Source organism: Cruoricaptor ignavus, assembly GCF_014961145.1.
GTDB lineage: Bacteria > Bacteroidota > Bacteroidia > Flavobacteriales > Weeksellaceae > Cruoricaptor > Cruoricaptor ignavus.
Window position 1 is genome coordinate 576,434 of the sequence record NZ_CP063145.1, and the last position, 57,671, is coordinate 634,104.

General features: G+C 44.7%; 49 protein-coding genes, 1 CRISPR repeat array and 1 riboswitch (2 of these 51 running past the window's edge). Of the genes, 22 read left to right on the forward strand and 27 right to left on the reverse strand.

All coding sequences use genetic code 11. The annotated features are described in order from the left end of the window. Positions 1 to 674, reverse strand: the 5' portion of a protein-coding gene (holA, locus tag IMZ16_RS02670) for a DNA polymerase III subunit delta (RefSeq protein WP_193440378.1). It extends 361 nt beyond the left edge of the window; 674 of the gene's 1,035 nt are visible here — the first part of the coding sequence; its start codon is at positions 672 to 674; the stop codon falls past the left edge of the window. 3 nt (positions 675 to 677) lie between these two features. Here holA and IMZ16_RS02675 point away from each other — a divergent pair, with 3 nt between their 5' ends. The 3 genes from IMZ16_RS02675 (at position 678) to IMZ16_RS02685 (ending at position 2,871) form a co-directional block, all read left to right on the forward strand. Further along, a complete protein-coding gene (locus tag IMZ16_RS02675; RefSeq protein WP_193440379.1) occupies positions 678 to 1,115 on the forward strand; it encodes a type I restriction enzyme HsdR N-terminal domain-containing protein in 438 nt (145 codons plus the stop codon). A 142-nt stretch (positions 1,116 to 1,257) separates the two neighbouring features. Beyond that, a complete protein-coding gene (locus tag IMZ16_RS02680; RefSeq protein WP_193440380.1) occupies positions 1,258 to 2,139 on the forward strand; it encodes an IS982 family transposase in 882 nt (293 codons plus the stop codon). 63 nt (positions 2,140 to 2,202) lie between these two features. Further along, positions 2,203 to 2,871, forward strand: coding sequence for a porin family protein (locus tag IMZ16_RS02685; RefSeq protein WP_193440381.1), 669 nt, complete (start codon positions 2,203 to 2,205; stop codon positions 2,869 to 2,871). 56 nt (positions 2,872 to 2,927) lie between these two features. Here the strand turns inward: IMZ16_RS02685 and queG are convergent, their stop codons facing one another. Continuing rightward, a complete protein-coding gene (queG, locus tag IMZ16_RS02690) occupies positions 2,928 to 3,854 on the reverse strand; it encodes a tRNA epoxyqueuosine(34) reductase QueG (RefSeq protein ID WP_193440382.1) in 927 nt (308 codons plus the stop codon). A gap of 54 nt (positions 3,855 to 3,908) precedes the next feature. Here queG and IMZ16_RS02695 point away from each other — a divergent pair, with 54 nt between their 5' ends. Continuing rightward, positions 3,909 to 4,196 (forward strand): rhodanese-like domain-containing protein, encoded by a 288-nt coding sequence (locus IMZ16_RS02695; protein WP_073180373.1) that lies wholly within the window; start codon positions 3,909 to 3,911, stop codon positions 4,194 to 4,196. Positions 4,197 to 4,274: 78 nt separating this feature from the next. Continuing rightward, positions 4,275 to 4,982 carry an ABC transporter ATP-binding protein gene (locus tag IMZ16_RS02700; protein ID WP_193440776.1) on the forward strand — a complete coding sequence of 236 codons (708 nt, stop codon included), beginning with the start codon at positions 4,275 to 4,277 and terminating at the stop codon, positions 4,980 to 4,982. Positions 4,983 to 5,046: 64 nt separating this feature from the next. Here IMZ16_RS02700 and IMZ16_RS02705 read toward each other — a convergent pair whose 3' ends face one another. The 5 genes from IMZ16_RS02705 to dnaE all read right to left on the reverse strand — a co-directional run bounded on the left by IMZ16_RS02705 (position 5,047) and on the right by dnaE (position 16,006). Further along, the gene (locus IMZ16_RS02705) at positions 5,047 to 8,205 is read right to left on the reverse strand and encodes an efflux RND transporter permease subunit (RefSeq protein ID WP_193440383.1); all 3,159 of its coding nucleotides are present in this window, start codon (positions 8,203 to 8,205) and stop codon (positions 5,047 to 5,049) included. Positions 8,206 to 8,222: 17 nt separating this feature from the next. Continuing rightward, positions 8,223 to 9,278 carry an efflux RND transporter periplasmic adaptor subunit gene (locus IMZ16_RS02710; RefSeq protein WP_193440384.1) on the reverse strand — a complete coding sequence of 352 codons (1,056 nt, stop codon included), beginning with the start codon at positions 9,276 to 9,278 and terminating at the stop codon, positions 8,223 to 8,225. Between the two features lie 4 nt (positions 9,279 to 9,282). Beyond that, a complete protein-coding gene (locus IMZ16_RS02715) occupies positions 9,283 to 10,614 on the reverse strand; it encodes a TolC family protein (RefSeq protein WP_193440385.1) in 1,332 nt (443 codons plus the stop codon). Then, the gene (locus tag IMZ16_RS02720) at positions 10,611 to 11,210 is read right to left on the reverse strand and encodes a TetR/AcrR family transcriptional regulator (RefSeq protein WP_193440386.1); all 600 of its coding nucleotides are present in this window, start codon (positions 11,208 to 11,210) and stop codon (positions 10,611 to 10,613) included. Before IMZ16_RS02720 ends, IMZ16_RS02715 begins: the two co-directional genes overlap by 4 nt. A 161-nt stretch (positions 11,211 to 11,371) precedes the next feature. Next, entirely contained in the window at positions 11,372 to 16,006 is a 4,635-nt protein-coding gene (dnaE, locus tag IMZ16_RS02725) for a DNA polymerase III subunit alpha (RefSeq protein ID WP_193440387.1), read from the reverse strand. A gap of 182 nt (positions 16,007 to 16,188) precedes the next feature. On the opposite strand from dnaE, the gene IMZ16_RS02730 reads away from it, so the two are divergent. Beyond that, positions 16,189 to 18,291 (forward strand): catalase, encoded by a 2,103-nt coding sequence (locus IMZ16_RS02730; RefSeq protein ID WP_193440388.1) that lies wholly within the window; start codon positions 16,189 to 16,191, stop codon positions 18,289 to 18,291. A gap of 151 nt (positions 18,292 to 18,442) precedes the next feature. After that, positions 18,443 to 20,443, forward strand: coding sequence for an NAD-dependent DNA ligase LigA (gene ligA / locus IMZ16_RS02735; RefSeq protein ID WP_193440389.1), 2,001 nt, complete (start codon positions 18,443 to 18,445; stop codon positions 20,441 to 20,443). Between the two features lie 40 nt (positions 20,444 to 20,483). Here the strand turns inward: ligA and IMZ16_RS02740 are convergent, their stop codons facing one another. After that, entirely contained in the window at positions 20,484 to 20,960 is a 477-nt protein-coding gene (locus tag IMZ16_RS02740; protein WP_193440390.1) for a hypothetical protein, read from the reverse strand. A gap of 13 nt (positions 20,961 to 20,973) precedes the next feature. Then, positions 20,974 to 21,378 (reverse strand): hypothetical protein, encoded by a 405-nt coding sequence (locus tag IMZ16_RS02745; RefSeq protein ID WP_193440391.1) that lies wholly within the window; start codon positions 21,376 to 21,378, stop codon positions 20,974 to 20,976. Between the two features lie 72 nt (positions 21,379 to 21,450). Here IMZ16_RS02745 and IMZ16_RS02750 point away from each other — a divergent pair, with 72 nt between their 5' ends. Continuing rightward, positions 21,451 to 23,574 (forward strand): S46 family peptidase, encoded by a 2,124-nt coding sequence (locus tag IMZ16_RS02750; protein ID WP_227411548.1) that lies wholly within the window; start codon positions 21,451 to 21,453, stop codon positions 23,572 to 23,574. A 52-nt stretch (positions 23,575 to 23,626) separates the two neighbouring features. Here IMZ16_RS02750 and lipA read toward each other — a convergent pair whose 3' ends face one another. Continuing rightward, positions 23,627 to 24,493 (reverse strand): lipoyl synthase, encoded by an 867-nt coding sequence (lipA, locus tag IMZ16_RS02755; protein WP_193440392.1) that lies wholly within the window; start codon positions 24,491 to 24,493, stop codon positions 23,627 to 23,629. 162 nt (positions 24,494 to 24,655) lie between these two features. On the opposite strand from lipA, the gene IMZ16_RS02760 reads away from it, so the two are divergent. Both IMZ16_RS02760 and IMZ16_RS02765 read left to right on the forward strand, forming a co-directional pair. Continuing rightward, positions 24,656 to 25,915 carry a CinA family nicotinamide mononucleotide deamidase-related protein gene (locus tag IMZ16_RS02760; protein WP_193440393.1) on the forward strand — a complete coding sequence of 420 codons (1,260 nt, stop codon included), beginning with the start codon at positions 24,656 to 24,658 and terminating at the stop codon, positions 25,913 to 25,915. Positions 25,916 to 26,182: 267 nt separating this feature from the next. Further along, positions 26,183 to 28,264 carry a M13 family metallopeptidase gene (locus IMZ16_RS02765; protein ID WP_193440394.1) on the forward strand — a complete coding sequence of 694 codons (2,082 nt, stop codon included), beginning with the start codon at positions 26,183 to 26,185 and terminating at the stop codon, positions 28,262 to 28,264. Positions 28,265 to 28,306: 42 nt separating this feature from the next. Here the strand turns inward: IMZ16_RS02765 and IMZ16_RS02770 are convergent, their stop codons facing one another. From IMZ16_RS02770 to cas9, 5 genes are all read right to left on the reverse strand, one after another. After that, on the reverse strand, positions 28,307 to 28,864 hold the full coding sequence (locus IMZ16_RS02770; RefSeq protein ID WP_193440395.1) for an RNA polymerase sigma factor: 558 nt from the start codon (positions 28,862 to 28,864) through the stop codon (positions 28,307 to 28,309). Next, on the reverse strand, positions 28,864 to 29,808 hold the full coding sequence (locus tag IMZ16_RS02775; protein WP_193440396.1) for an NAD(P)H-dependent flavin oxidoreductase: 945 nt from the start codon (positions 29,806 to 29,808) through the stop codon (positions 28,864 to 28,866). The genes IMZ16_RS02770 and IMZ16_RS02775 overlap by 1 nt, the downstream gene beginning before the upstream one ends. Before the next feature lie 80 nt (positions 29,809 to 29,888). After that, a CRISPR array of direct repeats spans positions 29,889 to 30,770; the repeat unit is 46 nt; unit sequence GTTGTGAATTGCTTTCAGATTTTTTATTTTTGTGATTAATCACAAC. A 58-nt stretch (positions 30,771 to 30,828) separates the two neighbouring features. Beyond that, entirely contained in the window at positions 30,829 to 31,167 is a 339-nt protein-coding gene (gene cas2 / locus IMZ16_RS02780; protein ID WP_073180405.1) for a CRISPR-associated endonuclease Cas2, read from the reverse strand. Next, positions 31,164 to 32,072, reverse strand: coding sequence for a type II CRISPR-associated endonuclease Cas1 (cas1, locus tag IMZ16_RS02785; protein WP_193440397.1), 909 nt, complete (start codon positions 32,070 to 32,072; stop codon positions 31,164 to 31,166). The genes cas2 and cas1 overlap by 4 nt, the downstream gene beginning before the upstream one ends. After that, entirely contained in the window at positions 32,072 to 36,388 is a 4,317-nt protein-coding gene (cas9, locus tag IMZ16_RS02790) for a type II CRISPR RNA-guided endonuclease Cas9 (protein ID WP_193440398.1), read from the reverse strand. The genes cas1 and cas9 overlap by 1 nt, the downstream gene beginning before the upstream one ends. A 192-nt stretch (positions 36,389 to 36,580) precedes the next feature. On the opposite strand from cas9, the gene hpt reads away from it, so the two are divergent. The 6 genes from hpt (at position 36,581) to IMZ16_RS02820 (ending at position 40,052) form a co-directional block, all read left to right on the forward strand. Beyond that, positions 36,581 to 37,135, forward strand: coding sequence for a hypoxanthine phosphoribosyltransferase (gene hpt / locus IMZ16_RS02795; RefSeq protein WP_193440399.1), 555 nt, complete (start codon positions 36,581 to 36,583; stop codon positions 37,133 to 37,135). Positions 37,136 to 37,161: 26 nt separating this feature from the next. Further along, positions 37,162 to 37,743, forward strand: a complete 582-nt coding sequence (locus tag IMZ16_RS02800) for an adenylate kinase (RefSeq protein ID WP_193440400.1) — start codon at positions 37,162 to 37,164, stop codon at positions 37,741 to 37,743. A 33-nt stretch (positions 37,744 to 37,776) separates the two neighbouring features. Continuing rightward, entirely contained in the window at positions 37,777 to 37,998 is a 222-nt protein-coding gene (locus tag IMZ16_RS02805; RefSeq protein ID WP_073180413.1) for a hypothetical protein, read from the forward strand. Further along, positions 37,998 to 38,381, forward strand: a complete 384-nt coding sequence (locus IMZ16_RS02810) for a type II toxin-antitoxin system death-on-curing family toxin (RefSeq protein ID WP_073180415.1) — start codon at positions 37,998 to 38,000, stop codon at positions 38,379 to 38,381. The genes IMZ16_RS02805 and IMZ16_RS02810 overlap by 1 nt, the downstream gene beginning before the upstream one ends. Before the next feature lie 63 nt (positions 38,382 to 38,444). Further along, positions 38,445 to 39,434 (forward strand): GTPase ObgE, encoded by a 990-nt coding sequence (obgE, locus tag IMZ16_RS02815; protein ID WP_193440401.1) that lies wholly within the window; start codon positions 38,445 to 38,447, stop codon positions 39,432 to 39,434. A 69-nt stretch (positions 39,435 to 39,503) separates the two neighbouring features. Then, positions 39,504 to 40,052: an L-threonylcarbamoyladenylate synthase gene (locus IMZ16_RS02820; RefSeq protein WP_193440402.1), complete on the forward strand. Its 549-nt coding sequence runs from the start codon at positions 39,504 to 39,506 to the stop codon at positions 40,050 to 40,052. Between the two features lie 64 nt (positions 40,053 to 40,116). Here IMZ16_RS02820 and IMZ16_RS02825 read toward each other — a convergent pair whose 3' ends face one another. Then, a complete protein-coding gene (locus tag IMZ16_RS02825) occupies positions 40,117 to 41,958 on the reverse strand; it encodes a hypothetical protein (protein WP_193440403.1) in 1,842 nt (613 codons plus the stop codon). A 105-nt stretch (positions 41,959 to 42,063) separates the two neighbouring features. On the opposite strand from IMZ16_RS02825, the gene IMZ16_RS02830 reads away from it, so the two are divergent. Further along, the gene (locus tag IMZ16_RS02830) at positions 42,064 to 43,488 is read left to right on the forward strand and encodes a CCA tRNA nucleotidyltransferase (RefSeq protein ID WP_193440404.1); all 1,425 of its coding nucleotides are present in this window, start codon (positions 42,064 to 42,066) and stop codon (positions 43,486 to 43,488) included. A gap of 1 nt (position 43,489) precedes the next feature. Here the strand turns inward: IMZ16_RS02830 and IMZ16_RS02835 are convergent, their stop codons facing one another. The 4 genes from IMZ16_RS02835 to IMZ16_RS02850 form a co-directional block, all read right to left on the reverse strand. Next, positions 43,490 to 43,774, reverse strand: a complete 285-nt coding sequence (locus tag IMZ16_RS02835) for an addiction module antidote protein (RefSeq protein ID WP_073180424.1) — start codon at positions 43,772 to 43,774, stop codon at positions 43,490 to 43,492. Between the two features lies 1 nt (position 43,775). Continuing rightward, on the reverse strand, positions 43,776 to 44,096 hold the full coding sequence (locus IMZ16_RS02840) for a type II toxin-antitoxin system RelE/ParE family toxin (RefSeq protein ID WP_227411549.1): 321 nt from the start codon (positions 44,094 to 44,096) through the stop codon (positions 43,776 to 43,778). 65 nt (positions 44,097 to 44,161) lie between these two features. Beyond that, positions 44,162 to 45,211 carry a YncE family protein gene (locus IMZ16_RS02845; RefSeq protein WP_193440405.1) on the reverse strand — a complete coding sequence of 350 codons (1,050 nt, stop codon included), beginning with the start codon at positions 45,209 to 45,211 and terminating at the stop codon, positions 44,162 to 44,164. Positions 45,212 to 45,224: 13 nt separating this feature from the next. Next, entirely contained in the window at positions 45,225 to 47,051 is a 1,827-nt protein-coding gene (locus IMZ16_RS02850; protein WP_193440406.1) for a TonB-dependent receptor plug domain-containing protein, read from the reverse strand. A 28-nt stretch (positions 47,052 to 47,079) separates the two neighbouring features. Continuing rightward, positions 47,080 to 47,265, reverse strand: a riboswitch (cobalamin riboswitch). Positions 47,266 to 47,449: 184 nt separating this feature from the next. Here IMZ16_RS02850 and IMZ16_RS02855 point away from each other — a divergent pair. Beyond that, positions 47,450 to 47,740 carry a DUF2752 domain-containing protein gene (locus tag IMZ16_RS02855; RefSeq protein WP_193440407.1) on the forward strand — a complete coding sequence of 97 codons (291 nt, stop codon included), beginning with the start codon at positions 47,450 to 47,452 and terminating at the stop codon, positions 47,738 to 47,740. On the opposite strand, the gene hemL is transcribed toward IMZ16_RS02855, so the two are convergent. The 6 genes from hemL to IMZ16_RS02885 form a co-directional block, all read right to left on the reverse strand. Beyond that, entirely contained in the window at positions 47,737 to 49,017 is a 1,281-nt protein-coding gene (gene hemL / locus IMZ16_RS02860) for a glutamate-1-semialdehyde 2,1-aminomutase (protein WP_193440408.1), read from the reverse strand. The two genes, IMZ16_RS02855 and hemL, sit on opposite strands and share 4 nt — an antisense overlap. Positions 49,018 to 49,031: 14 nt before the next feature. After that, positions 49,032 to 50,081 carry a glucosaminidase domain-containing protein gene (locus tag IMZ16_RS02865; protein WP_193440409.1) on the reverse strand — a complete coding sequence of 350 codons (1,050 nt, stop codon included), beginning with the start codon at positions 50,079 to 50,081 and terminating at the stop codon, positions 49,032 to 49,034. Beyond that, the gene (locus IMZ16_RS02870; RefSeq protein WP_193440410.1) at positions 50,078 to 51,004 is read right to left on the reverse strand and encodes a 1-aminocyclopropane-1-carboxylate deaminase/D-cysteine desulfhydrase; all 927 of its coding nucleotides are present in this window, start codon (positions 51,002 to 51,004) and stop codon (positions 50,078 to 50,080) included. The genes IMZ16_RS02865 and IMZ16_RS02870 overlap by 4 nt, the downstream gene beginning before the upstream one ends. A 2-nt stretch (positions 51,005 to 51,006) precedes the next feature. Beyond that, the gene (gene rpoN, locus IMZ16_RS02875; RefSeq protein WP_193440411.1) at positions 51,007 to 52,473 is read right to left on the reverse strand and encodes an RNA polymerase factor sigma-54; all 1,467 of its coding nucleotides are present in this window, start codon (positions 52,471 to 52,473) and stop codon (positions 51,007 to 51,009) included. 42 nt (positions 52,474 to 52,515) lie between these two features. After that, positions 52,516 to 53,964 carry an asparagine--tRNA ligase gene (gene asnS, locus IMZ16_RS02880; protein ID WP_193440412.1) on the reverse strand — a complete coding sequence of 483 codons (1,449 nt, stop codon included), beginning with the start codon at positions 53,962 to 53,964 and terminating at the stop codon, positions 52,516 to 52,518. Positions 53,965 to 54,031: 67 nt separating this feature from the next. Then, positions 54,032 to 54,361 carry a hypothetical protein gene (locus IMZ16_RS02885; RefSeq protein ID WP_193440413.1) on the reverse strand — a complete coding sequence of 110 codons (330 nt, stop codon included), beginning with the start codon at positions 54,359 to 54,361 and terminating at the stop codon, positions 54,032 to 54,034. Positions 54,362 to 54,397: 36 nt separating this feature from the next. Here IMZ16_RS02885 and IMZ16_RS02890 point away from each other — a divergent pair, with 36 nt between their 5' ends. Both IMZ16_RS02890 and IMZ16_RS02895 read left to right on the forward strand, forming a co-directional pair. After that, a complete protein-coding gene (locus tag IMZ16_RS02890) occupies positions 54,398 to 54,568 on the forward strand; it encodes a DUF5522 domain-containing protein (protein WP_193440414.1) in 171 nt (56 codons plus the stop codon). Between the two features lie 9 nt (positions 54,569 to 54,577). Next, on the forward strand, positions 54,578 to 55,105 hold the full coding sequence (locus IMZ16_RS02895) for a DUF4136 domain-containing protein (RefSeq protein WP_193440415.1): 528 nt from the start codon (positions 54,578 to 54,580) through the stop codon (positions 55,103 to 55,105). Between the two features lie 64 nt (positions 55,106 to 55,169). On the opposite strand, the gene IMZ16_RS02900 is transcribed toward IMZ16_RS02895, so the two are convergent. Then, complete coding sequence (locus IMZ16_RS02900) at positions 55,170 to 55,406, reverse strand: hypothetical protein (protein WP_193440416.1); 237 nt, start codon at positions 55,404 to 55,406, stop codon at positions 55,170 to 55,172. A gap of 133 nt (positions 55,407 to 55,539) precedes the next feature. On the opposite strand from IMZ16_RS02900, the gene dnaG reads away from it, so the two are divergent. Together dnaG and clpP are read left to right on the forward strand one after the other, a co-directional pair. Continuing rightward, a complete protein-coding gene (gene dnaG, locus IMZ16_RS02905; protein ID WP_193440417.1) occupies positions 55,540 to 57,462 on the forward strand; it encodes a DNA primase in 1,923 nt (640 codons plus the stop codon). 64 nt (positions 57,463 to 57,526) lie between these two features. After that, positions 57,527 to 57,671, forward strand: the 5' end (the start) of a protein-coding gene (gene clpP, locus IMZ16_RS02910) for an ATP-dependent Clp endopeptidase proteolytic subunit ClpP (protein ID WP_193440418.1). Its footprint extends 536 nt past the window's final position; 145 of the gene's 681 nt are visible here — the first part of the coding sequence; the start codon lies at positions 57,527 to 57,529; its stop codon lies off the right edge, out of view.

Genomic DNA, 57,671 nt, shown 5'->3' on the forward strand with positions numbered 1-57,671 from the left:
TCCCTTTGTCCAAGCGCTTTCTGCAGTTCAAACACATTGAATTCCTTGCTGATTCCGATGTGCTTTTCCACCATTTTAGCATCCAGAATTTCGCCATCCTTCATCAGCATTTTCACCTTAGAAAGTTCGTTGGAAATTCTTGATAAATCGCTGCCCAGATATTCGGCGAGCATTAGCGAAATATTCGGCGCCATCTTGATTTGCAGCCGTGCCGCTTCCTCGCTAATCCATTGCGGTACTTGATAATCCTTTACTGCAGGGCTTTCGAACAGAAATCCTGCCGATTTTAAAACTTTGGCAAGCCTCGTATTTCCGGCCAATTTTTTGTGTTTGTGAGCGAAAGCGAGAACGCTGGTGGGCACAGGGTTTTGCGCGAAATTCTCGAGAATCTTTTTTTCCTCATCGCTGAATTTCAAATCCTGGGCTTCCTTCACGATAATCATATTCGTATCGCCAAACATCGGGAATTGCTGTGCCTGTGCCACAATTTCCGCAATGTTCGTGTCTTTTCCGTACACAACCGTCAGCCCGAAATCGCGCTCTTCTTCCGGCAAAATTTGCTCCAAAGCATCGGTAACTTGGTCGATGAAAAAAGGCTCTTCGCCGTGCAGAAAATACAGCGGCAGAAGTTTTTTATTTTTAATATTTTTGAGCAGTATTTCTAAATCCTTCATTGTTTGGAAATCCCAAGGCTAAATTTTCCGGATACTTATGATTTTAAAATCCGTAAGTACAAAGATAAATTTTTTATTTATGATGTGTGCCGAAAGATCTGGCTGCTGCTTACGCCTGAGGAATGGGTGCGCCAGCATTGGATTCAGTACTTCATTACCGGCAGGGGCTATGCAACATCGGCGTTTTTAATAGAAAAAAAACTGACAATCAATACCTTGACGAAAAGAAGCGATATCATCCTCACAGAAAAGGCCAAACCTGTAATTCTAATCGAGTGCAAAGCTCCGCACATAAGGCTATCTGAGAAGACCCTTGACCAAACGGCACGCTACAACTCTGAAATCGGCTGCCGGATGATTGTCCTCAGCAATGGCCAATCCCACATTTTTGCAGAAAAAAAGGAAAATGGCTATCAATTTTTACCGAATCCATTTTTTTGATATAATAAATTTATGCATCAGCGCTAAAAAAATTGCTGAAGAAAAAGCACCATATTGTAAATGACTCGTAGTGCATTATAAAATAGGTTGCTCAAGTGACTAAAAATTAGTATATTGTATTGACTACCAATCAAATACAATTATGAGCAACCTTGAGGCAAGTTACAACTTAATTTTAAATAATTTAAGAGACATTTCCGAAACTGAAGATTTTTATTTTAAACCTATAAAACCAAAACTATCTGATATAGAGTTGATTGGTTTGATTATTTTGGCTGAATTTAAGTCCATTGATTCTGAACATCAACTTTTTAGAGAAATAAAAGGTTTTGAAATTGAACCAAAAATTGAAAGAAGTGTTTATAACAGAAGGAAGCGAAAACTATTCCCTTTTATCGAAGAAATAAGAATGAAAATGGTGGATAAATTGAATGAATCTGAAAATTACTTTGTAGTAGACAGCATGCCCTTGGAAGTATGTAAAATATCTCGTTCCTCCAGAAGCAGGATTTGCAAGGATGTAGATTATGCTTATCCCAACAAAGGATTTTGTGCTTCGCAGAACCTGCATTTCTATGGGTATAAACTACATGCTGTCTGTTCCATTTCTGGGGTTTTTCAGAGTTTTGATATTTCTCCCGCATCCGTTCACGACATCCACTACTTGCAAGATATAAAACTCCAAATGTCTGACTGTGTGTTGCTTGGGGACAAAGGCTATTTGTCTCAAACCATCCAGTTAGACTTATTCAATGAGGTAAATATAGAATTAGAAACTCCTAAAAGGAAAAATCAAAAAGACTACAAGCCACAGTTTTATCAGTTCAAAAAATATCGGAAAAGAATCGAAACGTTATTTTCCCAACTTTGTGACCAATTTATGATTAGAAGGAACTATGCCAAAACTTTTCAAGGTTTTAAAACCAGAATTTTGGCTAAAATTGCAACACTAACAACTATTCAATATCTGAATAAATTTCTTTTCGGCAGAAATATAAACAACCTAAAAATAAATCTCGCGTGATAATGCACTACGGGTTGTAAATGATTTTTTTATATTTGCTGTAAATTAAAAACTCATAGATTTATGAAAAAATTATTCATCTTCTCAGCTCTAGCTGCGAGTGCAACTGCATTTTCACAATATGCTGAAAAGCGTTCCCAATTTGGTATCACAGCCGGAGTACACGGCTCGCACATCCACGGCATCCACCAGGATTCCGAAGCGCGTGTAGCGCCATCTGTAGGTGTTTTTTTCGAGGCGCCTATCAGCCAGAGATCTACTTCGGAGCTCAGCCGTAGCGGCGGTTTGTTCTTTGCTCCTCAAGTGGAATATTCTATGCAGGGTGAATACAATAAATATCCTGGCGGCAAGCAAAAATTCTTCGCAGATTTCATAAATCTGCCTATTCTTTTGAAATATTATTTCGGTGCAAAAGCGAACAGCGGCTTAAATTCCAGCTGGTTTCTAACCGTAGGGCCTAAAGTAGGCTTCATCGTGAACCAGAAAGTCTCAGGAGACAGCATTAATGACCCAACAACCGGCATCAATTATATCGATCTCCATTTTAATGACAACGATGAGTTTAATAAGTTTGATTTCGGCGTAGTGGGCGGCTTAGGCTACGCGTTCGATAACCACTGGCAGCTGATGCTCCGCTACGATCATGGCTTTACAAAAATGTATGACAACACCCCGCACGATAAAACCACTTATAACTATAAACTTGGTTTGAGTGTTAATTATGGTTTCTAATCCCATAAAACTTTTTTAAAACAGGCTGCCGATTGGCAGCCTGTTTTGTTTAAAATTTAAGGAAGATTTTTAATGTTTTTCATTAGTCCGGAAAATTTAGCCCTCTTCACGGGAGACTTTCTGAAAATCTCGGCATAAACTTCCTCGGTAAGCTCCTTCCAATCCTCCTTCCGCATTGTTGTAAGTTTTTCATTCGGGTAGAATTTCGGCTGACTGTGCGGTTGGGAAAACCGATTCCAGGGGCAAACATCTTGGCAAATATCGCAGCCGAACATCCAGTCTTCCATCTTATCCTGAAAAAAAAACGGTATCTGATCTTTAAGTTCGATGGTCGCATAGGAGATACACTTACTGCCGTCCACCACTTTTTCCGAAACAATGGCGCCCGTAGGGCAGGCATCAATGCAGCGACGGCAATTGCCACAATGGTCAGTTGTCGGCGGGTCCTGTTCCAGTTCCAGATCGCAGATGATTTCCGCGAGAAAGTAAAACGAGCCGTGCTTTTTAGTGATGAGATTCGAATTTTTTCCTACCCAGCCAATGCCACCCCGCTTCGCCCAGGCACGCTCCAAAACCGGCGCAGAATCCGTAAAAATTCTGAAATGGAAATCCCCGATCTCCTCCAGCAAATGCTCACACATCTCCCGAAGGATGGCTTTTATTACCTCGTGATAATCCTCGCCATAGGCATACTTTGCAATTTTGTAATTCCCTTCCTCCGGCAAAATTTCTTCCGGAAAATAATTGTAAGATAATGAGATCACGGACCTGGCACCTTCCACCAGCAGCCTTGGATCCAGCCGCTTATCAAAATAATTCTCCATATATCGCATCTCCCCGTGCATGCCCTCGCGCAGCCACCTCTCCAGGCGCGGTGCCTCATCTTCCAGAAATTCTGCCCGGGAAATACCGCAACTCTGGAAGCCGAAACGCCGAGCAGCAGATTTGATTATTTGAGAAAAATATTGTGTTTTCGCGTGCATTGGCTTTGCAAAACTAATATTTTGATTATATTTGGAAGTGTAAATAATGCTATTATGGATCTGAAAGAACTTTTGAGTGGTGACAATTATCACCTGATAGATGTGCGCGAGCCGATGGAGCTCGATGTGGACGGCTCCGTGGAGGGCGCAACAAACATTCCGCTAGACGAGATTGAGGTGCGCAAACAGGAAATCGAGAATCTGGCGGGCCCGAAGATTTTCTTCTGCAAAAGCGGGCAGCGCAGCCAGAAGGCGGCAGATTACTTCAAAGAGCAAGGTCTGACGGAAGTGTACAACGGGGGCGGGTATGAAGATGTGAAAGCCGCGCTGGAGGCGAGATAACCTTAAAAAATATTACAGAAATCATCGGAGTCTCCGGTGATTTTTTTGTTTAAATTTGCCCACCGAAAGCTGATTATTTTGTCTTTAAAAATATTAAACCTTACCAAAAAATACGGCAGCCAGACTGCGCTGAATGCCATCAGTCTGGAAATTGGCGCTAACGAGATCGTAGGATTGCTGGGACCGAACGGTGCAGGAAAATCCACCCTGATGAAATCTATTACCGGAGCGCTGACTCCGGATGACGGCGAGTTAATTTTTAATGGGAAAAATATTGCAGAATTTCCCCTGGAAACCAAGGCGAAAATGGGATTTCTCCCCGAGAATAATCCGCTGTACAATGATATGTTCGTAAGGGAGTACCTGGATTTCGTGGCAGATGTGCGGAAGGTTTCAAGAAAAAGAATAGATGAGGTAATAGCGCTTACCGGGATCACGCCGGAAAAATCGAAAAAAACGGGACAGCTTTCCAAGGGCTATAGGCAGCGGGTGGGCTTGGCGGCGAGCATACTGCACGAGCCGGAACTCCTGATCCTGGACGAGCCTACCAACGGGCTGGATCCCAACCAGATCCTGGAGATACGGGAGGTGATCCGCAATGTGGGCAGCGGGAAATCCGTGATACTCTCCACACACATTATGCAGGAGGTGGAGGCGTTGTGCACACGCGTAATCCTCATAAACAAAGGCAGCATTGTGCAGGATTGTGCCGTGCAGGATTTCAAGGGAAGGTTCCGCTCGCTGGAGGAAGCCTTTGCGGAATATACGATGGGAGGATATTCATAAGTCTCTCCTTAAAAATAAACGCGGCACAGAGGTACTGCGCCGCGTTTTTATTTGAACTAAAAAATTATATTTCGTACTCTTCCTTTATTTTGATGGGCTCATAGTCTTCCACCATTGCTTCTTCATAGTTTATCTTGTCGTGCTTACTGAAGCGGTTTTCCAGCTTAACAATGATGTAGTACACCACCGGCACTATGACGAGGGTAAGGAAGAGAGAGGAGAGCAACCCGCCAATAATTACAATCGCGAGGCCTTTGTTGGTCTCCGCCGCACCACCGGTAGCCGTTGCAATGGGTATCATCCCGAACACCATGGCGATGGTAGTCATAAGGATTGGCCGTAGCCGGGCGTGGTTCGCCTGTACGAGTGCAGTTTCAATATCTTCGCCGGCTTCCATACGGTGGTTTACGAAATCTACAAGAAGGATCGCGTTTTTCGCCACGAGACCGATGAGCATAATGATACCGAGGATGGTGAAAATATTAAGTGACTCGTTGGTGAGCGCCAGCGCCCAGAGTGCCCCGATGAAGGAGAGCGGGATGGAGAAGAGTACGATGAAGGGTTTTACGAAATCATCATACAGCACCACCATAATCATATAAACGAGCATAATAGCCGCCAGTAGCGCGTAGCCGAGCGTCCCGAAGCCTTCGCTCTGATTTTCCATATTGCCTCCCCAGCGCCATTCCACGCCGGATGGCTTCTGCACCGCGGATAGCTTTTCTTCCCATTCGGAGGCCAGCGTACCGGTAGTTTTACCCACGACTTGTGACTGTACGGTAACGGATGGCGCGCGGTCGTAGCGCTCCAGGAGCGTAGGTCCGGAGCCATAGGAAACATCGGCAAACTGGGAAAGGAAAACCTTCTGCCCCATGGGGTTAATGAAGGAGAGGTTCCGGATATCGTCTATGGTGGAGCGGTTGCCCTCATCCATAATGATATTTATGTCGTACTCAGTACTGCCGGTGCGGAATTTATTATCCGTATTTCCTGCGAAGGCGGTGCGCATAGTTTGCCCTACGGTAGCTATATTCAGCCCCAGCATAGACATTTTGTCTCTGTCAATGCTTACTTCAACCTCCGGGTTTCCTTCTTCCACAGTGGTTTTCACCTCGGTAGATCCATCGATGGACTGCAGGATTTTCATAGCTGTTTCGGCATATTCCATCGCATCCTTGGTAGTAGGGCCGGTAATTGTCATCTGCAGGGGAGCTTCTTCCGCTCCCATAAAACCAATGGGTATCACGCTGATTTTCGGACCGATGAGTATCTTCTCCAGCTCTCGTTTCAGTTTTGCGCCGTATACTTTTGTAGGCTCGTTATTCCGTTCCGTTTTATCCGTGAGGAATACGCTTATCTCCGATTTGTATGCGGTGGATTGAGATGCCCCGAAGCCCGTACTGGACTGCCCCACCATCGTGATCTGCCGCACTACCTCCGGCCTTTTCGCCAGGTATTGCTCCGCGCGGCGGGTCATAAAGTTGGTCTCTTCGATGGAGGCATCTTTGGGCATTTCCAGCTGCAGGAGGAACTGGCTTCTGTCGTTACCCGGAAAGAAGTCTGAACCGATGTACCCTAAGGCAGGAAGGGCTAAGGAGCTGATGAATAGTACTGTAACAACGGCAAAGGTGGCAATTTTATGGTGAAGGCTCCACTTCAGGATGTTTTCCATTTTTAAGGTAAACCACTTCAGCCCGTCCTCGAATTTGTAAATTATCTTACCAAAAATATTGTTTCTGCTGATGTGCTCCAGCTTACCGAATCTGGAGAAAAGCCACGGCACTACTGAGAAAGACACGATGAGGGAAAGCAGTGTCGCGATAACCACGGTGACGCAGAATTGCTTTATAATGTTCGAAACCATACCCGTGGAGAGCGCAATGGGGAGGAACACCACTACAATCACCATCGTGATGGCAACTACGGTAAAGCCAATTTCCGAGGCGCCGTCATAAGCGGCACGCACTTTATTTTTCCCCATCTCCATATGGCGGTGGATGTTTTCAATCACGACTATCGCGTCATCCACCAGGATCCCCACCACCAGGGAGAGGCCGAGCAAGCTCATCAGGTTTAATGAATAGCCGAAAAGCAGCATCCCGATAAATGTGGCGATGAGAGACGCCGGGATTGCCACCATCACTATCAGCGCATTGCGGAGGCTGTGCAGGAAGAAAAGCATCACGAAAGCTACAAGCGCGATGGCTATCATAAGGTCTTTCAACACATGGTCTGCAGCCTCCAGCGTAAATTCCGAAGTGTCGTTGGCTACCGTAAGCTGCACATTTTGAGCTTTGTACTGATTCTGGATCTGTACAATTTTTTCTTTCACCAGCCGGCTTACCTCTACGGCGTTGGCATCCGTCTGCTTCTGCACCTGCAGCAGCAGCGTATTCTGCTGGTCTATTCTCGCCAGTTTTTCCGTTTTCTTCTGGGTATCTTCCACCTCCCCTATGTCGGAAAGACGGATTACCTGCCCATTTACAGAGGAGATGACGAGGTGCCTCAGTTCATCCACGGTGGCAAGCTTTCCCGAAAGCCTAATGATAGTGGAGGTTTGGCGGGACTGTAGGTTCCCCGTCGGGAAATCCAAATTGGATGCGGCGATCATCTGCTGTACCTGCGGCACGGTGAGGCCGTATCCTTCCAGCTTCTCACGATCGAGGTTCACCCGTATTTCCCGCTCCTGCCCACCGATAATATTCACCTGCGCCACGCCCGATATCCGCGAAAGCTCCGGCTGGATGCGCTGATCCACAAGGTCATAGAGCTCTGCCTCGGTAAGGTTAGCAGTGATTCCCATCGTGATGATTGGAAGATCGGATAGGGAAAATTTGCTGAGTGAAGGCTCTTCCGCATCCTCTGGGAGATCTGAACGAATGGCGTTTATCTTCCTCTGAGCGTCATTCAGCGCATAATCCACATCCACATCATCCGTGAACTGAATCATCACCACCGAAAGGCTCTCATACGATTTACTCTGAATTTTTTTAATGCCCTCCAACGAGGCTATCGCATCTTCCACCTTCCGCGTCACGGTATTTTCCACCTCGGATGGTGCAGCGCCGGGGTAAATTGTAGCAATGGTAACTACCTTTACCTCAAATTTCGGAATGAGCTCGTAATTCAGCCTGGTATAGCTGAAAAGGCCGCCGATAAGCATCAGCGCGAGCACTACGATGACTATGCTTGGTCTTTTTATCGATATTTCTGCTAATTTCATTTTTCCTGTTTTCTGGATTACTTCAGCACTTGCACTTTTGTTTTGTCCTGAAGGTTTATCTGGCCGCTGGTCACCACTACATCGCCGGCAGAGAGGCCGCCGGCAACCTCTACCCTATCGCCTAGGTTGGCTCCTATCTGTACTTTTTTCAGGTACGCCACATTATCTTTTACAATGAACACCTGCCCGTCGCTCACGCTGCCTACGAAGGCACTCCTCGGTACGGTGAGCGCATCCGATGCGCCGGAGCGGTTGAAGTACGCGGTACCGTACATGCCGGCTTTTAGCGTGTTTCCGGAGTTGTTTACCGCGATTTCCACGGGGAACTGAAGCGCCCCGGAGGCAGTAGGCGCAATGAAGCTGATGCGGCCTTCCATCTCGGAATCCAGAACATCTGGTTTTATTTTCACGATATCCCCATTGTGCAGGTGGCTCACCACGGACTGATCTACATCTACCTTAAGCTTTACCACGGAGATATCCACTATTTCCACAAGTGGAGTGCCGGCTCCTACCACGCTGCCTACTTCAACAAACTTCTGGTTTACGATGCCGCTGACTTTGGAGATAATGTTGGTATCGCCGGAAGTTAGGTTTGCAGACTGCATCTGGGCTTTGGCATTTTTCACGGCAAGCCTTGCCTGATCCAGCTGCAGGGCCGTAACCCCACCTGTCTTGTATGCCATTTCGTAGCGGTTCAGCGCAGCCTGGGCATTGTCCAGATTGGCTTTTGCATTGCTCACATTCACATTGATTTTCTCTCCCCCGAGCCTGCCGATGCTCTGCCCTGCCCTTACATAGCTGCCTTCGCGTACATAGAGCGCAACCAGCTGCCCGCCGATTTCCGGGGAGATATTCGCCTGTTTATTGGGCTTGAAGGTACCGTTGGCGGAGAATTCCCTGCTTAGGCTTTCGCGTTTTACAACTTCTGTGCGCACGGCTACATTGCTGTTTTTCTGTGCCACTACGGCTACATTTGCCTCGTTTTTTTCCTTATTTTTCTGAAGGATGAAGTAGATTCCTGCGCCGATAGCCAGCAGGATGAGGATGGTAATTATTGTATTCTTTTTCATGATTTTATTGGGTTAAAGTCCGGAGTCTGCCCTGAGATTTTAAAAGCTCTACCTCTGCCATTTTGTACTCGAGCAGGGCATTGGTGTAGTTGTTCTTCGCTTCTGCCAGATCGCTTTCGGCATCTACGATATCGTTCATCGTGGCAAGGCCGTACTGATAGTTGCTGCGGGTGTTGTTCATCACATCCTCTGCCAGCTTTACATTGCCTTGTTGGATCTCAATTTGTGTCATATTATTCTGCAGTTTGGTAATTGCGTTTTGATATTGCATATCCAGTCCCATCTTGGTGTCCTTCAAATCCAGCTGGGCCTTTTCAATATCGATTTGGTTTTGCTCAATTCTTGATTTTACGGAAAACCCGCGGAAGATGGGGATATTGATATTGAGCCCTATCTGGGAAAAATCGTTCCAGTAAACCCCGTCCTTCTCGCCGTGCCACCAGGGGAATTTGGCACCCTGCCCCAACCAGCCGTAGTTTGCTGTAAGAGCCACCACCGGGTAGTATTCTGATTCTGAGGCTCTCTTTTGCCATTGCAGCAGCTCTATCTGCTTTTTTGCCAGTTTTATTTCCGATCTTTCATCGTACTGGGTTTGCTCTCCCGGGAGGTATTTTGGTTCAAAGGTATCCTGCGGCAGGCGAATGGGCTGGGCGATATCCATCCCCATGTAGAATTTCAGGGCATTTTCTGCGAGTTGGGTTGCATTTTCCAGCGTTTTTACCGTGGAAGCGATGTTGTTTTCCGCCACTACGATCCGGTCATAATCGATCTTGCGTGCCAGCCCGGCATCCAGCAAACCTTTGATGACTTTGGAGGTCTGCTGCGTGAGGGAGAGGTTCTCCTGCATATTCTTCATCATCTGGTCGGTTTTGTACACCTGATAGTAGGCGTTTGCCACACGCTCTATGAGGTTTTCATCCGTAAGCTGGGCATTCAGCTGGTAAAATTCCCTAGTGGATCTTGCGGCTTTCAGCCCCGTGAAGACCTGCTCGTTGAAAATCAGCTGCTGCATCTGCGCCACATTGGTGGAGTTCCACTTCGTGCCAAAAGTTACCGGCACCTTCTGCCCCGGCATACCGGCAAGCTCGCCTGGCAGCAGCGACTGCTGCAGCAGGGGATTGTAGTTGGTTGCGCTATTCACCGAGATCTGTGGGAATACATTCCCCCGGATTTCGCGGATTTTAGCCTCCGCTCTTTCGATATCCTTGCGGGCTTTCAGCGCGTCTGCCTTGTTTTCCAAGGCATAATTGACGGCATCCTGCAGCGTGAGCAGCCGCGCCTCCTGGGCGTGCATCAGGCCTGCGGTAAGCAAGGTTGTTAATATTATTTTTTTCATAAATTTTGGGTGTATTTTTTCACAATATGTCTACCGGCATCCGTAGTAATGGCGTTCAGGTAAAAGTCAATCACTTTAAAATTAAAACCGTAGCGCGACGCGAAGGTATCGCATTGATCAGGATTGAAATCATAGGAAATAAACAGACGAAAAACGAAATCTGCATATACTTCTTCATCAAAATCCTCCCTGTACAAGCCCATTTCCCTGCCTTTTTTCACATTTTCAACGGTAAATTTTATGAATTGATCTGAAAAATTGGCAATATATTTTTCAAAAATGGAAGGATAATATTTTATGAGCTGGCGCACGAAAACTGATTTGTTGCTCTCTACCTGCTGCTGGAAGTTTTCGTGCTTGTAGAAATATACTTCTAAAGGGTTCTCAACTCTTTGATTGATTTCATGCATTTCTTTCAAGCCTTCATCAAGTTTATAAGCTATCACATCCTCCAGCAGGGCTTCCTTATTTTTATATTTTTGGTAAAGCGTGCGCTTGGATATGCCCATTTCCTTGGCTATATCGCCCATCGTAACGGTTTTTGCGCCGTTTTCTGCAAAAAGGTTTAGCACTTTATCTAGAAATTCCTTCTCCATATCTCTGAATACGGCGGCAAAGATAAAGCAATGAAAACTAAAAAACCAAAAAAGTTTTCAAGTTTTCAAAAAATTAACACTGAGGGGCAAAGTAAGGTTATATTAAATCATAGAGGCACTGGTAATTTATTGCCTAACTTTTATACACCAAGACACAGATTTCAATTCAAAAATATCTCATACCTTTTTTCTTCCGCAATTTCCGTCATCAGTGCTGCGTCCAAATCCACGAAGCCTTTCCGTGACGGCATTTCCAGCTGAGTTCCGTCGTCCTGGTTTTTTATGAGGATGCTCACCTTCTGCTTGCCATCCTTTTTCATCAGTGAATTGCGGAAGAATTCTAGGTCGCTTTTCCGGATTTCCTTCACATCCAGCACCAAAGTCAGGCTTTTTGCAAACTGGTCGAAGGCTTCCTTCAGTTCCAGCACATCATTCACATTCAGGAAAATTCTGCCGTCGCTCCCTATAGTGAATTTTATTTTCAAAATCAGGAAGCGCTGCAGATCGATTTTTTCGCGAAGCCTCATATAATCCTTGTCGCCAAGCCTGAATTGGTAACTTCCGGTGTAATCTTCCAGCGTTACGAACGCCACCTTTTCGCCGCTGTTTCTGCCGTCCCGAACGAGAAATTCCGTCACCAGCCCAGCCACCGTATATTCCCGGAAGCTCGCCTTCATCTTCTGCTTTTCGCGGTAGTCCTTCGTTTCTTCAAACAGCTTTATTTGCCCTGCACCAAAGGCTTTCTCGCGGAAAGCATCTATTTCATCCAGGTTCAGGAAATTGAAACTACCCTTCGGTTCCACATCTTTTTTCACCGGCCCTTCGGAAATTTCGCCGTCTTCATTCAGCTCTATTTCCACGGCTTCTGCCGATATTTCTTCAGGTAAAATTTCATCGGAAAAATTTCCTGCTAAATTATCTTCCGTAACCTCCTGTTTTTCAAGCACTTGCTTTCTGCCGAAATTTCCCTGGATAAACTGATACTGATACCGAAATTCATCCAGAGGGTGCGCCGAAAGGTAGAAGCCGATGATTTCCTTTTCCCTGTTCAGCTTGTGCATATTTGGCCATTCCTGTGCAGGCTCTATTATTGGCTGTTCCACATCCAGTCCCTCCGCAAATTCTGCGAAGAGTGAATTTTCCAGCTGCGTTTTCCCGTTCTGAAAATTGAAGCCGTATTTCAAAAGCCTTTCCACATTGGTTCTGCCCTGAGAATCCACAGCGAAATACTGCGCGCGGTGATAATGGTCCACCTCATCGAAAGCGCCGGCAATTACCAGGCTTTCCACCACCCTTTTATTGATTTGCGCCGAAGGAATCCGCTCGAAGAAATCGTAAATATTCTTGAATTTCCCTTCCTTCCTTGCTTCCACGATGCTTTCGCTGGGCCCTTCACCAATGCCCTTTATCGCACCCAAACCGAAACGAATCTGCCCTTTCTCATTCACCGCAAAACCGTACTGGCTCTCGTTCACATCAGGGCCAAGTACATCCACACCCATACTTTGGCAGTCCTCCATAAACATCGTGATTTGCTTGGTATTGTTAATATTGTTGCTCATCACGCTGGCCATATATTCCGCCGGAAAATTGGCCTTCAGGTAAGCCGTGTGATACGCAATCAAGGCATAGCAGGTGGAGTGCGATTTGTTGAAAGCGTACTCTGCGAAGGCTTCCCAGTCTTTCCAGATTTTGTTGAGTTTCTCTTCGTCCAGGTTGTTCGCTTTTCCTCCCTCGATGAATTTCGGATACATCTTATCCAGCACATCTTTCTGCTTTTTGCCCATCGCTTTGCGCAGCGTATCGGCTTCACCTCGGGTAAAATTCGCGAGTTTTTGCGAAAGTAGCATCACCTGTTCCTGATAAACCGTAATGCCGTAGGTTTCAGCCAGGTACTCTTCGTTTTCCGGCAAATCATATACGATTTCTTCCAGGCCGTGCTTCCGGTTAATAAAATTCGGGATGTACTTTATCGGGCCAGGCCTGTACAGCGCATTCATCGCAATCAGGTCGGCAAATACCGTGGGCTTTAATTCACGCATATATTTCTGCATTCCCGGACTTTCGTACTGGAAGATTCCAATCGTTCTGCCTTCCTGAAAAAGCCGGTAGGTATTGGCATCATCCAGCGGAATTTCATCCGGATTAATCTCTATGCCGTGTCTTTCCTTGATGAGCTGAATGGCGTGTTTAATGATGGTTAAAGTCCTGAGGCCCAGGAAGTCCATCTTCAGAAGCCCCGCACTTTCCGCCACGGAATTATCGAACTGGGAGACCAGAATTTCCGCATCCTTCGCTGCCGTAGTTATCGGCACCAGGTTGGAAATATCTTCCGGCGTGATGATGACACCGCAGGCGTGAATTCCAGTATTCCGCACCGCACCTTCCATCTTTTTCGCTGCGTCCAGCACAGGGTACCTCGCATCTTCAGGGTTATCCAGAATGGTTTTCATTTCATCGGCAAGCACCTTGTCTTCCGGCGAAAGTTTGTCGTATTTTTTGAAGGCCTTGCCGATGTTCATCCCTGGCACGGAAGGCACAAGTTTCGCGATGTTGTTCGTCTCGGGAATTGGCAGCTCCAGCACACGGCCAGCATCCTTTATTGCAGATTTTCCGCCGAGAACAGAATAGGTGATGATTTGCGCCACATTCATTTTGCCGTACTTTTCCACCACCCATCTGATGATTTTATCGCGGCCTTCATCATCGAAATCTATGTCAATATCCGGCATCGAAATCCGCTCAGGATTCAGGAATCTCTCGAAAAGCAGGTCGTATTTTATCGGGTCCACATTCGTAATGCCGATGCAGTAGGCCACCGCAGAACCGGCTGCAGAGCCTCTTCCCGGACCAACCCACACACCCATTTTCCGCGCTTCGTTGCAGAAATCCTGCACGATAAGGAAGTAACCGGGATAGCCCGTGTTCGCAATGACTTCCAGCTCAAAATCCAGTCGCTCGGAAATTTCGGGCGTTATTTCGCCGTACTTTTCCTGCGCACCCTTGTAGGTTAAATGCCTTAGGTAAGCGTTTTCACCGCGCTTTCCGCCGTCCTTCAAATCTTCTTCGCTGTGAAATTCTGCAGGAATTTCAAACTTCGGCAGCAGTACATCGCGCTTAAGTTTATAGGGTTCAAATTTCGCAAGAAATTCCGTGTAGGCTTCGAAGGCATCGGGATAATTGCGGAAGGCTTGCTTTATTTCCTCGGAATTTTTGATGTAAAATTCCTGAGACGGAAGCCCGCGCCTTTTGCCAAAACCCTTTCCAACAGGCGACGAAAGTTTCTCCCCATCCTTTATGCAGAACAGGATATCCTGAATCTGTGCATCATTTTTCTCGGTATAAAAAGTTTCGTTCTGCGCCAGTATTTTCACGCCATATTTATCGGCGAAACTCAGCAGAACTTCGTTCACATATTCTTCCTCCTCAATTTGATGATTTTGCAACTGAACATAGAAATCATTGCCAAATTCATTTCGCCACCATTTGAAAATTTCTTCGCCTTTCTGCTCACCAAATTCCAAAATTGTGTTCGGCACATCTCCTAAAGTTCCACCTGTAACAGCGATGAGGCCTTCCTTATGCTGCGCCACCATTTCCCGCGAAATTCTCGGAACGCCGAAATAAAAGCCGTGCAGAAAGCCAAGGCTTGAAAGTTTTGCGAGATTTTTATACCCAGTGAAATTCTTCGCCAGCAATACCATCTGCGTTCTTCTGTCCGGATCATCCTTCGTAAACTGCTTCTGTTCCGGCCTTTCGGAAATATAGAATTCACAGCCGATGATTGGGATTAAAGGCGATTGCCTTGGTTCTGCTTCGCTGAAATCCGTGCCTTCGTTCTTGGCTTTTTCTTTTTGCTCGATGTAATTTTGGTAATTGCTGCTGATGTTTTTATTCGCTTCTTCCACTTCGAAAACGAATTTGAAAGCGCCCATCATATTACCCAAATCTACCAGTCCAACAGCCGGAAAATTATTAGCTAAAGCCTTGGTTACCAAATCGTTAAGGTGCGTATTCGATTGCAAGGCAGAGTAAATGCTGTGGTTATGAAAGTGGAAATAATCGCCGATATCAATTTCCGCTGTATCGCCAAAATCTACGGTTTTCCGCTTCTTAATTGCCGCTACCTGCCTTCTGATTTTGATTTCAAATGGCGAAATCGGTTTTACATTTTTCTCACGAAAAGCCTGATAATTTCGAGAATCTGAAAAAACTTGTTCTGCGGAAATTACACCTTGCCGCCACATTTCGAAAAAAACCTGTGCTGTGGCGTTCACATCGGCAGCGGAATTGTGCGCTTCGTCAAACTTTTCGCCGTAAAGTTTCTCGTAAATTTCCTCAAGTTTTGGCGATTTGAATTTTCCTTTTCCCGAAGAAATCGCCGTGTATTCCGTGCCCAGAATCATCGTATCTGCCATCGTAATTTTCTGAAGCTGGTCTTCCAGGTTTTTCCGAAAAAATTCCGCGCCCACGATTTTGTAATCGAATTCCACATTGTGCCCTACCACAACTTTCGCGCGCTTCAGCACGGCGGAAAACTGGGCTAAAACCTCCGCCAAATCACGGCCTTCTTCATTAGCAATTTTCGTGGTAATGCCGTGGATTCTGGAAGCGTTATAAGGAATATCGTAGCCTTCTGGCTTTATTATAAAGTCTTGATTTTCAATGAGATTGCCAAGTTCATCGTGCAATTGCCAACTGATCTGCACCATTCTTGGCCAATTCGCAGAATCAGAAAGAGGCGCATTATAATTAATCGGCAATCCGGTAGTTTCCGTATCGAAAATCAGGTACATTTTATGAAAAATTTATCGAAGAAAAAGTCACCAAAACTACGGAAAAAAATAGCACAAATTTCCACGAAAATTGGTTTGTACAACCTCGCAATTTAGAAACCTTCCATATTTGAACAAATTTTCGCCGATGGATTTTTGCGGCAGCTTTTCGCCTTATCTTTGGTTAAAATATTTTTACCCAAATGAAGAACCACGAGAAACCGACTGCAAAGACCGACGACCTGCAGCACGAAACCATTAATCAACAAGGGAAAACCTTTACCACAAACACCGGAGTTCCGGTAAATGACAGCCATAATACACTAAAACTTGGTGAGCGTGGTCCGTCTTTGATAGAGGATTTCATCTTCCGCGAAAAACTCGCGCATTTCGACAGGGAGAGAATTCCGGAGCGCGTAGTGCATGCCAGGGCAAGCGGTGCGCACGGCGTTTTCAGGCTTACAAAGGATATGAGCCAATACTCCAGCGCAGATTTCTTAAACGGCGAAGGCAAGGAAACGCCTGTATTCGTGCGGCTTTCCACGGTGGCGGGCTTCCGCGGCTCCACAGATCTTCCGAGGGATGTTCGGGGTTTTTCCGTAAAATTTTACACTCAACAGGGGAATTTTGACCTTGTAGGAAACAACATCCCCGTGTTCTTCATCCAAGATGCGATGAAGTTTCCCGATGTGGTGCACGCCGTAAAGCCGGAGCAGGACAATCAGATGCCGCAGGCTGCCTCCGCACACGATACTTTTTGGGATTTCGTATCGCTTTCCCCCGAGACGGCACATATGATAATGTGGACTATGAGCGACCGCGCCATTCCGCGAAGCCTGCGGATGATGGAAGGCTTCGGGGTGCACACCTTTAAACTTGTAAATAAAGATGGCAAAGCGCACTTCGTGAAATTCCACTGGAAGCCCGTGCTGGGCGTGCATTCCGTAGCCTGGGACGAAGCGCAGAAAATCAGCGGGAAGAACAGCGACTTCCACCGTGAAGACCTTTGGCAGGCGATAGAAGAAGGCGATTTTCCGGAATGGGATTTCGGCGTGCAGATCATCCCGCAGGAGGATGAGCACAAATTTGATTTCGACATCCTCGACCCTACCAAGCTGATCCCTGAAGAACTGGTGCCGGTAGAGATCATCGGGAGAATGACTTTGACGAAAAACCCGACAAACTTCTTCGCGGAGGTAGAGCAATCGGCATTTCACCCAGGCAACATCGTACCGGGAATCGACTTCTCCGACGATCCGCTGCTGCAGGGAAGGCTGTTCTCCTACTCGGACACGCAGATGTACCGACTTGGCGTAAACCACCAACAGCTGCCTATCAATCGGCCCCTGGAGCAGGTACAAAATACGCTGCGCGAGGGTGCGTCTCAGCATTTTATCCACAAAGGGAAAGCATCCTACACCCCGAACTCCACGGGCGGGGGCTGCCCATTCCTAGCAATGGCGACTCAGGGCGGTTTCGTATCCCACGGAAAGAGAGTGGATGCGCACAAGGTCCGCGCAAGGAGCAAAAGCTTCCTGGATCACTACAGCCAGGCGAAACTTTTCTACAACAGCCAGGCAGAGCACGAGCAGCAGCACATCAAGGATGCACTTTCGTTTGAACTTTCCAAAGTGAAAACGCCGGAAATCCGTGAGCGCGTGGTGCAGATGCTTACCAACATCGATCTCGATCTTGCTCAATATGTGGCGAAAAAACTCGGCATCGATGAACCGAAAGAAGCCAAACCGGTAGAGAATTTTGTGCGGAATGCAGATGAAACCGCAGAGGATGCTGCAAGCGTAATTAAAGAACCATCTGTATCCAAGTCTGAAGCGCTGAGTATGGCGAATACTGTGAAAGACACGATGAAATCGCGGAAAATCGCTGTATTCATCAGCGATGGTTTTGACAGAAAATCCTTCGATCAAGTAAAATCTGCCATTGAAAAAGAAGGCGGAAAATGTGCGACAGTTGCACCAATGCTTGGTATGATAAAAGCTGATGACGGCAGCGAAATCGAGAACAAGGAATTCACTTATTTCAATTCTGCATCGGTTTTGTTTGATGCGCTATATGTGATTGGTGGTGAGAAAAATGTGAAATTTTTGCTGAATGAAAAGAACGCCGCAGAATTTGCAAACGATGCGTTCAAGCACTGCAAGGCGATAGGCTATGATGCTGAAGCTCAGAAATTTATAGACAAAACCATCATTAAAAATGATGAAGCGATTTTGAAAGATGACTTGGAGAACTTCCTGAATGCGGTGAAAAAACACCGCTATTGGGAACGCGAAAAAACGCTTTAAAATCTGCAAAAAGCTGGAACGAAAGTTCCGGTTTTTTTATTTATATTTTTATATAATTATACTTTTATATCATTATTTTCCAAATTATATTTCAAATACTGTTGAATTTTGGCTTGGCTAAAATCCTTATTTTTGTTCAAAACAAAATCGGATGTCCGCGGAAATTCAGCAGAAAATCGAAAGCCTAAGGGAAGAACTGCAGCAGCACAACTACAGTTATTATGTGCTGGATGAGCCCACGATTTCGGATTTTGAATTCGATGCCAAACTGAAGGAGCTGCAAACGCTGGAACAGCAGCACCCAGAATTTTACGATGCCAATTCGCCTACGCTTCGTGTTGGCGGCGAAATCACGAAGAACTTCCCAACCGTTCGGCATCAGTATAGAATGTATTCTCTGGATAACTCGTACGATTTCAATGACTTAGAAGATTGGGAACGCCGCATAATACGCACTTTGGACGAGCCTGTGGAATTTGTGGCAGAGCTGAAATACGACGGCGCTTCCATTTCGCTGCTTTACGAAAACGGAATCCTGACCGAAGCTGTAACAAGAGGTGACGGCTTCCAGGGCGATGAAATCACGGGAAATGTGCGCACAATTCAGGATGTGCCGCTGAAGCTTTCGGGCGATTTTCCACAACGGTTTTTTATGCGTGGCGAAATTTTCCTGCAGCGAAAAAACTTCGACCGCATCAATGCTCAGCGCGCTGAAGATGGCCTTGATCTTTATATGAATCCGCGGAACACAGCGTCCGGAAGCCTGAAACTTCAGGATTCTTCGGAAGTGCGGAAACGCCGGCTGTCAGCGGTTTTGTATCAGTTTGTGGGCGAAGATTTTCCTGCGGAAACGCATTGGGAAATTCTGCAGAAAGCAAAATCCTGGGATGTTTCGATTTCGGAAAATTCGCGGCTTTGCAGAACGCTGCAGGATGTGAAAGATTTCATCAATTTTTGGGATGCAGAACGCCATAAATTACCCTTTGAAATTGATGGTATCGTATTGAAAGTCAATTCCTTAAATCAACAGCAACAGTTGGGCTACACCGCAAAATCACCACGATGGGCAATGGCATACAAATTCAAGGCGGAGAAAGCAGAAACCGAGCTGCTGAGCGTTTCCTACCAAGTTGGACGAACCGGCGCCATAACACCGGTGGCCAACCTGAAGCCGGTTTTGCTGGCAGGAACCGTGGTAAAGCGGGCTTCTTTGCACAATGAAGACATCATCAAAAAACTCGATTTGCACGAGAATGATTTTGTGTTCGTGGAAAAAGGCGGCGAAATCATCCCGAAAATTACCGGTGTAAATTTAGACAAAAGAGATACGCAAAGTTCTGAAATTCAATACATTACGCATTGTCCGGAATGTGGAACGGAACTCGTAAAAATTGAAGAACAGGCGATACACTTCTGCCCGAACGAAGCGCATTGTCCGCCACAAGTCGTCGGGAAAATGATTCACTTTGTTTCGCGGAAAGCGATGAACATTGAAAGCTTGGGACAGGAAACCATCCAACAGCTGAACCGTGAAAAGCTGATAGAGAATCCGGCGGATTTCTACGCATTAACGAAAGAACAACTTTTGCCGCTGGAAAGAATGGCGGAAAAATCTGCGCAGAATATCATTAACGGCATTGAGAAATCGAAAGAGATTCCTTATGAAAAAGTGCTTTTTGCGCTGGGAATCAGGCACATCGGCGAAACCGTGGCGAAGAAACTGACGAAGAATTTCCCATCAATCGATGAGCTGAAAAGTGCTTCGCTTGATGAACTAACCCAGGTGGAAGATATCGGCGAAAAAATTGCGCTGAGCATCATTGCCTGGTTTGAACAGCCAGAAAATCTATTGATGGTTGAGCGACTAAAACAGTACGGCGTTCAGCTGCAAAAATCTGAAAATCAAACAGATACGATTAGCGATGCATTAGCCGGGAAAACTTTTCTATTCACCGGAAAGCTTTCGCTTTTCACGAGAGAGCAGGCGGAAGAAATGGTGGAAAAGCACGGCGGCAAGAATATTTCCGCGGTTTCCAAAAACCTGAATTATTTAGTGGCAGGCGAAAAAGCGGGCAGCAAACTAAAAAAGGCGCAGGAAATAGGGACGGTGGAAATTCTGGATGAACAGCAATTCCTGGATTTGCTGAAGTAAAAACTGCCGGGTTTTCCGGCAGTTTCACAGTTTTTTTTCGTTATTCGCTAAGTTCAGGATCGTTCACCTTCACCGCAAGTTCGTAAAGATCGCCACGCATTAAAAACTTAATTCTTTCACGCGTGGTAATCGTGTTGATTTCGCCGTCTTTGAAAATCATAATTCTGTCGCCAGTTGCAATGTTCTGGTCGGCAAGCCAATCTTCCGGCGCCACATCGTTTTCCAATTTTTTCATATCTTCCAACAAGTCCTGAGCCCTTTCCTGGAAGCCTTCTTCGTCGGAATATACCACATCGTACTCAGGGTCCAGCGCTACACGGAAAACCTTGCGGTTTTCGATAAGTTTAGCGTGGTCGTTCGGCATAGGATTGTCCGAACCATCAGTGAAGCCCACCTCAATCAGCTCGCCGTTTTTCTCTCTGGCATAATTTTCAGCTTCTTCAAAATTTGCGAAATTTGTTACGATTTTATAATCATCGTAGCCGTATTCTTGCAATTTCCTTTCTTCGTTTTCCATTTTATTATAAATTTTAATCGTTAATTTCTTCCTTTACTTCGCGCCATTCATTATCTTTCAGGTTGCCTTCCAGTCTTTCCACCTTCAGCATTTGCCGTAAAATGGCATATACCGTGATGTAAGAATTTGCCACGAAAACCACTGCAAAGCCTGAAATCAGGTATCCCGTCCAATTTTCGGTGAGCATTTTAAACTTCGTTAAAATTAAGAAAAAAATCGCAACATAGTGGCTGAAACAATAATGGCAGGTAGGCAAATAATAAAAAAGTTTGCCGGGCAGGTTGTCACAGTTTTCCGAGCGGTATTGGCATTTCTCGCGAAACTCTTGGAAAATCCGTTCATTAGTTACCGTCCAGGAAACGCAGGCCACCGGAATTGCGAGCAAAAATAGGTAGAGAATCTGATGGTGAAGTTCCAATTTTTTGGGTAAAATATTTGTGGGAATTACGCTTCAAAAATTATTCCGTATTTTTATGCAAAATTGAATTTTATGACGAAAATGAAATGGTTTTCCGCATCGGCCATTTTTGCGGCGGCGCTTGCTTTTGCGCAGCAATACGGCGGGATGTGGATTCCCACCGAACTGAATGAAAAGGAAATGAAGCAGCTTGGCATGAAAATTTCGGCGAAGGACATCTTCAGCCGGGACAAGCCTTCGATAAAGGATGCAGTGGTACAGTTCAACGGTGGATGCACGGCGGAAATTGTATCGCCGAAAGGCCTTCTGCTCACCAATCATCACTGCGGTTACGGCCAAATTCAGTCGCATTCTTCCGTTCAGAATGATTATTTGCGGAACGGTTTCTGGGCGAAAAATATGGCGGGCGAATTGCCAAACCCTGGCGTAACGGTGGACTTCATCGTGGATATCATAGATGTGACGGCGCAAATTCTGCCCACTTCAAATTTAACGGAAAATGAAATAAACGCTAATATTCAGCGCGTTTCGCAATCTTTCAGAACCGAGCCGTACCAAAAGGTTTCCGTGAAGCCAATGTACTACGGCAATAAATATTATGCCTACATCATCGAAACTTTCAAGGATGTAAGGCTGGTAGGTGCACCACCGGAAAGCATCGGAAAGTTCGGCAGTGATACGGATAACTGGGTTTGGCCAAGGCATACCGGCGATTTTGCATTCTTCCGAATCTACGCCGATAAGAACAACAAGCCTGCGGAATACAGCAAGGATAATGTGCCATTTGTTCCGAAACATTTTCTGCCGGTTTCCATCAAGGATAAAAACGAGGACGACTTCACCTTCGTTTTCGGCTTCCCAGGAAGAACGCAGGAATACCTGCCGGCAATTGCGGTGCAGAAAATAATGACGGATATAAACCCTGCAATGATTTCCGTACGAGATGTGGCGCTGAAAACGCTGAACGAAAAAATGCGGGCGGATGATGCCACGAGAATTAAATACGCTTCAAAATATGCATCCGTAGCCAACTACTGGAAAAAGTGGATTGGCGAAGCAGAAGGCCTGAAGAAATCAAACGCTGTTGGGAAGAAATTGGCTTACGAGCAGAAATTAATTTCCAAAAATCCGGCAATGAAAACCACGATTGACGGACTGAACAAGGCATACAACGAGCAGGCACCCTACGCATTGCACCGCGCTTATTATGGCGAGCTTTTGCGTAATGCTGAGACTTTAGCAATTGCTGATTTTTACAGCACTTATCTCAATCTTTCGCAAAGCGGAAAGCTGGATGCAGAAACGCTGAAAAACCTGAAGAGCCGGCTGAACAGAATCTACCGGAACTACGATGCAGAGCTGGATGCCAAGGTTACGGCGAAACTTCTGGCGCTGTATGCCAACCAAATTCCGCAGCAGTTTTTGCCGAAAAACTTTGCGCAATATAAGGATGAAAACCGCAATCTTCCGGCAATTGAAGAAATGTCTAAAAACTCGGTAATTACCGGAAGGGCTACGCTGAACGGCATTTCTGCAACGGCAGATTTGGATAAATTTTTGGCAAACCCTTCCCTTCTGCAAAATCTGCAAAACGACCCGCTGATTAAGCTTTCGGCAGAAATAAAGAACAATTATTTACAAACCACCGAGCCGAAATTTGCCGCGCTGCAAAACGAGATAGATGCACTTCAGAAAAAATTTATGGCGGAGCAAATGGCTACGGATAAGGAACGGCAGTTCTTCCCGGATGCTAATTCCACTTTGCGCGTTACCTATGGTCAGGTGAAGGGTTCAAATCCGCGCGATGCCGTGCATTACAACTACCAAACGCATTTGTCTGGTGTGATGGAAAAGTACATCCCGGGCGATTATGAATTTGATGTGCCAGCAAAACTTATCGACCTTTACAACCGCAAGGATTTCGGAATTTATAAGGATAAAACCGGCGATGTTCCGCTGGCATTTACCGCTACCAACCATACAACCGGCGGAAATTCCGGAAGCCCGGCACTTGATGCCTACGGAAATTTGATTGGTTTAAATTTCGACAGACAGTGGGAAGGTACGATGAGTGACATCAACTATGATCCGAAATTTAGCCGGAACATAATGGTGGATACCAAGTACATTCTCTTCATCGTGGATAAATTTGCTGATTCGAAATGGCTTCTCGATGAGATGAAAATTGTAAAATAACAAAACCGCGCTGAAATTCTCAGCGCGGTTTTATTTCACCTAAAACCTTAAACTAATGTATATGTTTCTCAGCGTGGTAAGAACTTCTCACCAAAGGTGAACTTTCGACATGCCTGAAGCCAAGGCTTCTCGCGAAATCTCCGTATTCATCGAATTCTTCGGGCGTTATGAATTTCTTCACCGGCAGATGTTTCTTCGTAGGCTGCAGGTATTGCCCCAGCGTTATCACATCCACATCAGCATTGCGGATGTCCTCTATCGTTTGGAAAACCTCGTGTTTTTCTTCGCCAAGACCCAGCATCACGCCGGTTTTCGTGCGGCGTTGCCCTGCGCTTTTCAGGTACTTCAGCACTTCCAGGCTTCGCTCATATTTTGCCTGAATCCGCACTTCACGCGTCAATCTCTTCACGGTTTCCATATTGTGTGAAATCACTTCCGGTGCCACTTCCACCACTCTATCCAGATGCTTATGAATGCCCTGGAAATCCGGTATTAGCGTTTCCATCGTAGTTCCCGGCGAAATTCTCCGCACGGCATTTACAGTTTCCGCCCAAAGTATCGAGCCCATATCCTTCAGGTCATCCCTGTCCACGGAAGTCAGCACCGCGTGCTTTATCCTCATCAGCTTTATCGAGCGGGCTACTTTCTCCGGCTCATCCCAGTTCACATCCAACGGCCTTCCAGTTTTCACGCCGCAGAAACCGCAGCTCCTGGTGCAGATGTTCCCCAGAATCATAAATGTAGCCGTGCCTTCGCCCCAGCATTCCCCCATATTTGGGCAGCTTCCGCTTTGGCAAATCGTATTCAGCTTGTATTTATCCACCAGGCTTCGCAGTTCGCGGTAATTTTTCCCGGTAGGAAGTTTCACGCGAATCCACTTCGGTTTCTGCACCGCACTTTCCGTCACATTCTCCGTCATCAGAAATTCCGAACAGTTTTTTAATTGATTTTTTTCGCTGAGGTTAATGGGTTAAAATTGACAGTAAAATTAACCGAAGAATTAATTGCCACCTCAAAACCTCATAACCTTCTAAATACAAAATTATAAATTTTCGCTAACTTAGTCCAACATTCCAAAAATATGATGAAAGCTTGCATCCTAAGCATCGGCGATGAGATTCTCTCCGGAAGCACCGTGGATACCAACTCGAATTTTATAGCGGAGAAACTGAAATCCATCGGCATCGCAGTTTCTGAAATCCGCACGATTTCCGATGATATGGAAGTCATCAAAAATGCTTTGCAGCAAGGCTTTCAAAAGAATGACCTCATCATCACAACCGGTGGACTTGGCCCTACAAGAGACGACAAAACCAAGATGGCTTTTGTCGAATTTTTCGGTGATGAACTAGTTTTCGATGAAGCCACTTTCGAAAATCTCCGCCAAATTTTCAAGCAAAGAAACCGCGAACATTTGCTCGAACTGAACAGACCGCAAGCCGAAATTCCGAAATCTGCGCACATTTTTCTAAATGACTACGGCACAGCGCCTTCCCTGCTGATGCAGAAAGATGGTAAAACTGCGATTTGCCTTCCGGGAATTCCTTCTGAAATGAAGGCTTTGATGCGCACCAAAATTATTCCACACCTGAAAAACGAGCATCAGCTGCACTTCATCATTTCCCGAACGCTTACACTTGTGAACATTCCCGAAAGTTTGCTGGCAGAAAAAATCGAAGCTTGGGAATTGGCTTTGCCGAAAAACATCAGCCTGTCGTACTTACCGATTGGCAACCGCATCAAGCTGAAAATCACAGGCTTAGGAGAAAATGAGCGCGAAGTAAAAACACAAATCAGCGATGAAGTGGAAAAACTTCGCCCGCTGATTTCAGAGAATGTAATTTCCTGGAATGGCGAAAGCATCACGGAAATTTTTGCGACGGCAGTTTTCAATTCAGGGCTCACGCTTTCCACGGCGGAAAGTTGCACGGGCGGCGAAATTGCGAAATTAATCACAAGTATTCCTGGGATTTCACCATTTTTCAAGGGTGGAATCGTGGCGTACGAAACCGCGAAAAAAGTTGAGATTTTAAAAGTCAGTCAGCAAACGATTGACACCTACAGCGTTGTTTCTCAGCAGGTTGCGCAGGAAATGAGCGAAGGCTGCCGCCAACTTTTCGGGACAGATATCGCGATTTCAACAACAGGTGTTGCCGGACCGATGAGCGATGAGGACGGCAACGAAATCGGGACAGTTTTTTATTCCATCAGGGTGAAGGATTTTGAAATCACTAAAAAACTTTTCCTGCCGCACTATGAACGGAAGGATTTTATGGCATTCGTAGCGCAGAAAACCCTGCAGGATTTAGTAGAAATTTTGACGCTTGGTAAAAATCGGTAAGATTTTATTTAAACACAGCGGCACGGCATACTTTTAGTTTAATCTGTTAAAACACTGAGAAACAGTGAGTTACAAAAAGATTTTCTGCAAAAAATAAAACACAGCGGCACGGTGATTATTTTTTATTAAAACACTGAGACAGAGCGTTGCATTTTTAAAAACTGTAACGCTTGGACAAGCCCAGCGTGACAACATTTACTTTTCTTTAGCCTTTTTACTTGGCTCTTGTCCCTTTTTACTAACTTTGGAAGTTAAAATGATTTTGAGATGAAAAAACTTTCGATGGCTGCACTGGCTTTTTCCGGAATGCTGGCGCTGAATTCCTGCGCTACCAACCAAAATGCTAAAATTTCAAAAGCAGAACGCACTGAAAATCAATCAGATACAAAAATTCAGGATGTTGGGCTGAACCTGGAATATGTGGACAGAAGCGTTCGTCCGCAGGATGATTTCTTCTCGTTTGTAAACGGCGGCTGGTATAAACAGGCGGAAATTCCGGCCGATAAATCAAGCTGGGGTTCCTTCAACGAACTTAGGGAAAATACTGATAATCAATCACTTAATATTTTGGAAGACATCAATTCCAAAACTTATGCTAAGGGCAGCGAAGGCCAGAAGATTCAGGATTTGTACGCCACCTATATGGATTTGGAAAAGCGCAACGCTCTTGGAATTTCTCCGCTGAAAAATCAGTTAGCGGAAATCGACAACATCAAAAATCTTGCTGAATTTCAATCCTATATCAACAAAGCGACATTGACTGGCGATAATCCATTCTACAATTGGTACGCTGCGGCGGATATGAAAAATTCCAATATGAACGCCGTTTATCTTGGTGGGCCGAGCCTTGGTTTAGGTAAGGATTATTACCAAAAAGAGAATGAGGCTAATGCTAAAACGCTGGCCGAATATCAGAAATTTGTAGGGCAAATGCTTGATATTTTGCAGATTAGCGATGCCAATGCTGTGCGGCAAATCGTAGATTTTGAAAAAAGGATGGCGAAAAGCCTGCTGACTTTGGAAGAAGGCCGTGATGCCAATAGGCGTTACAATCCGAAAACTGTGGCAGAGCTTGGGACTTTGGCTAAAAATGTCAATTTGCCAAAATATCTGAAAACGGTGGGCGTTCAAACGGATAGGGTGATCATCGGTGAGCTGAAATATTACCAAAACCTTGACCAGTTCATCAATCAGCAGAATCTGCCATTGCTGAAAAACTATATGAAATACCGGCTTTTGGCGAGCAATGCAAGTTACCTGGACAAGAGAACGGACGATGTGAATTTTAATTTCTACGCGAAATATCTACAGGGCCAAAAAGAGCAACGGGCGATGAATAAGCGGGCGCTTTCGATGGTGAACGGTTCCTTGGGCGAAGCTTTCGGGAAACTTTATGTGGAACAGTACTTCCCTGCGGAAGCCAAGGAAAAAATGGAAGAACTGATAAGCTACCTGATGAAGAGCTATGAAATGCACATAAAGGAACTGGACTGGATGTCGCCCGAAACGAAAACTAAGGCCCTGGAAAAGCTCTCAAAATTTACGGTGAAAGTGGCCTATCCAGACGAATGGAAGGATTATTCTGCGCTTACCATCAATTCGCCGAAAGACGGTGCAAGCCTTTATGACAATATGGAAAATATTTCGCGCTGGCATTATCAGCGCAAGCTGGACAAGGTAGGAAAGCCAGTGGACAAAACGGAATGGGGTATGACGCCGCAAACTGTAAACGCTTACTACTCAAGCAGTTATAATGAAATTGTTTTCCCTGCTGCAATTCTTCAGCCGCCGTTTTTCAATTTCAAGGCAGACCCTGCCGTGAATTTCGGTGGAATTGGCGCGGTGATCGGGCACGAAATTTCGCACGGCTTTGATGACGGCGGTTCACGGTTTGATGGCGACGGAAATTTGAATAACTGGTGGACAGATACAGACCGTAAAAACTTTGATGCCAAGGTAGAAGCACTGGCAGAGCAGTTCAGCAAATATGAGCCAGTGAAAGGCAGCTTCATCAACGGGAAATTTACGAGTGGCGAAAACATTGGTGATTTAGGAGGTGCAAGCGTTGCTTACGATGCTCTGCAACTTTACCTGAAGGACCACGACAACCCTGGGAAAATCAATGGCTTTACCCAGGATCAGAGATTTTTTATGAGCTGGGCTACGGTTTGGCGCACGAAATCTACCGACCAATATGTGGTAAATCAGGTGAAGACGGATCCGCATTCACCAGGCTATTACAGGGCTTTTGCGCCGCTTACCAACATCGATGCTTTTTACAAAGCCTTCGACATTAAGCCTGGCGACAAGCTCTACCGGAAACCTGAAGACCGCGTGAAAATCTGGTAAAAATGAAAAATGAAACCGCCGAAAAAAGGCGGTTTTTTTATGCTAAATTTCCTCGGAACTTCTCAGCAAATCGCTCAGGATTTTTTTTCCGCGCATTATCCGAACTTTCGTGTTGGAAATGGAAATGCCCAATTCTTCGGCAATTTCCTTGATGCTTTTCTCTTCATAAAACCGTAACCTAATGATTTCCTGATAATTAGCATCCAAACTTTCTATGGCACGCAGAATTCTTTCCTGCTCTTCATCGGAAATTAAAAGCTCTTCCGGTGAACGGGCAAAATCATTTTTGATGCTGTTCAAATCACTGAAGCTCTCTTCATTCTGACTGCGCTTTTGCTTTCGCCAAAAATCAATTACGGAATTTTGTGCAATCGTAAGAATCCAGGTTTTAAAATGAAAATTTAAATCGTAAAGTTCCAGTTTGTTGAGAACTTTTGAAAAAACTGCCACGGTAATTTCATCTGCCACGGTTTCATCCTGCACCTTGTTCAGCACAAAAGAAAAAACCGGTAGCCAATACTGGTTGATGAGTTTCGTCTGCGCTTTGCGATCCTTATTCTTCGCCGCTTCAATCAAATCCAGCAGTGCGCGGTCTTCCATCAGATGGAAATATCTTCGGTTTCTCGAAATTCTCTCAGCAGATTTTCGAATACTTTTTCCACAGGCAAAATTTCATCTATCAATGCTGAAACCTGCCCTATTTCAAGCTCGCCGTTTTCCAAATCGCCTTCGAACATTCCGCGCTTTGCCCTTGCCCTTCCCAGTTTTTCGCGAAGAATTTCCGCATTTCTTCCGCTGTTGTAAATTTCTTCCAGCTCACCGAAAAACTGATTTTTCACCAATCGAACCGGCGCCAATTCCTTCAGCGTCAGGAATGTATCGCCTTCACCAATTTCGGTAATTTTCTGCTTCCAATTATCATGCGCGCTCGCTTCATCAGTCGCCGCAAAACGCGAACCGATTTGCACGGCATCAGCACCCAGCATCATCACCGCTTTCATCTGTGCACCGGTTGCAATTCCGCCTGCTGCAATCAGCGGTGTGGAAACATTGCGCCGCACATTCGGTATCAGGCAAAGCGTGGTGGTTTCATCCCTTCCATTGTGCCCCCCCGCTTCAAATCCTTCGGCAACTATCGCATCTACACCGGCTTCTTCGCACTTCAGCGCAAATTTTGTGGATGAAACTGCGTGGGCTACTTTCAGCCCTTCCTTCTTCAATGTTTCCGTGTAAGTTTTCGGGTTTCCTGCAGAAGTGAACACGATTTTCACGCCTTCTTCCAAAATAATCTGGATGATTTCCTCAAGGTTTGGGTAAAGCATCGGCACATTCACGCCGAAAGGTTTATCCGTAGCCTTTTTGCATTTCTGAATATTTTCCCGCAAAATATCGGGATACATACTTCCGGCGCCAAGCAAACCGAGACCGCCGCAGTTTGATACCGCGGAAGCCAAACGCCAACCGGAATGCCAAATCATCCCCCCCTGAATGATGGGATAGCGAATCCCGAAGAGCTGGGTGATTGGATTTTTTGGGTTATTCATTTGCTTAAGATTAATGCTTTTTTCCCGGCTAAAGTAGAAAAAATGTTCCTAATAATTTTTTTCTGAGTTACGGATTATATTGTTAGTAATGCTTTCAGATTTTTTATTTTTGTGATTAATCACAACAGTACGACGACACCATCAATGCCTGGCACAGTTGTGAATTGCTTTCAGATTTTTTATTTTTGTGATTAATCACAACTGCATCGTTAAAGCTGGCGACCTTTTCGAGGTTGTGAATTGCTTTCAGATTTTTTATTTTTGTGATTAATCACAACAACTTTTGGGAATTGAGAGAAGTTTTAATTGTTGTGAATTGCTTTCAGATTTTTTATTTTTGTGATTAATCACAACCATTAACGCCTTTGACCACATCGGCAATTCGTTGTGAATTGCTTTCAGATTTTTTATTTTTGTGATTAATCACAACGTTTATGTGCAGGGATGCATATTGCGGTATGTTGTGAATTGCTTTCAGATTTTTTATTTTTGTGATTAATCACAACTACGCCCCGTCTTGACTGTTTGGGTTTTGGGTTGTGAATTGCTTTCAGATTTTTTATTTTTGTGATTAATCACAACCTGAAAAAGAAAAAACAAAAGCACGAGGCTGTTGTGAATTGCTTTCAGATTTTTTATTTTTGTGATTAATCACAACAGTTCTACGGGATAATAAGAAACCTTGAGTGTTGTGAATTGCTTTCAGATTTTTTATTTTTGTGATTAATCACAACTCACTGCGGTGCCTAAAGAAACCGAATATGGTTGTGAATTGCTTTCAGATTTTTTATTTTTGTGATTAATCACAACTTCGTTCTTACGGTTTCGTTGTTCGTTCCGGTTGTGAATTGCTTTCAGATTTTTTATTTTTGTGATTAATCACAACAACCATAGGAAACAATTGGAATTTAATTAAGTTGTGAATTGCTTTCAGATTTTTTATTTTTGTGATTAATCACAACCTCAAAAGATAACCCGCTAAAAATCAGCGGGTTGCTTTTGTTTTTAGAATTGAAATTTTCAGAATAATTCCAGCTGCTGATATGTGGGCGGCGGAAGTTCTTCCTTCCTGGATTCAAAAATTTCAATGTCGCCAAACTGCTTGTCCGTAATGCAGAGTATCGCCACCTTCCCTGCTTTCGGCAGAATGGATTTTACCCTCCTGATGTGCACCTCCGCATTTTCCCTGCTTGGGCAATGCCGTATGTACATCGAGAATTGAAACAGCGCAAAGCCATCGTCCACAAGCCTTTTCCGGAAAAGGTTCGCCGCCTTCATATTGGCCTTCGTATCCACGGGCAAATCATATAACACGAGCACCCACATAATGCGGTAGGCATTGAATCTGTCGGAATTCATCGGCAGTCATTTGCACAAAATTCAGGATAGGAAATCAGCCGCTTTTCGGCGGTGAAACATTTGTAAACAGAAGTTGCCGTGGCTTTCACTGCCACAATCAGCGGCCTTCGCACGCCGTCTATTGTTACATCCTTGGTCGCGATGTTCAGGATGTGTGCCTTGAATTCCTTCGTTAGCTCCTCTCCTTCTGGATTTTTCGTGAGCCAGTCCATCACCAATGCATCGGCGAAAGGCCTGTAAGGCTCCATCAGATCATCGGCAAGGCAATAGGGATTGTACTTGTTTCGGTGGAAAATTCCGAGCACCGGCAAAAGCCCCGTTTCCACGATAGCCCTTGCCACGATGCTGCGTAAAACCGAGTAGGCGAAATTGAAAAACTGGTTGGGCGAACTGCCAAAACGATGGCGCAGAAAATCATACGAAATGAGGTGCTTCCAGTAATGCTGCGCCGCAATGCCTTCCATATTGGTAGCGTCACCGCTCTTTACGCTGCTGCGGTAAGTATGCATCGGTTCGTAATATTTTCCCAGCCTTTTCAGAAGCTCTGCCTGATTCAAAATTTTTGCTTCCACGGTTTGTTTCCACAGTTGTTTTTTCAAAGGCTCGCTTGCCTCCAGCTGGTATTTTGCTCTTTCGGAATGCTCTGTATGGCCGTACATCGGCAGCATAATGCCGTGCGGAAGGTGGGAAGCATCGCAGGAAATGACCACCACATTATTGCTCATCAAATGCTGGATGAGCTGGTGAGAAAGGGTGATTTGCCAATGATCGAGCATCAGCAAACCGAGGTCTTCTATTGGTATGCTTCCTTTTTCCGCCTTCGTTTCCGGGCAAAAAATCTTCATCTGAAAATCTTTCAGCTTCAGGTAAGCTGGATTGCCGATATAGATAGAGCGGTAGAGCATTAGATGTTTGCTTTAGAAATATTTCCTAACCTATCAACATTGAGTTTGATGCAGTTCAATTTAATAGACTCACCAGTTAATGCAAATTCCACCTTATTGAGTTGAGTGTATTCCACTTTATCATAAATGGCTTTTGCAGCATAATACGGAACACCATATAAGCGATTTCCAGTAAAACTCACAATTTTATAAATCCTCTCTAAATCTCTAAAAGTATCAGGTAAATCAATGTTGGATTCATTGACATATACCAAATCATTCGGTGAAAGTGAAAACAGCAATTTCTCGCCTTTTGCATTTTCTTCCGGGCAACTTGGCAAGCCCTGCTTCTGCCGTTCTATAACTTCATTCAGCGGGATGGTTTCAAAACTTCGCTTTCCGTCTTCAGACTGATAAACCGCAAAGAATAAATTGGTGCCTTTGGCCGCTTCTACAAATTTATCCTTTTTGTTTCCTTTATAGCCAAGCGGAAATTTATTTCCCACTTCAAAAATCCGTACTTTAAATATCGGCTGGTGGTATTTGCCGTCATTGTATTTCTCAATATTGGCATTCATTTCTGCTATCCCTTCCGGCGAAAATGCAATTTCTGGATTACCTCCCCTTGCCTGCAGGTAGTTTTTCAAAATCTTCTGAATGCCTGTGTCAGTAATTGATGCTATGGTCTTTAAATTGAAAGTTGCATCCACTGCTTTTCTCGTGGCGGTAGCTATTTTACCTTTTGGAATTTTAAGCCAGGGAAGTTCCACTAATCCTGAAACAGTTTCCTTATGCATCGGCTTTCTGATTGCCCAGTTCGTTCCGGTTTGCGCTACGGATTTTTTCACCATTTCACCATTTTCTTCTACATACTTTTCGTAGTAATTTGTCGCTTTATTGATGACGCGCAAATTCTGCTTGAAGCTTATGACCATTGTTACCAGGCAATCTTTAGCATCCTTCGTAAATGTTTCCCAAGGTTTTAGGAACAGCTTCGGCACATCTTTTACTACTTCTTTACCGGTCTGTGCATCTGTATATTTTACTTTTTCAAAAGTCATCAGTTTGCGTTTCAAATCATAACGCTTCGTATCAGACTTTGCGGACTGATTATTGAGCAGGTTGATATGATCCTTCGTAGCGCAGGCAATCACGATTGCATCCAAAGCGTGATGGCGGTGGTCGATTCTCTTTTTGGAAAAGCCCTTGGATAATTCAATGGGAACTGTTGGCAAATATTTCTGATGGTTTTCATTCCACGCAGTAAAATCTGATGAATTCGTGATACTGTTCATTCTTTCGAACCGCGGTAAAATCAGGTCATTCCATACATCGTTCAATCCCCAATCCTGCTTTAATCTCGTGGTAATTTTTCCATTAACCTGCACCAGATTTATGGAATTTACGCCATCGTCATTTACATCATTACGCACAATTTTTGAAAGCAAGCTTGAAATGTATTTGCTGATGTAGCGTGTATCATTCATCTGCCGCTCAATCATTTTTTCCGGGATTTCGTCCATCAAAAGTTTGCTGCGCTTTGCCCGGTTTTTCTCGTAGGTTTTATTCACGAAATCTTTGTAAGCGGCTTCCTGAGAAACGGTAACTGTTTTACCAAAACCACATTCTACAATGCTTCCGCCAAACTGCCTGATGAAGTTGTATCCTAAAAGTCCGCTCTTCAGCTTGTTGACCGCCGTTTCACAAATAATTTTATTGCTCAGGCTGTCATCAAAATAGCGGCTTTGCGGAATGATGTGCTCAATCTCATACTCAGTGGTGAAGAGCTTGTTTAGCGGAATAATTTGCCCTGTGTATGGTGATCTGTATTTTTGTTCCAGCCAGAGTTTGTATTTTTTCAAATCCGCGGAAGAAGGCTGAGCCGTTTTGCTGATTTTAATAATATCATCATCAATGTTTTCCTGAGAAAGTAGCACACCTTCTTCGTACACTTTCAGCAATTCCTGCTGCATTGGTGAGAATGGCCGCACATTTTCCACATTGTTATCCGCAGCCATTTCAGCCAGAAGTGCTTTTATTCTCAGGTTGGTATTCTCGTTTTCGGTGATGGTGTTGGTAAGGCGTTTCCTTTCATCGGCAGGCAGCTTCATTTCCCTGCCCAACTCAATGTGAATTTCTGAGAAGAAATCTTTTTCTCCGTTTCCAAATTTTTCCCAAATATCTCTTACAACTCGTAGAGTTTCTGTAACTACCTGTTCCACAATAGGATTTCGCAGAGAATGCTGCCTGAATTCACTGATGAAAGATTCCAGCTCTGCAGATGAATTCCATTTTCCGATATCATCTGTTTCAGAATGCCTGCCGTAAACTACATACTGAGCCAGCCATAAAGGCAAGCCTTGGAAATGCTCTTCCGTGCTAAGTGCAGCTGCTTTTTCCCGAACTCTGTCGTCAATCTTTTCGTCAAATTCGCCGTCAATAATTTTCTGTATTCTATCCTGAGTATTAGTTTCGATTTCATCCCATTTCCAATATTTTCCCAGCCTCATCAAAGGCAGCAGTTTCTTTATCGCCTTTTCTGAGAAGGAAGCATAATCACTTTTAAAAGGCGGCACCTTTCGGAAGGCTTCGTAGAAAGATTCAACATTCAGGGAATTTTTTTCTGCATAGGATTTTATTGCCTTTTCATATTCCTGCTTGTCCGTTACGGAATAAATGATATGCCATAATTCCTGAATATTCCTATCCAGAAAATCATCCGTTACATTGCTTACTTTTTCAAGGCGGGATTTTATAAGCGCCCTTGTTTCGTTGCCCGGATATGTTTTATCCTGAACGAAATTCCAACGATATTTTTCCACTTCAGACTTTGGGACTTTCTTGATATTATTTTTTCTCTTGATTAGAAATTCAATCAGCTGATTTTGCGTGATTTCCCTTTTGTCATTCAGAAATTCGAACAGCGCTACATAATCTTCTCTTGCGGATAAAAATTCCGCAGTCACATTTTCATCAGTAAGTTTGCTGTAAATCGAAAGATTCTGCAGCCATTGCCAAAGCCTAAATTCCTGAAAATATGGGTTGGATTTTGGTGTAGCTTTCAGGTATACTTTCTGCTGATTCCCTTGTTTATCCTTAAAAGTTCTAAATTCTAAAGGGCAGTTGGCAATCGAAGATTTTTGGCTTTTTAGCGGCCGCTGATAAAAAATAATATCCTCCAAAATAAAATGTGCAAAATCTCTTTTTTCCAGCGTGTTTCTGTGTGCTTCGTTGTTTTTATACAAATCTGCAATGGCTGATTTCAATAGACTTTCATCTCTAAGTTCTGGATGGAATTCCTGCTGTTTTTGAAGTATTTTCCTTAATTCATCTTTATAAAATTTCCGTTCAATGGTACGGATTAGCTTACCCTTTATTTTCTGTTTGGGATTTTGCAGCAAGTTGTCGTAAATGTATGCACCCACTGTTTTATGAGAATCCTCTACATCTTTTTCGGTTTTCTTCTTTATCAAGGTCCAGTCGTCCTCTGAAGGCGCGCGAAAACTTCTCTTCACATTGCCTTCTCTGTCAGTTTTCTCAGTTTTTCCGTCCTCACTTAAATCGGTGGTTACGATGAAATCTTTTACTTTCCCTATCCAATCGTCCAAAGAAATCTTGCTTGATCTTCTGTAAACCCATCCATTATCCAAAATAATTGAATACCAGGTATCGCCTTTGCTGTTAGGCGCTTCATCAGCCACCACATCTTTTACCGAAAGTGAATAAAATTCCACCTTTTTATTTGGCACCTCTGCTTCCTCTTCTCCACGAAGCTGATAGTAGCCGCGTTTCTGATTGAAGTTTAAAATAATCCAGGCCAATTCTCCTTTTTCTATTTTTTCAGTAATGGCCTTTTTGCGTAAGTAATAAATTGTCCAGTCATAAGGAATTTTTTTGTCATTCTCCAGTAAATTTGGTTGCGAATCTCTGAAATCATTCAGCATTTCCTGAAAAGATTTTTGGAAAATGAATCCCTCGTCATCGTAAGCCAGTTTAGTTTCAGAATTAGCTTTAAATTTTCCAAGCCTTTTATCGAAATCAATTTGCGAAGCATAATGCTCAGGCAAAAATCCATAAATATTCAGCACTCTGTGAAGTCTTTCCCTGCGAAGCAGATAGCGCTCCCGTAGCCTGCGCACGCTTCTGTACCTCGTTCGTTCTGCAGTTTGTGAAATTGAATTTCCTTTGCCAAAATCACCAATAATATCCTGCGACATCGGTAAAACCCTTACACCAGCACCAAGAATTTCTCCCGATTTATTGTTAAAATCACTTTTAACCAAAGACCATCCAATCGAATTCGTTCCCAAATCCAATCCAAGTATAGTTTTGCTCATACTAATTTTTTTCTAATTTAATAAATTTTGCGAATATGTAAAAATTTTTTTAAATTTGCTGCAGAAAAAAATTTTGAAAGCAATTCACAATAAGGATTATTCCGTTGTGAAAACATTTAAGGCGGGGCAACTCGCTTTTTTTTTATTGCAACATTTTTAATTTCCCTAAATTTGCTTCCTAATCTTCAGAAGATGGCTGCGATACAAGTTCACGACAAGCATTTTGTGCCCTTCATCAGTTCCGCGGAAATCCAGGATATCGTGAAGGATGTGGCATTGAGAATTTTTGAAGATTTTAAAGATGAAACGCCCGTATTCATCGGCGTTCTGAACGGCGTGGTGATGTTTTTCTCGGATTTAATCCGGCAATATCCTGGGCCTTGCGAAATCGCCTTCCTACAGATGAGTTCGTACATCGGCACACAGTCCACCGGCATCGTTTACCAAAAAATGGAACTCACGAAAGACATCAAGGACAGGCACATCATCATCGTGGAAGACATCGTGGATACGGGAAATACCGTGGAAAACCTGTTCAGATATTTCGAGCAGACTCAGCGGCCAAAATCCGTGAAGCTCGCCACATTCCTTCTGAAGCCGGAAGTTTATAAAAAGGATTTCAAACTGGATTATGTAGGCCGGGAAATCCCGAATAAATTTGTGGTAGGCTACGGCCTGGATTATGATGAACTTGGCAGAAACCTACCAGAGCTTTACCAGCTTTCCGAAGGAAAAATAAATGACTAATTTACAATAAAACCATTGATTATCAGATGATTAATATCGTACTTTTCGGCCCTCCTGGAAGCGGCAAAGGAACGCAGGCGAAGAACCTGGTGCAGAAATTTAACCTGAAGCAAATCTCAACGGGCGAACTTTTCCGCGAGAATATGAGCAACGAAACGGAGCTTGGGCTTTTGGCGAAATCCTTCATCGATGTCGGTCAGCTTGTGCCGGACCACATCACCATTGATATGCTGATTGATGAGCTGAAGAAACCTACTGATACACAGGGCTTTATCTTCGACGGCTTTCCGAGGACAAGGCAGCAGGCCATTGCGCTGGATGAAATCGTGCGGCAGCACCTGGCTGCGGAAATTTCCGTGTGCCTATCGCTCATCGTGGAAGATGAGGTGCTGGTGGAAAGGCTGATAGAGCGCGGCGCAACAAGCGGCAGAACCGACGACAGCGATGAGCTGATCATCCGCAACAGAATCAAGGAATACTACGCTAAAACCGCAGAGGTTGCAGACATCTACAAAGAGCAGAACAAATATGTGGAAGTAAACGGCGTGGGCGAAATTGATGCGATTGCGGAAAACCTTTACAGGGCGGTGGAAAGCATTGAAGGTTAAGGTTTGATACTCAAGGTTTAAGGCTTCAAAGCAATGAAAATGGAAGAGGTAGGGAATAAACCTGAAAGAAAGATTCCGACTTTCCGTGAGTTTCTTGAAACTTACGATGGGGAAAAGCGCGCCTTTCCGCCGGAACCTGTGGTGCCTATGAACCTTGATCCGAAAAATCCTGGAACGCAGAGGCTGATACTGAATACCGCAAAAAGGATTCTTCGAGATCACCGCACTGAAATTGAAGCACTGAAAGACAGATAATGACTTTCGTTGAACTTGAATCCATCATTCTTATCCACGATAATATAATTGCTGAAACAGGTGGGGCTGTCGGTATTGACAGAAACAAACTGGCCGGTGCTTTATCGCGTATTGAGCAGAACATTTATTACGAGAATGTAACCGATGTTTTCGAAATCGCAGCGTGGTATGCGGTTGCCATTTCGAAAAGTCACGCTTTTGTTGACGGAAACAAAAGAACTGCCGTTTCCACAATGTTGACCTTTTTAGCTTTACAGGGGGTGGAACTTTTGCCAAATCTTGGTTTGGATGATTTAATTGTCGAAATTGTAGTTTCGGATTTGGAACATAAAATCCTTGTAAGAAAAGTTGCAGATTATGTTCAGTATTTACGAAAAGTTTAAAATCAGAATAAAAATTTGTTGCTGTTTTCCTATCTAAATCTCTAAATCTTTCAATTTTACTCCGTGAACAACTTCGTAGATCATGTGAAAATCCATTGTGCAGCAGGCCACGGCGGCGCAGGCTCGGCGCATCTCCGCAGGGAAAAGTACATCCCGAAAGGCGGGCCAGATGGTGGTGATGGCGGCAGAGGAGGCAACATCATTATGAAGGGAAATTCGCACGAATGGACGCTGCTGCCGCTGCGCTATACGAGGCACCTGAAGGCTGGCAGAGGTGAGAACGGTGGCAAAAATCAGCTGACCGGTGCTGCCGGACAGGATGTTTTCATCGAGGTGCCGATTGGGACGATTGCGAAGGATGAGGAAGGCGAAATCATCGGTGAAATTCTGGAGCACGGGCAGGAAATTGTGGTAAAGAAAGGTGGTTTGGGCGGTCTTGGAAACGAGCACTTCAAATCGGCTACAAACCAGACACCGCGCTACGCACAGCCTGGAACACCCGGCGAAGAGGGCTATGTAACCTTCGAGCTGAAAGTGCTTGCAGATGTGGGTTTGGTGGGCTTTCCGAACGCAGGGAAATCTACACTTCTGGCGGCAGTTTCCGCGGCAAAACCGAAGATTGCGGATTATGCTTTCACTACGCTCACGCCAAATCTCGGCATTGTGAATTACCGCAATTACCGCTCATTTGTGATGGCGGATATTCCCGGAATCATCGAGGGTGCAGCGGAAGGCAAAGGCCTGGGACACCGATTTTTGCGGCATATTGAGAGGAACTCGATTTTGCTTTTCCTCATTCCTGCGGATTCTGATAATCATTGGAACGAATTTAAAATTCTGGAAAACGAGCTGAGAAAGTACAATCCCGAACTTTTGGACAAGGAATTTATCCTTTCGGTTTCCAAAGCTGATCTGCTGGACGATGATTTGAAAATTGAAATCGCCCGGGAATTTCCCGACAACCAAAAGCCGCTGTTTTTTTCCGCAGTTACAGGCGAAGGCATTGAAGCATTGAAGGATGAGGTGTGGAAACGGCTGAGTATGGAAATTTAGCGAGTAATTTTGCAACAAAATAGGCTTCAAGCGAATAAGCCGTTCAATCCATCATCAATCCTAAAAAAAGTGGACGAAATCATCAGCGTAATAAATTCCGGCGGCACGATCCTCTACCCTACCGATACGGTTTGGGGCATTGGCTGCGATGCCACGAATCCTGAAGCGATTGCGAAAATTTTCGACATAAAAAAGCGGGAGCAAAGCAAGGCGATGATTATCTTGGTGGAAAGCGAAAGACGCCTGCAGGATTTGGTGGATGTGCCTGAAATGGCGTGGCAGATTATCGACCTTTCCGAAAAACCGGTTACCATCGTTTACGAAGCGGCACGAAATTTACCCAAGGAAATCCTTGCGAAAGACGGCAGCATCGGCATACGATTAACGAAGGATGATTTCTGCAAAAAACTGATTTCCAAACTGAACAGACCCTTGGTTTCTACATCGGCAAACCTTAGCGGACAAAAATCGCCAACGAAGTTTGCGGATATTTCCGATGAAATAAAAAATGCGGTGGACTACATTGTGCCGGGGCATCACGACAAGATTTCGCAATACAGCGGCTCATCCGTTATACAGATTTGGCAGGATGGCAAAGTGAAGGTGCTGAGGGAGTAAACATGGAAAATAGGTAATAACCTCAGAGAAAATCAATTATCCATTATCGTTTACCAATTATCAATCAGTACCCGTACGGCATATCGCTGTAGCGCACGATGCCTGGCGCATTGATTTCAAAAGTGTTCAGGGGGATGTAATAATTTCGGTAGCCGTTGAACCTGAAATCCCCTTTTTCCTCAAACGGCCTGCGAGGATAATACGCCAGCGATAGCTGGAAGCGGTTGAAGGCAAGATATGGGTTGTACAGCAATATCCCCACCGCAAATTTATAGTTAGGCGGGTTTTTGAATAGATTTTTATCTGTGCCAAGGAATCCCAGAGTCGCGTTGAAGTAAGGATTCAGGTAAAAATTTTTCCAAGGTTTATTGATAAATATCTGCGCCTGGTAGCGCAGCAGCAGCTTATCCAGCCCCACCACGGCTTCATCGAAGTTGGGAAATTCCTCCCGGTTGTTGATGTTCAGGCGGTCGGCAAGCGTGGCGCTGCGCCTATCCCCCATCACGAGGGTATGCGAGAAAAAGTGCCGCAGGTTGAGCTTACCGTAATCCCTGAGTGGCGTGAAGAATGTGCCGTCCCAGCGGAAGGTGGATCGGTGCATTTCGCCGTCTCGCAGAAAGGTGCCATACTGCAGCCTCTGATTCAGCATCCCCCAGTCCAGCAGCGCGCCGTAGCCTAGATCTCCGCCGAAATAGGGCAATAGCTTACCGCCCTTTACATTCATCGCGCCTGCTGTCACAGAATATTTCAATCCGTATGGCAAATCTTCCGGAAGATTAAAATTAAAAATATTCTTAGACACCTGATATTTCCTGCGCGTATAGCCTACCGACGCAAGGTATAGCTGGTGCGAACTGAAATACGCCTCCGGATCCAGCCACTCTTCGGGCGTATCTACATAGGCCATATTGCGGAAGCGCGCCGCCAGCGTGATGTTGCTGCGCACGGTATTGGAATTCTGGGCAAAAAGGCGGAACTGATAACCTGCCCAGACTTCCTGCGCGTGGAATTTTATGGGCTCCAGCGGCATATTTTCCGGCGCCGTTTGGTAGTCTGGAGGGATGCGTTTAAAGTAATTGTAAAAATAAAGCCCGCCCCCGCCAGCCCAGCGCATCAGCGGGGAGATAAAATTTCTCCCAGCATAGAGGTAGGCATACTCATTTTCATCCATATCCCTCTCCCAGAAAACTGTTGAATCTACAAAAGTACCGAAGAGATTATTAGCCTTATAATATGTCCTTGTGAAATCTTCCTTTTCCTTAAAATTCCTGCGGTAGTAGACAGATAGCTCGTGCCCGAGACCGAGGAAATTCATCTCCTCCAGCCCGAACCCGATTTTGCTTCCGGACACGCTGCCCATCGGGCGGAGGCTCCAGCTGTCGCGCAGGCTGATATTTACATCCACCGAATCGCGCGTCGCAGTGCTGTCCACAGCGCGGATGGATACCCGGTGTACAAAACGGGTGGCACGGAGCAAGCGCTCCGATTCATAGAGTGCCTGCTGGCTGTACTCGTCACCAGGGCGGAAGAGCAGATAGTTGCGTACCGTACCCGGACGGGTTTTCACATGCAGGCGGTTTCCCAATCGGTCGTACCAGCGCTGATTTTCATCGGGAATGCCGAAGCCGAGCGGGTCGTATGTTTCTATGTTAATCTTCCGGATGTGCTTACCTCGGAACAATTCAGGATTTTCCGGAATAAGGTCCTTTGCTCCTTTCTTATCGGATACATTCCGGAATAGTAATTTATAAAAGAATCTGGAAGTTTTGTTCCTTTCTGAAAAATCCTCAATCTTCTGATAGAGGGAATCACGCACAGGTACGCTCAGGGTATCCCGTGGGATTTCCTGAGAAAAAAAGCAGGCTGGTATAAATGCCGCAATTGCTAATACTGCTGATTTTCGCATAAATCGAGTATGCAAAGATAAAAACTCTGCAGTGTTTATCCATACCTGAAAAATTTTTCGTGCCTACCGTAATGCGTATCTTTGCAGATTAAACGAAGATTTTTAATGAAAATCAGCCTTGCGCAGAATAAAAACTTCCGGCTTTTCAAGCAGATTTCCCAGGTGGCAGCGGAAGAAGGGATGTCCGTTTTCATCGTGGGCGGTTTCGTGCGGGATTTGCTGATGAAGCGCAAAGCTTCCACTGATATTGATTTCGTAACGGAGCAGAGCGGCATAGCTTTGGCAAACGCCGTGGCGAAAGGCATTAACCCAAATGCCAAAGTTGCCGTATTCAAAACCTACGGCACCGCGATGTTTCGCCACCAGAATTTGGAGCTGGAATTTGTGGGCGCCAGGAGGGAAAGCTATTCCGAAGATTCCAGAAATCCCAGCGTGCTGGCCGGCACTTTGGAAGACGACCAGAAACGCCGCGATTTCACCGTGAATGCGATGGCGATTTCATTAAACCAAAATGATTTCGGCGAGCTGATTGACCCTTTTGGCGGACTTCAGGATCTGGAGCGGAAAATCATCAGAACGCCTTTGGAACCGAAGCAAACCTACAGCGATGACCCGCTGAGAATGATGCGTGCCATCCGCTTTGCCAGCACTTTGGATTTTGAAATTGAGGAAAATTCTCTTCGGGCAATTTCCGAAGAAGCCGAGCGCATCAGGATTGTTTCGATGGAAAGAATTATGGTGGAATTTCACAAAATTCTGATGAGTGAAAAACCATCAAAAGGCCTGAAACTGATGGAAGAAACCGGGCTTCTGCAAATCATCCTGCCAGAACTTACCGCGCTGAAAGGCGTGGAATATGTGGAAGGCCATTCGCACAAAGATAATTTCTACCACACTTTGGAAGTGGTTGATAATATTTCGCAACACACTGAAAATCTGTGGCTTAGGTGGGCTGCCTTGCTTCACGACATTGGCAAAGCCTGGACGAAAAAATTTGTGGAAGGCACCGGCTGGACTTTCCACGGCCACGAATTTCAGGGCTCAAAGTATGTCAAGAAAATTTTCCGCCGACTGAAATTACCGATGGGAAACGAGCTGAAGTTCGTGGAAAAAATGGTGAAAATGCACGCCAGGCCTATTGCCCTGGTGGATGACGGCGTTACGGATTCTGCGGTGCGCAGGCTAGTTTTCGATGCCGGCGAAGATTTGGAGAGCCTGTTCACCCTTTGTAAAAGCGACATCACTACGAAAAATGCGGCGAAGCAGAAACGCTACCGAAAAAATTTCGACTATGTGCTGGAAAAAATCCGCGAGGTGGAAGAGCGCGACCAAATCCGGAATTTTCAGCCGCCAGTTTCCGGCGAAGAAATTATGGCAATGTTCGGCATACCGCCATCACGGGAAATCGGCATCCTGAAAGAGAAGGTGAAGGAAGCCATACTTGAAGGCGAGATTCCCAACGAAAAACCCGCCGCCACAAAATTCGTCATCGAAGAAGCGGAGAAAATCGGGCTGGTTTTGCAGGGATAAATCAAGCGGTAATCGGTTCCACTTTTATCTGCCCGCCAACTGCTTTCAGCACTTTCATCACCGTAGAAAACTGCGGTTTTGCACCGTCAGAAAAAGCCTTGTATAAACTCGGTCTGCTCATACCGGTTTCTTCCGCAATCTTCGTCATTCCGATAGCTTTCGCCACATTTCCAATAGCGATTACAACATCGGAATCCTCACCTTCTTCCAGAACTACATTCAGATATTCAGCAATCATTTCATTGCTGTCCAGATAATCCGCAATGTCAAATCTTGAAACTTCCATACTATTTTTTAATTTTTTCCCAAATTTTCTTGGCTTTCTCAACATCTTTTTGCTGACTTGATTTATCACCACCAATTAGCAAAATAATAATCTTTCCACTGGTTTCTCTGAAATAAACCCTATAGCCTTTTGCAAAATTGATGCGCATTTCACTAATTCCGTTGCCTACAGGTTTGCAGTCACCGAAATGTCCTTCATTCTCCAGCTTCTGTATTCTGAACAAAATTTTTGCTCTTGCAGTTAAATCCTTCAGCTTCCGAAACCAGCGGTCAAACTCAGCTGTTTTCTCAATTATGAACATTTCGTATTCATTTGGATACAAAGTTAAAAAATCCCTGCAAACTAAATATAGCGGCAGGGAAATTTTAAGCCTAAGTTTATCAGCTTTTAATTCTTATAAAAGCCATTAGCACCCATTCCAGCCTTGGTTTGAAGAATTTCCTTTCCGGCCAAATCATACACATACACCGTAGAATTTTCCGTGAAAGTAGATGATGCAATGTAGATTTTCCCGTCAATCACATTGAAACCGTATACCGATTGTGCAGGGATCTTCACGCTTGAAGAAGGCGCCGTATTCGATTGCAGCGGCATATTGTAAACTTTTTCGTTCGTACGGATGTAGAGTTTTCCGTCGTCAGCAGCCAAATCCTGGGCGCTCGGAAATCCCAGCGAAATTTTCTCAAACGCCGCACTTTGGCCGTTGATGCGGTACACAAAACTTTCCGCACTATCGGAGCTCAGCACATACACTGCACCGCTCGCTGAAATCATATCCCTAATAATCCCCGTGTCAGTCAACTCAATCGTCTTGTCCACCGCGTTGCTGTTGGCATTGATGCGCGAAATCGTGTGCCCTGTAGCTACAGGCTGCCAGGTAGTCGGCGAATAAGCGATGCCATCGGTCTGCACGAAAATATTTCCACCGGCTTCCGCAATTTTCTCCGCATATCTTGGAAATTCAATTTTCTTCAAAAAAGCGTGGTTATTTTTATTATAAATGTAAACGAAACTTGTGGAATTGTAGCCATTGCTCGTCACATACAAATTTTTACTGGAAAAGGCCGCATACCTCGGCTGCTTCATCTCATTTATAATTTCCGCTTTCTTCTTAAAAGTGTAGCGGTTCACCACATTAATCTTGTTGGAATTATTCACCACCAGATAAGCATCATCGTCGCTAAAGCTGATGGATTGGAGGATATCACCGATTTTCTCGCCATTATTTTCCGCGGAGTAAATGTCGTTGGAAATTTTTCCACCGTTATCAATGAAGGAAACCGACGCATTTCCCTTGGTAAAATTCCCTTCATTTACCACCAGAATTCCGTTTTCGTAAGCGCCTTTTGGAGCGATTGGATCATTGTCATCGGAGCAGGAAACTGTCACTGCCAAACTTGCAGCAAATACCCATCTCAGAATTTTGTTTGTGTTCATAATTTATTGATTTTTAAAAAGTTAAGTTAAGATTAATGCTGTAATTTCTTTTCGGTAAATAATATTCACTCACCGATTGATAAACTTGATTGGTTAGATTATGGATTTTAAAACCAAACTGGTATTTTTTTATCAATTTCACAAAGCCACCTAAATTCATCACAAAGTAAGGATTAATCGCTTCTTCCCTGCTTTCATCGGTGGTTGTAAAAGTTAATCCATTAAACATTCCCTGTAGAAACATCCCGAAATTTTTGTAGGAATAATTCAGATTTCCAACCGCCTTATGCCTTGGAACATAGGTCAGTTGCCTTCCCGTTTCCTGATTTTCTGAGATGGCATAGGAATAAATGACCGACGCTTTAAAGTAGTGATTATCAACATCTTGCTGATACAGTATTTGGGATTCTAATCCGTAAGATTTAACCCGAGAAACATTTTGCGGCGACCAATATCCCACCGAAGTTGGCACCCATTGTATCAAATCCTGGATGTCCATATAATATGGCGTTGCCGAAATTTCAAAATTTCCGAATCGGAATTCATTGGTCAGCTCAGCCTGATGAGAAATTTCGGATTTTAGGTCCAGATTTCCGCCGGGTTGCCAATACAGGTCATTGAAAGTTGGGTAGCGAAAGTTTTTTGATGCATTAATTTTCACTGTATGAAAATCTGCAGCTTTCCACCGCAATCCCGATGAATAAAGCAACGGCGTTTCAAGTTGCTGCACCCATTCTTTCTTTACGCCTGCTTCCCAATAAAAATCTTGCAAAGAATTCCATTTTATCAAAAACGCAATATTTCCTGAATTTCTTTGAGGATTTATAATTCCAGAACTAAAACCTTCACCCTCGGTTTTCCGGAATTCGCCCAAAAAAATTAATGCCATTTTTTTTGTCAAAAGAAAATTAAAATCATTTTTTATCAGATAAGTTTTCCCTTTTCCGCCGCTAGTTTTCGGTTGAGTAGAATCCGAAAAATAATCGAAGTTTTCTTCCAGAAAGGCCGTTGCTAACTGATTTGTGAATTTTCTGTTTCTAAAATTCCAGCCCAGCATTGTGCGGAGATTATAGGTTTCATATTTCGTCGGCGTCGATGTTTCCGAAGGCAACGGGAAATTCTGCTCACCATCAAAAAAATGAGTCTGCCAGAAAACCTCATTAAAGCCTCCCAATTTTTTCCCGGCACCAAAGTCAAAACTTGTATTACGATACGCTGCATTCTGCATCACGAAACGCTTTTCCGGCACCTCATAGTCATTCGCACTTTCATTGTACGCCGCCGAAAAATTCACGCTGAAATCTTCATCACTGAAACTGATTTTCGCCAGAGAATTCAATGTAGAAAACGAGCCGTATTCCAAAAAAAGCCTGCCCACCCAGCCTTCATCGTACTTCAAAACATTGTTGAGATGAACGGTGCCGCCAATTGCACCGCTACCGTAAATCACGCTGCCGCCACCAGGTTTCACCGCCAGATTATCAAAACTCAGAAGCCCAAGATTGTTAATATCGCCCTGCCCAAGAAAAATGGAATTGATGCTGATGCCGTTCCACAAAAATGCCGTCTGTTGCGCTGTAGTCCCACGAAATGACGGCGAAGAACTCATCCCTCTGCCATTTTCTTTGATGTAAATCGGCGACTGAAATCTTAAAACTTCCGAAAGATTGGAAGCATTCCTAGAAATTTCTTCATCGGAAATCTTGATAAGCCGCTGAGTTTTTTCAGAGCTAAATAATTGACGATCAATGATTTGCACCGTATCAATAATGCGTTCCTGCGCAGCAGAAACACAGGGCAACAAAGCCGCAGCGAAAAAATGCAGTTTCCCGATGTTCATAATCACAGGCTTTCCACCGAAGCCTTTTTTATTAGAGCACTTTCAGCAAGGTCTCCTGGCTTTCACTTTGCCGCGCCTTCCCATTTTACAACAGTGGCAAAAAATTGCGGCAAACTTTGAGAAATCCTCAATCGTGATTTACAGTTGCGGGGACAGCTCGCGATTTCCACGCGATTCCCTTTTCCGAAAGTCCTGCAAAGATAGAAATTTTTATGAATTAAACAATTGTGGAAGAGCGCACCTACCCAAAACGCTACTGCTGCATTTTCCCTTTTTCCAACAACCATTCCAGAAAGTTTGTAATCGATGTTAAATTCGAATAAATTAACAAAAATCAATTATTAATAAACAATAAACTTTCGGGCAAAAAGTCATAAAATTGCACCAAGAAAAACGCAATGTACGCCGAAGACTTTATGATTCCCTGCCTTATCAAAGCCATCACCGGTTTTGATTGCCCAGGTTGTGGTGCGCAGCGCTCATTTTGGCTTTTGCTGAACGGCGAATTTTCCGAAGCCTTCCAAGCCTGGCCTGCAATTTATACAATGTTGATTTTCAGCATTTTAGCAGTGATCGCTTACTTTGATGGGAAGCATACCTATAAATTACCGCTCACCGTTTTAACGGTGCTAAATGTGGTGATTATTTTGGCGGCATATTTCCTTAAATTGTTTTCTAGCGCCTTTTAATACTCGAATTTCTGCACAGCTTCCAGCGTTTTCTCGATTTCAACTTCCCTGATGGCATCGGAAATGAACCAGGTTTCAAAACCGCTTGGCGGAAGGTAGATGCCCTGCTTCAGAAGCTGATGGAAAAAGTTGTTGAACAGCGGATGATTGGCTGCCGCAGCTTCCGCAAAATTCGCCACAGATTTGATGTGGAAGAAAATGCTCATCATCGAGCCTTTACGATTAATTCGGTGCTGTATCCCTTTGGAATTCAATATTTTACCGATTTCAAAGTCCAGCGTTTCAGTCGTTTTATTGATTCGGCTGTAAATATTTTCATCCGATTTTATCAGCTCCAAAGTTGAAAGTCCGGCACGCATCGCCAAAGGATTTCCGCTGAGCGTACCTGCCTGATACACACCACCATTCGGCGCAAGATGCTCCATAATTTCACGCCGGCCAGCAAACGCACCCACAGGCAAACCGCCGCCAATCACTTTGCCGTAAGTTACCAAATCTGCACCCACGCCGAAAACTTCCTGAGCGCCGCCAAAAGCCAGGCGAAAGCCAGTCATCACCTCATCGAAAATTAAAAGTGCGCCGTTTTCATCGCAGATTTTCCGAAGGTTTTTCAGGAAATCATTTTCCGGCAAAACGCAGCCCATATTTCCTGCCACAGGCTCCACGATCACGGCAGCAATTTCTCCTTCGTTCAGGCGAAATAAATCCCTAACTTGCTCAATATCATTGAATTGCGCCAGCAAGGTATCCATCGCCGTTCCCTGAGTAACACCGGGCGAACTTGGATTTCCGAAAGTTGCAGCACCGCTTCCAGCCTTTATAAGAAATGCGTCAGAATGCCCGTGATAACAGCCTTCAAACTTGATGATTTTATCCCTACCGGTAAAACCTCTCGCCAAACGAACCGCACTCATACAAGCTTCCGTGCCGGAATTTACCATCCGGATTTCATCGATGTTCGGAACATTTTCCACGATAAGTTTCGCGATTTCCGTTTCCAGTTCGGTAGGCGTTCCGAAGGAAAATCCGTTCTCCGCCTGCTTCTGAACATCCTCCAAAACTTTCGGGTGGGTATGCCCTAAAATCGCTGGTCCCCAGGAATTGATATAGTCGATGTATTGCCGCCCGTCAGCATCCGTCAAATACGCACCCTTTGCCGATTGCATAAAAACTGGAACGCCGCCCACCGATTTGAACGCACGAACCGGCGAATTCACGCCGCCTGGAATATAATTTTGAGCCTCACGGAACAAGGCAGAACTTCTTTGGTAAAGCATTGATTTTGTTTAAGTTACGAACGCGGTTTGCGGTTTTGAAGATAAATGATTTGTCCAATATTCGGCTGTTCACCCGGTTTCATTCTGTTGAGGGAATAAAGGTTAGAAACCTTCACGCCAAATTTCTGCGAAATGCTGTGCATCGTATCGCCATTTTTCGCCTGATAAGTTGGTACAGTGCCTTTAACTGATTTTCCTTCGAGGAAAAGTATCTCATTTTCAGCAAGTTGCGTAGTAGAAAGTTCGTTCCATTTTAAAAGCTGAGCTTCCCGAATTCCAAATTTTTGGGCAATGACACCCACATCGGTTTTTGCCGGAATGATGATGAATTTTTTGCCGCCGTTCGGATGAGATTTCACCAGGATAGAATTCAGCAAAGCCTTATCATCACGCATTTCTTTCACGGTTTGCTGATGCTTGGCATAGGAAGTCTGCTGGTATGGCACCTTCAGCGTTACGGCTTCCTGCTTTGGTTTCGGCGGCTCATTTTGCGCGATGAAAGCCTGATCATTCTGTAATTCTGGATAGCGCTGAACGAGCGCTGCAAAAACTTCCTTCGCAGAATAATTGTCAAATTCGTAAAGCCTGTATTTCTCAATTTTGTCAATCAGCATCTGTGGATACCTCGGATTTGTGGCGTAGCCTGCCTTTTTCAGTCCGTATGCCCAAGCCTTGTAATCCTTCATATCCAGCAGAAAAAGCCCTTTGTAATAAGGCCTTTCGGCAAGAAATTTGGAATGGTCTTCGTAAGATTGCCTCGCACTGTCATACACGCGGAAGCATTCATTCGGCGCATCATCAGTGTGCGAAATCGTTCTGCCCGTCCATTCCGTTTTGCATTTTATCCCGAAATGATTGTTGGCCTGCTGTGCCAGCCTGCTTTGTCCGCCGCCTGTTTCTATCAGGCCTTGCGCTAGTTTTATGGATGCCGGGATTTTGTATTTTTCCATTTCTTCCACGGCAAACTGCGCGAATTTTTGGATGTACTGGTCTTCGGTTTTCCAGGTTTGCGCCGAAAGCTGCGCCATCAAAAAAATCGCTGACGCCAAACAGATTTTTTTCATTGACAAAATTTTATCTGCGGTCGGTTTTTCCTTTGCAGAAAGGCATTGGCACCGGAAATTCCCTGCAAACCACCGGTATGAAATGCCAGAATTTCCGAGCCTTTCGGGAAATAATTTTCTTCCGCAAGTTGGAAAATCTTCAGCAGCATTTTTCCGGTGTAAACCGGTTCCAGCGGAATTTTCGTTCTTTGGTAAAAATCGTTAATAAAGTTCACCACTTCATCGCTGATTTTACCGTAACCGCCGAAATCTGCTGGAATCATTTCAAAATTTTCCCTGCCCGAAAGTTCCGCTATTTTCCGTTTCAAGGAATCGTCCTTCACCACGGGAAAACCCAACACCTTCTGATGCGCTTCCGCAAATCGAGAAATACCGGCCAAAGTTCCGCCGGTTCCTACCGCACAGCAAAGATAATCAAAATGTTTCGTCCGCTCATCCAGCATCATTTTCACGCCCAAAACTGCGGCTTCGTTCGTTCCGCCTCCCGGAATTATCAGTGCATCTGGAAATTCACGCTGAAGATTTTCGGTTAAAATATCTTTGCGGCGGTAAATTTCCCGTGAGACAAATCTGAGCTGCATTCCGTTTTCTTCCGCAAATTTTAGCGTCGGATTTTCCTGAATTTTCCTTGACAATTCTTCACCACGAATTACTCCTAAACTTTTGATACTCAAATTCTTCGCTGCAAAACTGAGCGCAGAAATATGGTTGGAAAAAGCACCGCCAAAAGAAATCACCATAGGATTTTCCGGTTTTGTTTCAAGGTAGTTTTTCAGGTTGAAGTAAAGTTTCCAAAATTTGTTCCCAGAAATCTGCGGATGAATCTGGTCTTCCCTTTTAATAAAGATTCTGACACCGTTCAGCGCCAGAACTTCCTGAATTTGAATTTCGCATTTTTTTCGCTCAAATATTGAAAAATTCATAATTACAATTCCTTCCGTAATCTTGCCACAGGAATGTTCATTTGCTCGCGGTATTTTGCGATGGTGCGCCGTGCGATATTGAAACCTTTCTCCTTCAGAATTGCCACCAGAGCATCGTCTGTATAAGGCTTTCGCTTATTTTCATTGTCTATGGCTTCCTGAAGGTGCGTCTTGATTTCCTTCGTGGAAACTTCCTCACCGTCATCATTCGTCAAACTATCGGAAAATAAATCCTTCAGGTAAAGAATTCCGTTCGGCGTATCAGCATATTTACTTTTCACTACACGGGAAATCGTAGAGATATCAAAACCGGTAATATCCGCTACATCCTTTAGGATCATAGGTTTCAATGTTTTTTCGTCACCGGTTAGAAAATATTCCTTCTGCAGTTTCACGATGGCAGTTATCGTCTGCATCAGCGTATTTTGCCGCTGGTTTATGGCATCTATGTACCATTTCGCAGCGTCCAGCTTTTGCTTGATGAACAGCGCTGCCTGCTTATGTTCCGGCGATTTCTTGTCGTGAGAATAGGTCTGCAGCACTTCCTTATACTCTTCAGAAACGCGCAAGGTAGGTGCGTTTTTACTGTTCAGCAGCGGAATTACCTCGCCGTCTTTCACCTGAATCACGAAGTCCGGAATAATTTCCTGGTTGATCGTAATCGTCTGAGTATCAAAGTTTCCGCCCACTTTTGGCGATAGTTTGGAAATCACATCCAGCGCATCACGAAGGTCATCCTCGTCCACATCGTACTTCTGCATTATCTTGTTGTAATGCTTGTTGGTCAGCGCATCAAATTGGTTGCGAAGAATGTTGGCAGCCAGCGTTATAGCCTTATCTGCGCTCACTTTCTTCTCGATTTGCAGCAGCAGGCATTCCTGCAGATCTCTTGCGCCTACGCCAGGTGGATCCAATTTTTGGACATAATTTTCCAGAACATCCTGCACCTTTTCCTTCGTGGTGTAGATGCCCTGCGAAAACGCCAAATCGTCCGTCACAGCCTTGATGTCCCGCCTTAAATAGCCATCGTTATCCAGGTTCCCGATGAGATATTCCGCGATTTGCAAATCCTCGTCCTCAATGTTTACCAAGCGGATTTGCTCAATCAGGTAATCGTACATCGTCTGGCCCTCCGTCAGAAAGCTCTCATTATTGTATTCCTCATCGTCCGGCGAATAATTGCTTGATGCGGTTTTGTAGCTCGGCTCATCATCGAAAAGGTACTCATCCACATCGAAATCCGTCTCGATGCTTTCCGAGCCTTCGTCCTCGTATTCATCGCCCAGTTCATCGTAGTTCTCGTCCTCCCCTTCGTCCTCGCTCACTTTTTCCAGCGCAGGATTTTCCTCCAGCTCTCTCTCGAGTTCTTCCTCAAATTCCAGGGTGTGCAGCTGTATCAGCTTCATCAGCTGTATTTGCTGCGGCGCTAATTTCTGCCCGAGTTTGAGTTGTAAATTTTGTTTTAGCATCAGTAGTATCGCCCGGAAGATTTCCGGTAAATTTATCTTCTGTTAAAATTCCGCACTTTTCGGCGTTCTTGGGAAAGGTATCACATCGCGGATGTTGCTCATCCCCGTTACAAAAAGCACCAGTCTTTCCAGCCCAAGTCCGAAGCCAGAATGCGGTACAGAGCCGAACTTTCTCGTATCCAGGTACCACCACAGCTCCTCCTCGTCCACCTGCATTTCGTGCATTTTCTTTTGCAGAATTTCCAGCCGCTCTTCCCTTTGGGAACCTCCGATGATTTCGCCGATTCCTGGGAACAGCACATCCATAGCTGCCACGGTTTTCCCGTCTTCGTTCAGGCGCATATAAAACGCCTTGATTTCCTTCGGGTAATCGAACAGAACCACCGGGCTTTCGAAGTGCTTTTCCACCAAAAATCTTTCGTGCTCGCTCTGCAAATCTGCACCCCAGCTTTCAATCGGGAATTGGAATTTTCCTTTCTTATTTTCCTTAGAATTCAGCAAAATATCGATGGCTTCCGTATAAGAAACCCTGCGGAAACGCTTGCTGGTTACACTTTCCAGCTTTTCTATCAGGCCTTGCTTCGCCCTGTCTTTTTCCGGTTTCTGCTTTTGTTCTTCGGCAAATCTTTTGTCCAAAAATTCTAAATCGGCCCGGCAGTTTTCTAGAACATACCTGATGACGAATTTCAAAAAATCCTCCGCCAAATCAATATTATCCTCCAGATTATTGAACGCAACTTCCGGCTCCACCATCCAGAATTCCGCAAGGTGCCTTGCCGTGTTAGAATTTTCCGCACGGAAAGTAGGCCCAAAAGTATAAACCCTGCCAAGGCCCATCATTGCGGTTTCCACATTTAGCTGACCGCTCACTGTAAGCGAAGTTTTCTTCCCGAAAAAATCTTCGGAAAAATCAATTCCGCCGTTTTCAGTCCGCGGAATATTTTCCAAATCAAAATTGGTAACGCGGAACATTTCGCCCGCACCTTCCGCATCTGCACCTGTAATCAAAGGGGTATGGATGTAAAAGAAATGATTCTGGTGGAAGAACTGATGAATGGCAAAGCTGATGGCGCTTCTCACGCGGAAAACTGCGCCGAAAAGATTGGTGCGGAAGCGAAGATGAGCCTGCTCCCGCAGAATTTCCAGCGAGTGCTTTTTCGGCTGGAGCACGGTTTTCTCCATCTCTTCCGAAAAATTATCGCCCAGGATTTTTATTTGCTTCGCCAGGATTTCCACGCTTTGCCCAGCACCCTGGCTTTCTACCAGTTCGCCGGAAATTTCCAGCGAAGATGCGGTTTTGATGTTCTTAATCAACTCTTCGCCGAAGACTTCAAAATCCACCACGATTTGGATATTCTCCATCGTAGAGCCGTCGTTCAGCGCAATAAAGCGGTTCGAGCGGAAAGTGCGCACCCATCCACTCACAGAAACTTCGTGGTGCAGCTGCTTTTTATAATCCTGCAGCAGATCCTTTATCGTCCTTCTTTTCATAGCCTTAAACTTTGCAAATATAGCGTTTTTCGCTTGCCGAAAGCCATCCCTTCCGCAAAAAGCTGGGCTAAAGCCGGTATTTCCAGAAGGAAAAAACTTTGCGATTTTTCAGGTAGTTCAAATCATCTTCCTTGGCGAAGGCCTCCCTTTCAAAGCTGATGCTTTTGTAGGCTAAGTAATTGTCTTTCAGTTTGTAGTAGAGATAATAATACTCCAGAACATACCAAATGTAAAACGGGATGACGAGCAATTCTGCCTGCTGTCTCAGGTGAATTTTTTCGTGGTTGATGAGCACGGCGTTTCTCAAATCAGCACGGTTTTTGATGAAAATGAACGGGAACAGCGTAATCCCGTTGATTCGGGAGTTTTTGAGAATTTTGGTAAGCACGATGATCATCAGGCAAATTTAAATTTTCTTTGCTAATTTTAACCTATGAAACAATCGCCAATCAAAGAAGGTGAAGATTTTTACTATAATGAGCAGGGCTACAAGGTTTTCACGGAAGCCTACCACCTGAAACGAGGCTACTGCTGCAAAAGCGGCTGCAAGCACTGCCCTTATGGATATGACAAAAAAACGGACAGTTTTCGGAAAAATCAATAATTTAGAATTATGAAAAAATACTTGCTCTTCATCATTGCTGCGGCCACGCTTTTGCTGGCTTCCTGCAGCCCATTCCAGGTGCGTTCAGATTATGCCCAAACTGCAAATTTTAACCAGTACAAATCCTACAAACTGCGGATAGACGACCTGAATATCAATGACATAGATAAGGACCGGGTGCTGAACGAGCTTTCGCGCCAGCTGCAATCCAAAGGGCTGATGCCGGCGGAAAACCCTGATGTGATTATCAACATTAAGGCGAGCCACAAACTTGTGAACGATGTGCAATCTGCGCCGTACTATGGTGTGTATGGCTACGGCTACCCGTACGGTTTTGGCGTGGGCTTCGGCAGAACTTGGACGAATTCTTACAACCGTGGTGCCCTGGTGATTGATATGATTGATGCGCAAACTCAGAAACTGGTTTGGCAGGGCATTGGCTCGGGAATTAATGTGGATTCGCCAAAATCCAAGCAGAAGGAAATTCCGCAGATTGTAGCGGAAATTATGGCGAATTATCCGCCGAAAAAGAATTAAGGAATTAAGAAATTCAGAGATTTAGCAATTAATCAAAATACTATCAAAAAATATGAAAAATCGCTCAGTTCTGCTGGGCGATTTTTTGTGCGAATTCTTCAGCGAAAAGTTTTCGGTCCGCTTCTAATTTTTCGGGATTGCCTGGCAGAATATAGGTGAAGAGAATCTTCTCATCATTATCCAAGAATATAATTTCAACTTCCTCATTTTCAATCATTTGGGAAAATATTTCCCACATTGATGCGTCTTTCTGTTTCAGTAAATCGAAAAACGGCTCGGCCTTTATCTGAATGGATTTCATTCCGCAAAGGTAGAATTTAGATTTTAGATTTAGGATTGCCCTTCGGCAAGCTTCCTAACATCATAACCTTCATCAGCACAATAACTTCCTAACCACAAAACCAAATCTCAACCTAAAATCTTAATTTTATCCCGTGATTTCCAAGCAGACGATTGATAAGATTTTCAGCGCGATTCGTGTGGAAGAAATCGTGGGTGAATATGTGCAGCTGAAAAGGGCGGGCTCCAACCTGAAAGGCCTGAGCCCTTTTCAGGACGAGAAAACGCCAAGCTTCGTGGTCTCGCCAAGCAAGCAAATCTGGAAAGATTTCTCCACCGGAAAAGGCGGCACGGCGATTTCCTTCCTGATGGAAATTGAAAATTTCACCTATCCTGAAGCACTGCGCTACGCCGCGAAAAAATACGGCATTGAGGTGGAGGAAGACCGCCGCGAACTGACGGACGAAGAGCGGCAGGCACAAACCGATCGGGATTTGCTGTACAAAATTCACGAAGTGGCGAACGAATTTTTCCAAAGTCAGATGCACGATACGGAAGAAGGCCGCAGCATTGGGCTTTCGTACTTTCGTGAGCGCGGCCTGAACGATGCCACCATTAGAAAATTTCAGCTGGGATATTCGCCGGAACGGAAAAATGCCTTCACGGAATTTGCCCTGAACAAAGGCTATTCCAAAGAAATTCTCGAAAAATCCGGGCTTTCGATTTTTCCGGATTACAATGAAAAAGGCATCGACAGATTTCGGGAAAGGGTGATTTTCCCAATCCACAGTTTTAGCGGAAGGGTCTTAGGCTTCGGTGCAAGAATCTTAAAAAATAACACCAAAACTGCGAAATATCTCAATTCGCCGGAAACGGAAATTTACCACAAATCCAATGTTTTATATGGATTAAACCAAAGCAAGCAGGCGATTTCCCGGCAGGATTTGTGCCTTCTAGTGGAAGGCTATATGGATGTGGTTTCGCTGCATCAGTCCGGAATTGAAAATGTGGTGGCAAGCTCCGGAACATCCCTAACCACCGAGCAAATCAAGCTAATCAAGCGGCTTACGGAAAATGTAACGATACTTTTCGACAGTGATAAAGCCGGGATAAAAGCAAGCTTCCGAAGCATCGATATGCTGCTTTCCGAAGGGATGAACATCCGCGTTTTACTCTTCCCTGAAGGCGAAGATCCGGATTCTTTCGCAAAAAAGAATTCGCAAGAATTCGTGGAAAATTTTATCAATTCCTCAGCGCAAGATTTCATCAATTTCAAGGCGGAGATTCTGCTGAGCGAAGCGAATGATGACCCGATAAAAAAAGCGGCAGCGATAAGGGACATCGTGAAATCCATAGCTTTTGTGAAAAATTCGCTAAAGCAGGAAATTTACCTGAAGGAAGTTGCGCAGAAATTTGACCTTACGGAGCGCGCATTATTCAATGAGCTGAAAGCATTGCAAAGCATTAAAAATCAGCAATATACAGCTCAGCCAAGAAATGAAAAACCGGAAAAATTAGCAATCGTTCCAGAAACGCCAACGGTAAATCCATTGCTGATTCTTGAAGAAAAACTGGTGGAACTGATGCTGAAATACGGGGATTATCTTTTGACCGAAAAAGATGAAAACGGCGAGAGTTTCCAGATTACCGTAATTGAAAAAATCCTGGCGCACTTTGATGAAGACGGCTACGAAATTCAGTCGGAACTCAACAAGAAAATTATCGGCGAAATAGCCGCAGGCGTGGAAAACGGTGAGCTGAGAACTGGGAAATTCTTTCTATCACTGATGGAAGAAGGCCTTAGCGAAAAGGTTGCGGATTCATTAATTGAGCCTTATGAAACTAGCAACTGGAAAAAATACGACATTTATTTCAGCAAAGAAAACGAGGTGGTGCCAAAACTTGTCTCTGATGTATTAATCCGTCACAAAAGAGCCTTCGTACTGGAGCTCATTGAAAAGCTTAAAAATTCCATATCTGCGTCTGAGACGGAAAATCAAGAGGATATTTACTCAAAAATAATGAGGCTAAATGGGCTTCGCCGCACGATGGACGCTGAACTCCATCGGATATTATGACAAAATGACATAAAATAGATTAGGAATAAAATTTGCGACAGAACAGGCAACAGATTTTAGACAAATGGACATTAGAAAAGAGTTTAGAGATTTCTCGGTAAAGCATCTTGGCAACAGCGGTTTGGCGACTGACCAATATTTAGGAATGTATGGCCCGACGAATTTGACGCCCTACATTATGGAAGAGCGCCGGATGAATGTGGCACAGA

Coding starts and splice junctions, on each gene's coding strand:
- IMZ16_RS02680 (WP_193440380.1), top strand. CDS start 1,258: ATGAGCAACCTTGAGGCAAGTTACAACTTAATTTTAAATAATTTAAGA.
- IMZ16_RS02685 (WP_193440381.1), top strand. CDS start 2,203: ATGAAAAAATTATTCATCTTCTCAGCTCTAGCTGCGAGTGCAACTGCA.
- queG (WP_193440382.1), bottom strand. CDS start 3,854: ATGCACGCGAAAACACAATATTTTTCTCAAATAATCAAATCTGCTGCT.
- IMZ16_RS02695 (WP_073180373.1), top strand. CDS start 3,909: ATGGATCTGAAAGAACTTTTGAGTGGTGACAATTATCACCTGATAGAT.
- IMZ16_RS02705 (WP_193440383.1), bottom strand. CDS start 8,205: ATGAAATTAGCAGAAATATCGATAAAAAGACCAAGCATAGTCATCGTA.
- IMZ16_RS02710 (WP_193440384.1), bottom strand. CDS start 9,278: ATGAAAAAGAATACAATAATTACCATCCTCATCCTGCTGGCTATCGGC.
- IMZ16_RS02715 (WP_193440385.1), bottom strand. CDS start 10,614: ATGAAAAAAATAATATTAACAACCTTGCTTACCGCAGGCCTGATGCAC.
- IMZ16_RS02720 (WP_193440386.1), bottom strand. CDS start 11,210: ATGGAGAAGGAATTTCTAGATAAAGTGCTAAACCTTTTTGCAGAAAAC.
- dnaE (WP_193440387.1), bottom strand. CDS start 16,006: ATGTACCTGATTTTCGATACGGAAACTACCGGATTGCCGATTAATTAT.
- IMZ16_RS02730 (WP_193440388.1), top strand. CDS start 16,189: ATGAAGAACCACGAGAAACCGACTGCAAAGACCGACGACCTGCAGCAC.
- ligA (WP_193440389.1), top strand. CDS start 18,443: ATGTCCGCGGAAATTCAGCAGAAAATCGAAAGCCTAAGGGAAGAACTG.
- IMZ16_RS02740 (WP_193440390.1), bottom strand. CDS start 20,960: ATGGAAAACGAAGAAAGGAAATTGCAAGAATACGGCTACGATGATTAT.
- IMZ16_RS02750 (WP_227411548.1), top strand. CDS start 21,451: ATGACGAAAATGAAATGGTTTTCCGCATCGGCCATTTTTGCGGCGGCG.
- lipA (WP_193440392.1), bottom strand. CDS start 24,493: ATGACGGAGAATGTGACGGAAAGTGCGGTGCAGAAACCGAAGTGGATT.
- IMZ16_RS02760 (WP_193440393.1), top strand. CDS start 24,656: ATGATGAAAGCTTGCATCCTAAGCATCGGCGATGAGATTCTCTCCGGA.
- IMZ16_RS02765 (WP_193440394.1), top strand. CDS start 26,183: ATGAAAAAACTTTCGATGGCTGCACTGGCTTTTTCCGGAATGCTGGCG.
- IMZ16_RS02770 (WP_193440395.1), bottom strand. CDS start 28,864: ATGGAAGACCGCGCACTGCTGGATTTGATTGAAGCGGCGAAGAATAAG.
- IMZ16_RS02775 (WP_193440396.1), bottom strand. CDS start 29,808: ATGAATAACCCAAAAAATCCAATCACCCAGCTCTTCGGGATTCGCTAT.
- cas2 (WP_073180405.1), bottom strand. CDS start 31,167: ATGAATTCCGACAGATTCAATGCCTACCGCATTATGTGGGTGCTCGTG.
- cas1 (WP_193440397.1), bottom strand. CDS start 32,072: ATGCTCTACCGCTCTATCTATATCGGCAATCCAGCTTACCTGAAGCTG.
- cas9 (WP_193440398.1), bottom strand. CDS start 36,388: ATGAGCAAAACTATACTTGGATTGGATTTGGGAACGAATTCGATTGGA.
- hpt (WP_193440399.1), top strand. CDS start 36,581: ATGGCTGCGATACAAGTTCACGACAAGCATTTTGTGCCCTTCATCAGT.
- IMZ16_RS02800 (WP_193440400.1), top strand. CDS start 37,162: ATGATTAATATCGTACTTTTCGGCCCTCCTGGAAGCGGCAAAGGAACG.
- IMZ16_RS02805 (WP_073180413.1), top strand. CDS start 37,777: ATGAAAATGGAAGAGGTAGGGAATAAACCTGAAAGAAAGATTCCGACT.
- IMZ16_RS02810 (WP_073180415.1), top strand. CDS start 37,998: ATGACTTTCGTTGAACTTGAATCCATCATTCTTATCCACGATAATATA.
- IMZ16_RS02825 (WP_193440403.1), bottom strand. CDS start 41,958: ATGCGAAAATCAGCAGTATTAGCAATTGCGGCATTTATACCAGCCTGC.
- IMZ16_RS02830 (WP_193440404.1), top strand. CDS start 42,064: ATGAAAATCAGCCTTGCGCAGAATAAAAACTTCCGGCTTTTCAAGCAG.
- IMZ16_RS02835 (WP_073180424.1), bottom strand. CDS start 43,774: ATGGAAGTTTCAAGATTTGACATTGCGGATTATCTGGACAGCAATGAA.
- IMZ16_RS02845 (WP_193440405.1), bottom strand. CDS start 45,211: ATGAACACAAACAAAATTCTGAGATGGGTATTTGCTGCAAGTTTGGCA.
- IMZ16_RS02850 (WP_193440406.1), bottom strand. CDS start 47,051: ATGAACATCGGGAAACTGCATTTTTTCGCTGCGGCTTTGTTGCCCTGT.
- IMZ16_RS02855 (WP_193440407.1), top strand. CDS start 47,450: ATGTACGCCGAAGACTTTATGATTCCCTGCCTTATCAAAGCCATCACC.
- hemL (WP_193440408.1), bottom strand. CDS start 49,017: ATGCTTTACCAAAGAAGTTCTGCCTTGTTCCGTGAGGCTCAAAATTAT.
- IMZ16_RS02865 (WP_193440409.1), bottom strand. CDS start 50,081: ATGAAAAAAATCTGTTTGGCGTCAGCGATTTTTTTGATGGCGCAGCTT.
- IMZ16_RS02870 (WP_193440410.1), bottom strand. CDS start 51,004: ATGAATTTTTCAATATTTGAGCGAAAAAAATGCGAAATTCAAATTCAG.
- rpoN (WP_193440411.1), bottom strand. CDS start 52,473: ATGCTAAAACAAAATTTACAACTCAAACTCGGGCAGAAATTAGCGCCG.
- asnS (WP_193440412.1), bottom strand. CDS start 53,964: ATGAAAAGAAGGACGATAAAGGATCTGCTGCAGGATTATAAAAAGCAG.
- IMZ16_RS02885 (WP_193440413.1), bottom strand. CDS start 54,361: ATGATCATCGTGCTTACCAAAATTCTCAAAAACTCCCGAATCAACGGG.
- IMZ16_RS02890 (WP_193440414.1), top strand. CDS start 54,398: ATGAAACAATCGCCAATCAAAGAAGGTGAAGATTTTTACTATAATGAG.
- IMZ16_RS02895 (WP_193440415.1), top strand. CDS start 54,578: ATGAAAAAATACTTGCTCTTCATCATTGCTGCGGCCACGCTTTTGCTG.
- IMZ16_RS02900 (WP_193440416.1), bottom strand. CDS start 55,406: ATGAAATCCATTCAGATAAAGGCCGAGCCGTTTTTCGATTTACTGAAA.